Source organism: Methylibium rhizosphaerae, from assembly GCF_006386545.1.
Lineage (GTDB): Bacteria > Pseudomonadota > Gammaproteobacteria > Burkholderiales > Burkholderiaceae_C > Pseudorivibacter > Pseudorivibacter rhizosphaerae.
This window is the reverse complement of sequence record NZ_SWAR01000003.1, coordinates 112,742-169,170: the sequence shown is the minus strand read 5'-3', so window position 1 is coordinate 169,170 and position 56,429 is coordinate 112,742. Positions and strand designations below refer to the sequence as shown.

Below are 56,429 nucleotides of genomic sequence, written 5' to 3'. Positions count from 1 at the left end.
TGACTGGGGGTGGACGAGCTTCAGCTTCGACTGGCTGGTCAACCCCGACTACGCGATCTACTGCGTGGTGATCGCGGGCGTCTGGCAGAGCTCCGGCTTCGTGATGGCCCTCTTCCTGGCCGGCCTGCGCGGCATCGACGAATCCATCATCAAGGCGGCGCAGGTCGACGGCGCGTCGCTGCCGCGCATCTACTGGCGCATCCTCATCCCGAGCCTGCGGCCGGTGTTCTTCTCGACGCTGATGGTGCTGTCGCACATCGCGATCAAGAGCTTCGACCTGGTGATGGCGCTCACCGCCGGCGGCCCCGGCTATGCCACCGACCTGCCGGCCACCTTCATGTATGCGATGGCCTTCTCGCGCGGGCAGATCAACCTGGGCGCCGCCTCGGCCACCATCATGCTGGCCACCGTGGCCGCCATCGTGGTGCCTTATCTCTACAGTGAACTGAGGTCGCGCAAATGAACGCGAACGCGAACACGATTCATCGCGTGATCCTGTGGAGCCTGCTCATCGGCTTCGCCATCTTCTTTCTCGCGCCGCTGTACGTGATGATCACCACGTCGCTCAAGGGCATGGACGAGATCCGCGGCGGCAGCCTGCTGGCACTGCCGGCCTCGCCCAGCTTCGAGGCCTGGAGCAAGGCCTGGTCTTCCGCCTGCACCGGCGTGGACTGCGGCGGCCTGAAGCCCTTCTTCTGGAACTCGGTGCTGATGATCGTGCCGGCGGTGGCGGTTTCCACCTCGCTGGGCGCCATCAACGGCTACGTGCTCAGCAAGTGGCGCTTCCGCGGCAGCGAGGTCATGTTCGCGTTGCTGCTGTTCGGCGTGTTCATGCCGCTGCAGGTGGTGCTGCTGCCCATGTCGCAGATCCTCGGCTGGTTCGGGCTCGCGAGCTCGATCTGGGGCCTGGTGATCGTGCACATCCTGTGCGGCCTGCCCTCCACCACGCTGTTCTTCCGCAACTACTACGTCGGACTGCCCGACGAGCTGATCAAGGCGGCCATGCTCGACGGTGCGGGCTTCTGGAAGATCTTCTTCCGCATCGTGCTGCCGCTGTCCACGCCCATCCTCGTGGTCACGCTGATCTGGCAGTTCACCAACATCTGGAACGACTTCCTGTTCGGCGTGGTGTTCTCCGGCTCCGACTCGAAGCCGATCACCGTGGGCCTGAACAACCTGGCCAACACCTCGAGCGTGGTCAAGGAATACAACGTGGACATGGCCGCCGCGATGATCGCGGGCCTGCCCACGCTGATCGTCTACATCGTTGCGGGCAAGTACTTTGTGCGCGGCCTGACTGCCGGTGCCGTCAAAGGATGACCACTCCCGCAGTGCCTTCAGCGGTCCGCAAGTACCGCTTTGAACAGACATCGAAAACGGAATAGGAAAAGCAGCCATGGGTGCACTTTCCATCAAGAACATTCGCAAGACCTTCCAGGGCACGGTCGAGATCCTGAAGGGCATCAACCTCGAGATCGAAGCCGGCGAGTTCCTCATCCTGGTAGGTCCCTCGGGCTGCGGCAAGTCGACGCTGCTCAACATGATCGCCGGCCTGGACACGCCGACCTCCGGCACCATCGAGCTCGGCGACCGCGACGTCACCTACGCCGCGCCCAAGGACCGCGACATCGCGATGGTGTTCCAGAGCTATGCGCTCTACCCCAACATGAACGTCGCTCAGAACATCGCCTTCGCGCTGGAGATGCGCAAGGTGCCCAAGGCCGAGCGCGACGCGGCCGTGGCCCGCGTGGCCAAGATGCTGCAGATCGAGCACCTGCTCGAGCGCAAGCCGGGGCAGCTGTCGGGCGGCCAGCGCCAGCGGGTGGCCATGGGCCGCGCCCTGGCGCGCAACCCGAAGCTGTTCCTGTTCGACGAGCCGCTGTCCAACCTCGACGCCAAGCTGCGCGTCGAGATGCGCGCGGAGATCAAGCTGCTGCACCAGCGCACCAGGACCACCACGGTGTACGTCACGCACGACCAGATCGAAGCCATGACGCTGGGCGATCGCATCGCCGTCATGAAGGACGGCGTGGTGCAGCAGTTCGGCACGCCCGACGACATCTACAGCCGCCCGGCCACCCGCTTCGTCGCCGAATTCATCGGCTCGCCGGCCATGAACATGATCGAGGCCAAGCGCGCCGGCGAAGGGCTGGCGGCGCACGGCGTCGACCTGCTGCTCACGCCCGAACAGCGCGCGGGCCTGAACCAGGCCGGCAACGACGTGACCTACGGCCTGCGGCCCGAGGCCCTGTCGTTCGGCAACGAAGGCCTGCCCGGCACCCTGAGCATGCTCGAGCCCACCGGCCCGGAAACCTATGCCTTCGTCGACACCGCCGTCGGCTCGCTGGTGGCCCGGGTGCCCGGCCGCTCGCACCACAACGTGGGTGAACGCGTGTTCGTGCGCTGGTCGCCGGAGCATTCGCACCTGTTCGACGCCGGCAGCCAGCAGCGCATCGCCTGAGCCGGCAGCCCAGGGCCTGGGCGAACCACCATGCCTCGAGAAGACACCCATGCCCGACTTCCGCTCCCCCGACTTCCTGCGCCAGCACATCCTGCACACGCAGGCCTTCTACGACGGCCGCTGCACCGACCCGACCGGCGGCTTCTTCCATTTCTTCAAGGACGACGGCACGGTCTATGACCGGCACACGCGCCACCTCGTCAGCAGCACGCGCTTCGTCTTCACCCATGCGATGGCCTACCGCCACTTCGGCCAGCCGCACTGGCGCGAAGGCGCGCGCCACGGCCTGCGCTTCCTCGAGCAGGCGCACCGCAACCCGGCCACCGGCGGCTATGCATGGATGCTCGACTGGCGGGACGGCCGGGTGGCGCAGGTGCGGGACGACACCAACCACTGCTACGGCCTCGCCTTCGTGCTGCTGGCCCATGCGCACGGCCTGATGGCCGGCATCGAGGAATCCCGTGCGGGGCTCGATGCCACCTATGCGCTGATGGAGCAGCGCTTCTGGGAGCCCCAGCATGGGGCCTATGCCGACGAGGCCGACGCGCAATGGCAACGCAAGCCCTACCGCGGCCAGAACGCCAACATGCATGCCTGCGAAGCCATGCTGGCCGCCTACGAAGCCACCGGCGACCAGCGCTTCCTCGACCGCGCCGAAACCCTGGCCACGACCTTCACCCAGCAGCGCGCCTCGCTGGCCGGCGGCCTCATCTGGGAGCACTACCACGCCGACTGGTCGGTGGACTGGGACTACAACCGCCACGACAAGACCAACATCTTCCGCCCCTGGGGCTTCCAGAGCGGCCACCTCACCGAGTGGGCCAAGCTGCTGCTGATCCTCGAGCGCCATCGCAGCAGCCCGTGGCTGCTGCCGAGAGCCTGCGCGCTGTTCGACGCGGCCATGCAGCACGCCTGGGACGACGAACACGGCGGCCTGGTCTACGGCTTCGCCCCGGATCGCAGCGTGTGCGACGCAGACAAGTACTTCTGGGTGCAGGCAGAAAGCCTGGCGGCAGCGGCCCTGCTGGCCGTGCGCACCGGCGAGCAACGCTACTGGCAGTGGTACGACCGCCTGTGGGCTTACAGTTGGGCCCACTTGGTGGACCACCGGCACGGCGCCTGGTATCGCATCCTGAGCCAGGACAACCGCAAGCTCAGCGACGAGAAGAGCCCGGCCGGCAAGGTGGACTACCACACCATGGGCGCCTGCTACGAAGTGCTGCAGGCCTTGGGCCACGGCCCTGCATAAGAACCGCCGCCCCTCGCCGGTCCGCTCGATGCATTCAACGTTCCCGCACTACCGCTCCGCTGCCTTCCTGAAGGAACACATCTTCCACACGATGTCGTTCTATCACCCGCGCTGCATCGACCGCAGCGGCGGCTTCTTCCACTTCTTCACGGACGACGGCACGGTCTTCGACCGCGAGACGCGCTACCTCGTCAACAGCACCCGCTTCATCTTCAACTACGCGATGGCGCACACGCACTTCCGTGCGCCCACCTACCTCGACGCGGTGCGCCACGGCCTGCGGTTCCTGCGCGAGGCGCACCTCGACCCGGCCACCGGCCGCTATGCCTGGGCGGTGCGTGTGCACGGCGAGCCGCAGCAGGTGCAGGTGATCGACGACACCGAATACGCCTACGGCCTGGCCTTCGTGATGCTGGCCTATGCGCATGCGCTCATGGCCGGCGTCACCGAGGCCCGCGAATGGCTCGACGACACCTGGACGCGCCTGAACGACGTGTTCTGGGAATCGGGCCCCGGCCTCTATGCGGACGAAGCCACCGCCGACGGCAGCCTGCGGCCCTACCGCGGCCAGGACGCCAACATGCACATCTGCGAGGCGCTGCTCAGCGCCTTCGAGGCCACCGGCGAGGCGCGCTTCCTCGACCGCGCCGAGCAGCTGGCACGCAACATCACCCTGCGCCAGGCCGACCTCACCGGCGGCCTCATCTGGGAAAACCATCGCCGCGACTGGACCACCGACTGGGACTACCACCGCGACCAGACCGACCTGCTGTTCCGCGCCTACGGCTTCCAGGTCGGCCACCAGACCGAATGGGCCAAGCTGCTGCTCATCCTCAACCGGTTGAAGCCGCAGGAATGGCTGGTGAGCCGCGCGCAGTCGCTGTTCGATGCTGCCATGCAGCGGGGCTGGGACGACACCGAGCTGGGCCTGCGCCACCGCCTGGGGCCTGACGGCCACACCGTGATCGACGACCGCAAGTTCTTCTGGACCCAGGCCGAGAGCATTGCCGCGGCGGCCCTGCTCGGGCAATGCACCGGTGTCGAGCACTACTGGCGATGGTTCGACCGGCTGTGGTCGTACGCCTGGACCTACTTCATCGACCATGAACACGGCGCCTGGTTTCACACGCTGAGCCGCGACAACCGCAAGCTCGACGACTTCAAGGGCCAGGCGGGCAAGACCGACTACCACACCCTGGGCGCCTGTTACCTGGCGCTGACCGCGCTGCCGGCCTGAAGGGAAGCGAGGGCTACACTGCGCCTCACCCTGTTTCCAGCGTGAGCCGCCACCCGCGGCTCGCGCCAGCCGAAAGCGAGGCGCAACCCATGCTCGACACGCTAGAGACCCAGGCGCGCAAGGCCGCGCCGTCAGGCATCCAACACTGGGCCGTGCGCGGCGTCAGTGAACGCTCCGAACAGCTGTGCGTGCGGCAGAACGTGGCCGAGGCACCAGCCCAGAGCCGCGACGAAGGCGTGATGGTCACGGTGATCGACGGCGGGCTGGGTTACGCGGCGACCTCCGACACTTCGGAGGCGGGCCTGCGCGAAGCCTTCTCGCGCGCCACCACGCTGGCGCGCGCCAGTGCCGGCAAGACGGTCTTCAACTACGCATCGCTGCAGATGCCGCGGCCCAGCGGCCGTTATGAAAGCCCGGTGCAGCAGAGCACCTCGACCCTGGGCCTGGCGGCCAAGCTCGACCTGCTGCACACCGTGAGCGCCGCGACCAAGGGCACCGAAGACCGCATCGTCGACTGGTCGGTGAGCCTGTGGTCGGTGCACACCGACCAGCTTTTCGTCACCAGCGAGGGCGGGCGCGCCGAGCAGCACTGGCGCATGCTCACGCCGGCCATCCAGGCCACTGCCCATGCCAACGGCGTGACGCAGACCCGGTCGTCGGCCGGCCAGTACAACGGCTTCTGCCAGCAAGGCGGCCTTGAAGTGCTGGAGCGCGCAGGCTTCCAGAGCGATGGCCCGCGGGTGGCGCGCGAGGCCCTCGAGCTGGTGCTGGCGCCGCAGTGCCCGAGCGGCGAGATGGACCTGGTGCTCATGCCCGACCAGATGATGCTGCAGATCCACGAGTCCATCGGCCACCCGCTGGAGCTCGATCGCATCCTCGGGGACGAACGCAACTTTGCCGGCACCAGCTTCGTGACGATGGACATGTTCGGCCACTATGCCTATGGCAGCGAACTGCTCAACGTCACCTACGACCCCAGCCAGGCCTACGAATTCGCCGGCTTCGCCTTCGACGACGACGGCTCCGGCGCCGAACGGCAGTTCATCATCGAGCGCGGCATCCTGAAGCGCCCGCTCGGCGGCGCCATTTCGCAGGCTCGGGCCCGGGCTCTCGGCTTCGAACTGGCCGGCGTGGCCACCACCCGCGCCAGCTCGTGGAACCGCGCGCCGATCGACCGCATGAGCAACCTCAACGTCGAGCCGGGCGATGCCGGGTTCGACCAGATCATCGGCTCGGTGGAGCACGGCGTGCTGATGCACACCAACTGCTCCTGGAGCATCGACGACTCGCGCAACAAGTTCCAGTTCGGCTGCGAATACGGCCGCGTCATCCGCAACGGCCGGCTCGCCGAGGTGGTACGCAACCCCAACTACCGCGGCATCTCGGCCACCTTCTGGCGGTCGCTCGCGATGGTGGGCGACGGCTCGACCTTCGAGGTGATGGGCACCCCCTACTGCGGCAAGGGCGAGCCGGCGCAGATCATCCGCGTGGGACACGCGGCGCCGGTGTGCAAGTTCGCGAAGGTGGCTGTGTTCGGAGGTGCGCAATGACTGCATTGACACAACGCGCCTACTTCGAGCAGCTCGCTGCAGGCGTCTGCCAGGCGGGCGGCAGCGACGAACGGGTGAGCCTGCACCTGGTAGCGGAAGCCTCCGACTTCCTGCGCTTCAACCAGGCCGCCGTGCGCCAGGCCACCCATGTGACCCAGGCGCATGCCACTGTGGCGGTGGTGCGGGGTCAGCGCTCGGCCGAGTCCACTCTCGCGCTGAGCGGCGACCATGACCGTGACACCCGTGCGCTGAACATCGAGCGCGACCGCCTGCTGCGCGACCTCGCCCAGCTGCCCGAAGACCCCTACCTGCTGCTGCCCGACACGGTGGTGAGCACCACCCGCGAAGACCACGGGGTGCTGCCCGAGCCGGCCGAGGTGATGGATGCGGTGCGCCAGCATGCCTGCGGTCTGGACCTCGTGGGCTTCTACGCCGGCGGGCCGATGGTGCGTGCGTTTGCCGACAGCCGCGGCCAGCGCAACTGGCACAGGGTCGAAGCCTTCACCTTCGAATGGTGCCTGTACCACGCGGCTGACAAGGCCGTGAAGACCAGCTACGCCGGCGCCCGCTGGGAGCCGGCCGAGTTTGCGCGCCGGGTCGACGAGGCGGCTCAGCGGGTGAAGCTGCTCGAGCAACCGCCCCGCACGCTCGCCCCGGGGGCCTACCGCACCTATTTCGCGCCGGCCGCCGCGGCCGACCTGGTGGGCATGCTGGGCTGGGGCGGCTTCAGCCTGAAGGCCCGCCAGACCGGCACGTCTTCTCTGATGCGGCTGGTGCGCGGTGACGTGGCGCTCGACGCCGGCGTGCAGATCGAGGAAGCCACCGGCCGCAGCATGGCCGCGGCCTTCACCGCCAAGGGTTTCACCCGGCCGGAGTCTGTGGCCCTCGTGACCGACGGGCGCCACGCCGGCAGCCTGATTTCGCCGCGCTCTGCACGCGAGTACGGCTTGGCGACCAACGGCGCCACCGCCCAGGAAACACCCGAAGCCCTGAGCCTGGGTGCAGGCACGCTGGCCGAGGCCGACGTGCTGAAGACGCTGGGCACCGGCCTGTACCTCAGCAACCTGCACTACCTGAACTACAGCGACCGGCAGGCCTGCCGCATGACCGGCATGACGCGCTTCGCCTGCTTCTGGGTCGAAAACGGCGAGCTGGTGGCGCCCCTGAACGTGATGCGCTTCGACGACGATTTCCTGCGGCTCTTCGGCCCCGGCGGACTGGTGGCGCTGACCCGCAATGCCGAGCTGCTCCCGGAAACCGTGACCTACGGTGCCCGGCAGCTGAGCTCGGTGTCTTCACCGGGCGCGCTGGTCGAGGGGTTCACCCTCACGCTTTGACCCAGGAGCCTGGGCGGCCCCGTCAGGCGTGCGCGACGCCCAGGCTGGCGATCAGGTCTTCGAGCCGGGCCGGCTCCACCGGCTTGACGAGGTGGCTGTCGAATCCGGCTTCCTTGGAACGCCGCTGGTCCTCGGCCTGTCCCCAGCCGGTGAGCGCCACCACCACGATGTCCTGCCCGGCCGGGTCCTCGCGCAGGCGCCTGCAGACCTCGTAGCCGTTGAGCTTGGGCAGGCCGATGTCGAGCAGCACCACATCGGGCTGGAAGCTCTGGGCGGCTTCCAGCGCTTCGAGGCCGTCGTGGGCGAGGCGCGTGTCGTGGCCCATCAGGTCGAGCAGGATGCTCATGGTCTCGGCGGAGTCGCGGTTGTCGTCGACCACCAGCACCCGCCGGCGCGCGCCGCCTCGGGCCTCCCGTCGTGGTGCCGGCGCGTCGGCGACAGCCGGCAGCTCGAGCAACGGCAGCCGCACGCCGAATTCGCTGCCCTGCCCCACATCGCTCACGGCATCGACGCTGCCGCCGTGCAGCTCGACCAGCCGCTTCACCAGGGTGAGGCCGATGCCCAGGCCGCCGTAGCGGCGCTCCAGCGAACGGTCCATCTGCACGAACATGTCGAACACCCGCTCGAGCTTGTCGGCCGGAATGCCGATGCCGTTGTCCCGCACGCTGACCCGCACCTCCGCGCCCTCGCGCGCGGCGCGCACCTCGATGCGCCCGCCCTTGGGGGTGTAGCGGGTGGCGTTGTTGAGCAGGTTGGCAAATACCTGCACCAGCCGTGTCATGTCGCCATGCAGCGGCAGCGGCTCGCGCGGCAGGTCCAGCATCAGCTCATGGCCGAATTCATCGATCAGCGGGCGGCTCGCATCCACCGCGCTCTGCAGCACCGAGGCGAGCTCGAGGCGCTCGCACTTGAGCTCGATCTTGCCCAGGCTGATGCGGCTCACGTCGAGCAGGTCGTCGATGAGCCGCGTCATGTGCGCCAGCTGCCGCTCCATCACTTCGCGCGTGCGCGCCACCTGCGCCGGGTCGAGGCTCCACTTGAGCACCTGCAGCCCGTTGCTGATGGGCGCGAGCGGATTGCGCAGCTCGTGCGCCAGGGTGGCGAGGAATTCGTCCTTGCGCTGGTCGGCGCTGCGCAGCGCCTCTTCCTTGCGCCGGTCCTCGGTGACGTCCATCACGCAGCCCACGAAGCCGACGAAACGATCGTCGGCCGCGAAGCGCGGCGTCACGTTGTCGGTCACCCAGCGGTACTCGCCGTCGCGCCGCCGCAGGCGGTATTCGAGCCGATAGGGCTGGCGCAGCTTGTCCAGGTGGCGGCAGGTCGTCTCCGCGCGCACGCGGTCTTCGGGGTGCACCGCGCCGAGCCAGCCCCAGTCGAGCGCCTCCTGCGGCTTCTGCCCGGTGAACTCGTACCAGCTCTTGCTCAGGTAGCTGCAGGAGCCGTCCACCTCGGCCAGCCAGATCATCACCGGCGCGTGATCGGCCATGTGGCGGAAGCGTTCCTCGCTTTCGAGCAGCGCGAGCTGGGTATGCACCCCTTCGACGATCTCGGCGGCATGGCGCGCGCACATGTCGGCCACCTGCACCTCGCGGCAGGTCGGCCCGCGCTGCTGCCGGAACTTGACCGACAGCACGCCCAGCACCTCGCCGCTGCGGGTGCGGATGGGCGTGGCATGCACCGAGCGGAAACCCATGCGTAAGGCCGCTTCGTGATACGCCGCCTGGTGGGTATCGGTGAACACGTCTTCGACCACCACCCGCTCGCCGGTGAAGAAGGCCGTGCCGCTGGCACCGCTGGCCGGCCCCGGCTTGACGCTGCCCAGCGCCTGCAGCGAGGCGTCGTCGAAGCCGATCGAGGCGGCCGGCTCCAGAAGCCCGGTGGCGGGGTTGTAGAGAGACACGAGGCCGAAATCGGCCTCGTGCAGGTTGAGCAGTGCGGCCAGCACCGCCTGCAGGGCCGGTGTCGACTCCCGGGTGCCGGCCAGTCGCATCGCCAGGTCGTGCAGCGACGCCAGCGCATCCACGTGGCGCGACAGGTCGTCCTTGGTGGCGGCCAGTTCGTTTTGCACCGTCTTGAGGTCGGTGATGTCCACCAGGATGTTGATCGCCCCGGTGAGCACGCCCAGCATGTTGTGCATGGGCTGCGGGTGCGCGAGCACCTGGCGGCGCGTGCCGTCGGGGCGCTCGATCTCGATTTCCTCGCGCAGCAGGGCACGGTCTTCCTTGAGCGCGATGGCCATCGGGCAGCGCTCCGGCTCCAGCGCCCGGCCCTGCTGCGTGTAGATGCGCCAGGAGCCGCACCACATTTCCTGGCCCAGCAGCGGTGCACGCCCCCACAGCTTGACCGCAGCCTCGTTGTAGAAGGTGATGCGGCCGCGCTCGTCGGTCGTGTACACGGCGGCCGGCAGGGCCTGCACGAGGCGCCGATAGCGCTCCTCGCTGGCATACAGCGCTCTTTCGGCCCGGGTGCGGTCGCGCAGTTCCTGCTGCGCGAAATGGCGCAGGCGCAGGTTGTCGATGGCGATCTCGGCCCGCGCCGCGGCGTCGGCCGCCTGCAGTTCGCTCAGCCTCTCGCGTTCGGCGGCCTGCGCCGTGGCGATGCCGGTGGACACATGGCCGGCCACCCGCTCGAGAAAGCTCTGGTAGCGGTCGTCGAGTGCACGCCGGGCGTTCACGCCCAGCACCAGTGCGCCAACAGGCTGGTCGACGTCGAGCCCGGTGATCGGCAGCACCACGGCCGAGCGCAGGGCCTCCGGCCAGGGCCAGCCCTCGACCACGCCGATGGTGGCGCCCGCGTCCATTGCGATGGCCGGGCTGCGTTCCCTCATCACCTGGGCCAGCGGCCAGGGGGCGTCGGCCTGCAAGGCCAGTTGCAGCGGCGCGGCCGCCGTGCCCGGCGACACGCCGGTGGATCCGGCCAGCCGCAACGAGGTGCCGTCGGCCGACTGCAGGTACAGCAGGGCGAACGGCAGGTCGTGGTGGTTGTGGTCCATGGCCGCGACCAGTTGCGCGCAGGCCTGGTCCAGGCTGCCGGGCTCGGCCGCCCGTGCGGCCAGTTCGTTGAGGGTGCGGCGGCGCCTTTCGCCCACCACGCGCAGGGTGACCTCCTGCACCGACACCACCACGCCGCCCACCTCGCCGCTTTCGTCCCACACCGGGCTGTAGGTGGAGTTGAAGTAGCACTCCTCGACGTAGTCGTAGCGCTGCAAGGCAAGCAGGCGGTCGCGCCGCGTGACCACGGCACCGTGCGTGCGCGCAGCATCGAGGCAGCTGCCGATCTGGTCCCACACCTCCGGGAAGATCTCGGGCACGGTGCGCCCGACCGCCGGGTGCTTCAGCAGCCCGAGGATGGGACGGTAGGCGTCGTTGTAGAAGAACTGGTAGTGCGGTCCCCAGGCCAGGTATGTGGGTTGCTCGGCTTGCAGCACCAGGTTGAGTGCGGTGCGCAGACTCTGCGGCCACTGCTCGATCGGCCCGAGCGGCGTACGGCTCCAGTCATGCTCGCGTATCAGGCCCGCCATCAGGCCGCCGCCCTGCAGAAAGGGCGGGACACGCGATGAAGACGGGGCGGACAGGGGGGGTTGGGGCATGAGAGCGGTGAATCGGCCGACCCCCAAGCATAGGACGCGATGGCCCCTGCGGCACCGCAAAAAGACTTCGCTACAAAAAAGAAACCGCCTTGACGCGTCGCTGGCGGGCGACAGGATTGCCCCGTCCCCGCCAGCGCCTCAGGCCGTGCCGTTCAGCGCTTGGCCGCCCGCAACTTCGTCAGCTCGGCCTGCACCTCGTTCCACAGGTCCATGCCCACGTTGGCCGCGATGCCGGCATTCACGCGGGTGAGCCGGTCGCGCATGCGGGCCGCTTCGGCGGGCGAGAGTTCGTTGACCTGCATGCCTTTCGCCTTGAGCTCGGCCAGCGCCTTGGCGGCTTCTTCGCGCGTGTCCTTGCGCTCGAAGTCGCGGCTCTTCCGGGCGGCGTCCATCAGCACCTTCTTCTCGGCGGCAGACAGGCCGTCCCAGTACTTCTTGCTGACCAGCACGATCCACGGGCTGTAGACGTGGTTGGTCACGGTGAGGTACTTCTGCACCTCGTAGAACTTGGACGAGAGGATGGTGTTGTACGGGTTCTCCTGGCCGTCCACCGTCTTGGTCTCGAGCGCGGTGAACAACTCCGAGAACGGCATCGGCACGGCGTTCGCGCCCAGCGTCTTGAAGCTCTCGAGGAACACGTTGTTCTGCATCACCCGCAGCTTGATGCCGTCGAGGTCTTCGAGCCTGGCCACCGCACGCTTGTTGTTGGTGAGGTTGCGGAAGCCGTTCTCCCAGTACACGAGGCCCACCAGGCCTTTCTCGTCGAGCCTGGCCTTCACCTTCTCGCCGATGGGACCGTCGAGCAGCGCGTCGGCTTCCTTGGCGTTGTTGACCAGGAAGGGCGTGTCCCAGATGGCCATCTCCTTGGTGATGCCCACCAGCGTGGCGGTGGAGCCGACCATCATCTCCTGCGCGCCGCCGATGAGCGCCTGCTGCATCTGCACGTCGGAACCGAGCGCGGCCGCGCCGATGCCGCGGATCTTCATCTTGCCGCCCGAGGCCTTTTCCACCTCTTCGGCGAACAGCCTGACCGCGCGCCCCTGGTTGCTCTGCTCCTGCAGTCCGTAGCCGAAGCGGATGAGGCGCGGCTTGATGTCCTGCGCGAGTGCGGCGCCGTGGGCGGCAAAGGCCACGCCAAGTGCGGCGATGAGGGTCTTGAGTCGGGTCATGAGAGTCTCCTTGTAGGCAACGACGATGGATCTCAATGGATCCATTTCAACGGGGTGAGGATCAGCGAGGGGAACAACACGAACAGGGCCAGCAGCGCCAGGTACACCATGAGGAACGGGTTGGTGCCCTTGATGACGGTTTCCATGCGCAGGCGGCCCACGCCGGCCACCACGTTCTGCACCGTGCCCACCGGCGGCGTGATGAGGCCGAGCGAGCCGACGAAGATGAACATGAAGCCGAAGTACACCGGGTCGATGCCGGCCTTCATGGCCAGCGGCGCGCACACCGGACCGAAGATCAGGATGGTGGGCGTGAGGTCCATCGCGGTGCCCACGAACAGCAGGAACACCATCATCAGCGCCATGAAGAGCACCGGCCGGTCCATCACCGGCGCGAAGGTGCCGGCCAGCTGGTTGGGCAGGTCGGCCAGCGTGATCATGTAGGCCGTCACCGTGGCGGCGCCACACAGGAACATCACGACCGCGGTGGTCTTGCCGGCGGCGATGAACACCTGCCGGACCTGCCCCCAGCCGAGCTCGCGGTAGACGAACATCGACACGACGAGGGCGTACACGGCCGCCACGACGGCCGCCTCGGTGGGCGTGAACACGCCGAACTTCAGGCCGCCCAGGATGATCACCGGCATCATCAGCGCCCAGATGCTGCGCACCAGCGCCCGCCCGCGTTCGCCCCAGCCGGTGCGCTCCATCGGCGCGAGCCGGTGCGACCGCGCGATCCACCACCAGGCGAACAGCAGGAACAGGCCCATCATCAGGCCGGGGAACACACCCGACAGGAACAGCTTGCTGATCGAGGTGTTGGTGGTGACGCCGTAGATCACGAACGGCATCGACGGCGGGATGATCGGTGCGATGATGCCGCCCGAAGCCAGCAGCCCGGCGCTGTAGCTGTCGGGGTACTTCTGGTCGCGCATCATCGGCAGCAGGATGGTGGCCAGCGCCGCGGTGTCGGCGATCGCCGAGCCGCTCATCGAGGCCAGCAGGATCGCAGCGGCGATCGCCACGTAGCCGAGGCCGCCGCGGATGTGGCCGACGAAGGCGCGGGCCAGGTCGATGATGCGGCGCGACAGGCCGCCCACGTTCATCAGCTCGCCGGCCAGGATGAAGAACGGCACCGCCAGCAGCGGGAAGCTGTCGAAACCGGCGAGCAGGTTCTGCGCGAGCAGTTGGGAATCGAAGAAGTCGAGGTACCACATGAGCGCCACGCCGGTGAGCACCAGCGAGTGGGCGATGGGCATGCCGATCAGCATGCCGGCCAGCAGCACCGCAAGGAAGATGACGGTGACCAGCATCTCACTCGACTCCCACGTCGGTTTCGTGGTGCTCGACCGGCCGGCCTCGCACCAGCTCGAACGCCAGCAGGGCCAGCATGCCCACCGCCATCACGAGCGTGGAGGCCGCCGCCAGCGCGAGCGGATAGCCCATCACCGTGCTGAAGCTGCCCAGGCCGGCCTTCACCTGTTCCCACGAGCCCTTGAGCACCAGCAGCAGGACGAACCCGACCAGCGCCTGGCTCACCCACCAGCACAGCTTCGCGGGCAGGCCCTTGAGCCGCGAGGTCAGCATGTCGAAGCCGAGGTGCTTGCCCTCGGCACTGGCGAGCACCGCGCCCACGCACACCAGCCACACGAACAGCAGCCGCGACAGCTCTTCATAGAACACGATGCCGGTGTGGAAGCCGTAGCGCAGCACCACGTTCACGAACACCGCCACCACCATGCCGGCGAGCGAGAGCGCCATCAGGGCTTCGGTGATGCGGGTCAGCCAGCCCGATCGGGCCTGCGCCTGTTGCGCCTTCATTGCTTGGTCTCCTGTTTGACCCAGGCCACCACCCGTTCGGTGATCTGCCGGATCTCTTCGGTCGCGTCCACCGCAAGCACGCCCGCCTCGCCGAGCGGCGGCTCCAGCGCCGCGAACTGGCTCTTCACCAGGCTGGGCGGGAACAGGTGTTCCGCGGCGCGCCGCGTGACCCGCTCCAGCGCGGTGGCCTCGTCGATGCGCAGCCAGACGAAATGCACGGCCGGCGCATGCAGGCGCAGCTGGTCACGGTAGCGCTTCTTGAGCGCCGAGCAAGTCAGCACCACGCCGGCTTGCCCAGGCGGACACGCCAGCAGGCGGCCCAGGGTGTCGAGCCAGCCGGCACGGTCTTCGTCGGTCAGCGGCGTGCCGGCGCGCATCTTGGCCTGGTTGGCCTCGGGATGGTGGTCGTCGCCTTCGATCAAGGTCCACCCCAGCGACCGGGCCAGCGCCTGGCCCACGCTGGACTTGCCGCAACCGGCCACGCCCATGACAACGATCTGCTTCATCGATCCACCGAATTCTTAAGACAGCGCTATCTCTTCTCTGACAAAAAATGCCCCTGCCACGGCGCCAGTATCGGTGCGCGTTCCGGCTTTGGGGCTTCTCCCTATGCTTGGGTAGCGCTATCCTAGGCCATACTCACAACGAAAATTTGAGGGATTACCCGCATGAGCTTTCCGGCTGCACCGCCTTCTTCGCCACCCGACGCCCCGGCCCGTCGCCGCCGCTCGAGCGGCCGCGTCACCTTGCAGGACGTGGCTGCAGCAGCCGGGGTCAGCCCCATCACCGCGTCGCGGGCGCTGCGCGGCCTGTCGAGCGTGGCGCCCGAACTGGTGGCCCGGGTGAACGAAGCAGTGGCCCAACTGGGCTACGTACCCGATCCGGCCGCGCGGGCGCTGGCATCGTCGCGCAGCACACAGGTGGCGGTGCTGGTGCCCATGCTGTCGAACACGCTGTTCGTCGACCTGCTGGAGGCGGTGCACCGCACGCTGTTCCCGGCCGGCTACCAGACGCTGATCGGCGTGACCCACTACGACCCGCAGGAAGAGGAGCAGCTGCTGCGCAGCTACCTCACCCACCGCCCCGCCGGCCTGCTGGTGACCGGCTTCGACCGCACCGAGGCGAGCCGCCAGCTCATCGCCGCCAGCGGCCTGCCCTGCGTGCACCTGATGGAAACCACCGACGCGCCCGGCGTGTACTGCGTCGGCTTCTCGCAAAACGAGGCGGGGGCCGCCATCACCGACCACCTGCTGGCGCGCGGGCGCAAGCGCATTGCCTTCGTGGCGGCGCAGCTGGACCCCCGCACGCTGCAGCGCGCCGAGGGCTACCGCCGCGCCTTGCGCACCGCCGGCCTCTATGACGCGCGGCTCGAGCTGCTGAGCCCGGAGCGCTCGTCCATCGCGCTGGGTGCGCAGCTGCTCGACGAGCTGCTGAAGACGCGCAAGGACATCGACGCGGTGTTCTTCTGCAACGACGACCTCGCGCAAGGCGGGCTGCTGGCGGCGCACCGCCTGGGTGTGAAGGTGCCCGAGCAGCTGTCGGTGGCGGGCTTCAACGATCTAGCCGGCAGCGACCAGATGCTGCCGCCGCTCACCACCGTGCACACACCGCGCTTCGAGGTGGGCGAGGCCGGCGCCAACATGCTGCTGAAGCTGATGCGCGGCGAAACGCCGCCCGCGTCGAGCGTGCGGCTGGGCTACGACGTGGTGGTACGCGCCAGCAGCTGAGGCGCTGCTCCGGGGCGGGCCCACGACACGGTAACAGGCAGCTAAATGCGCTTGTAGCCGAGGCGTGCAAGGCCTATGGTGGCGGTTCGCTGTCATTGCAGGCCCACCGCGCCCTGGTGGGCAGGTCGAACCCGCCTCACCCCCTGGAGAAATCAGCATGGCCACCCGTTCCCGCCGCAGCAGCGGCAGCAGCACCACGTCCTCCTCGGAGAAAGCCTCACGCAGCAGCCCTGCCCCAGAAACCGCGCCGGCCGAAACGCTCGTGGGCCAGGCCGTCAATGCGCCCACCACCGCCTTGCACAACGCCTGGGCCGCGTGGCTGCAGCTGGGCAAGGTCGAACTGACTGCGCAGGTCGAAGCAGCCCAGGCGCTGCTCAGGACGGCAGAAGCCGTTCGCCAGGCGCAGCTCGAGGCCAACCAGAAGGCGCAGGCGGCCCATGCGCAGGTCGCCGAGCAGATCGACAGCGTGGGCAACCTGAACGACGTGGTCGGCCTGCAGCTCACGCTGCTGCGTGAAGACCTGCAAGGCGCCCTCGCCCACTGGACGCACCTGGCGGAAGTGACCTCCGCCGCGGTGCTCGACGGCTTCACTCGGGGTACCGAGTCTGCCAGCCGGCTGCAGAGCAGCTTCTGGGGTTCGGCGCTGCAATGGACCCAGTTGGCGCAGACCGACGCCCCCGGCGCGGCCGAAGAGATCGAGGCGAGCGTCGATCACGTGGTCAACCCGTTGATCGCCAGCCCGCTGCTGTGGCCTTCGCAGGAAGCCGCTCGCGAAGCCATGACGCTGGCCAACTCGGCCTGGAAGGACTGGTTCTCCTGGTCGGGCCTGGGCGGCGACACGCAGGGTTCGCCCCGCTCGGTGCACTGAAGACGGCAACGCCGTGAGCCGCCGCGGCGGCTCACGCTCACTCGGCGATCGCCGGATCGCCCGGCTGGGCGCTCGAACCGCTGACCGCAGCCGCGCGTCCGGCAGGCTTGCGGCGGTCGCGCGCCACATACGAATACAGCACCGGCACCACCACCAGCGTCAGCAGCGTCGAGGTGATCACGCCGCCGATGATCGCCCGGCCCATCGGCGCCTGGATCTCGCCGCCGTCGTTGAGTGCCAGCGCCAGCGGCAGCATGCCGAACACCATGGCCGCGGTCGTCATCATGATGGGCCGCATGCGCACGAGGCCGGCCTGCAGCACCGCGTCGGCCATGCTCATGCCGGCGCGGCGCATGTGGTTGGCGAAGTCAACCAGCAGGATGGCGTTCTTGGTCACCAGGCCCATCAGCATCACCAGGCCGATCATCGAGAAGATGTTGAGCGTGGAGCGCCAGAACAGCAGCGCCAGCATCACGCCGATGAGTGACAGCGGCAGCGACGCCATGATGGCCACCGGCTGCAGGAAGCTGCCGAACTGGCTGGCCAGCACGATGTAGATGAAGATCACCGCCAGCAGCATCGCGCCCATCATCCCGCGCATGGCCTCCTGCTGCTGCTGGGTGTCGCCGCCCACGTCGAAGCTGTAGCCGGGCGGCAGGCTGGTTTCCTTCACCAGCTTCTGCACCTCGGCGCCCACGTCACCGGCCGGGCGCCCCTGCACGCCGGCGAACAGGGCCTCGCGGCGCTGCAGGTTCTGGCGGCGGATCACGTCGGGGTTCTTCACCGGCACGACGTCGGCCACCGTCTCCAGCGCGATCGGCGTGCCGTCGCGCGAGAAGGCCACCGGCAGCAGGCGCATCTGGTCGACCCGCTCGCGCTGCGCTTCGGGCAGGCGCAGCAGCACCTCCACCTGCTCGCCGTCGGGCGTGGTCCAGTAGGTGGCGACCTCGCCGTTCACATAGGCGCGCAGCGACGAGGCCAGCTGAATGGGCGTGAGGCCGAGTTCGCGCACCGCGCCCGGCTTGAGCCGCACCGCATAGGCCGGCAGGCCCGGCTTGGCCGACAGGTCCACGTCCACGACGCCGGGGATCTTCTTGACCTTCTCGGCAAACTCGTTGGCGATGCGGATCAGCCCTTCCGGGTCGTTGCCCAGGATGGCGACATAGATCGGCCGGTTGAAACCGACCTGCACCTCGATGCCGGGAATCCTGGCGATCTGCTCGCGGATGGCGTCCTCGACCTGCTTCTGCGTGCGCCTGCGCTCGCGGCGATCGACCAGCCCGATGTTCAGCGTGGCCTGCGCCCGGCCGACCGCAAAGCCGTTGCCCTGGCCGCCGACGTTGGTGGACACGTTGCGGACCTCCGGGAAGGACGCCACGATCTCCTCCACCTGGCGCACCTTGGCATCGCTGCGCTCCAGGCTCGAACCCACCGCCATGCGCAGCGACAGCTGGGTGAAGCCCTGGTCGGTCTCGGGGACGAACTCGCTGCCCACCAGCGGCGCAAGCATCAGCGCCACGACGAAGCTCGCCACGCCGGCCAGCAGGATCAGCGCGCGCGGCGTGATGCTGGCCCAGCGCAGGCGGCGCGGCAAGGAGGCATTGCGCTGGCCGTCGGCGCCCAGCGGGCGCGCATAGGCCGGCAGCGGCAGCCGGTAGCGCCGCGCGCTGAAGGCCCAGCGGATGAGCCGCTCGTAGAGCGCATGCAGCATGTCCATCGACCTGTCGGTGGCCCGGATCGCATGGCCGATCACCGGCCATGATTTCAGCCGCGCGTTCGGCGGGTCCTTCCACACGCTCGACAGCATCGGGTCGAGGGTGAAGCTCACGAACAGGCTCACCAGCACCGCCACGGCGACGGTGATGCCGAATGGATAGAAGAACTTGCCCACGATGCCGCCCATGAAGGCCACCGGCACGAACACCGCGCAGATCGCGAACGTGGTGGCCATCACCGCCAGGCCGATCTCGTCGGTGCCTTCGAGCGCAGCGGTGTGGTGGTCCTTGCCCATGGCCACGTGGCGCACGATGTTCTCGCGCACCACGATGGCGTCGTCGATCAGCAGGCCGATGCACAGCGACAGCGCCATCATCGTCATGAAGTTCAGCGTGAAGCCGAAGGCATGCACGGCGATGAAGCTGGAGATCACCGCGATGGGCAGCGTGAGCCCGGTGATGATGGTGCTGCGCCACGAATGCAGGAACAGGAACACGATGGCCACCGTGAGCAGCGCGCCCTCGATCAGCGTGTGCTGCAGGCCCGACAGCGAGCCCTTCACGAAGTCGCTCGACGCGAAGATCAGCCGCAGCTCCACGTCGGCCGGCAGCGTCTTGCGGATCTCCTCCATCGCCGCCTTCACCGCTTCGCCGGTGGCCACGATGTTGGCATCCTGCTGCTTGAAGACATTGAAGGTGACCGCGCGCTGGCCGTTGATGCGGGCCACCGAGTCCGGCTCACGTTCCCGCTCCACCAGCGTGCCCAGGTCGCCCAGCGTCAACGGCAGGTTGCCGCGCCGGCCCACCACCACGTCGACGAAATCGCGCGGGTCGCGCACCCGCCCTTCCACCCGAAGGATCGCATCCTGCCGCGCATCGGTGAGCAGGCCCACCGGCTGGTCGGTGTTGGCCTGCGCCAGCGCCGCACTCACCTCGGCCGGCGTGATGCCGTAGGCGCGCAGCCGCGACGCGTCGAGGTCGATGCGCACCTCCCGAAGGGCCAGGCCTGCGATGTCCACCCGCGCCACGCCTTCGACCCGCTGGAGCCGCTTGCCGACGTTCTGGTCGCCCATGATCGACAGCTCGCGTGCGCTGCGCGATCCGGACACCAGCGCCATCACCACGGTGGGCTGGGCGTTGTCGTTGTCGAAGCGCTGCACGGTGGGCGTCTTGGCGTCGCGCGGCAGCGCCGACTGCACCACGCCGAGCTTGTCGCGCAGGTCCTGCATCGCGCGGCCCATGTCGGCATTGAGCGTGAACTCCACCTGGGTCTGGCTGCGGCCCTCGAAGCTGCGCGAGGTGATGCGCTTGACTCCGGCAATGCTGTTGAGGCTTTCCTCGATGCGCTTGGTGACCTCGCGCTCCACCGCCTCGGGCGAAGCGCCCGGGTAGGCCACGTCCACGAAGGCGATCGGCGGCGTCACGTCGGGCATCTGCTCGACACCCAGGCGCGCATACGAAAACAGGCCCAGCACGCACAGCGCCACCATCACCATGGTGGCGAACACGGGGTTGTTGATGGAGACGCGCGTCATCCACATGGTGCGCCCTCGCCGATCACTTGAGGTTGGACGATGCGGGGGCGGAGGCCACCGGCACCGCCTGCGTCACCACTGCCTTGCTGCCTTCGCGCAGGTTGTCGAAGCGCGCGGCCAGCACCACCGCGTCATGCGTGAGCCCCTTGAGCACCTCGACGCGACCGTTGGCCTCGTCGCGGCGCCCGGTGGTCACCGCACGGCGCAGCAGCTCGCCGTTCTCGATGGTCCAGACGTGGTCCTGCCCCGCGGTGCTGCCGATGGCGGTGGCCGGCAGCACCATCCGTTGCGCCGGATCGGCCACCGTCACGCGGGCCATCGCGTACTGCCCGGCGCGCAGCAGCTCCTTGCGGTTGTCGAGCACCACCACCACGCCGATGGCGCGAGTGCCCGGCTCGGCAGCCGGTGCGATGCGGTCGATGCGCCCTTCATGCGGCTTCGCGTCTCCCTCCACCGTCACCTGCACCGTCATGCCGGGCCGCAGCGCAGACACCTCGTGCGTGCCCACCGTGCCGGCCACCTCGAGCGAAGACAGGTCCACCACGGTGAACAGCTGCTGCTCGGCGCTCACCTTTTCGCCTGGCACCACATGCCGCTTGCCGACGATCCCGGCGATCGGCGCCACCAGCGCCGCCTCCCGCACCCCCACGCGCGACATCGCCAGCTGGGCCTGGGCCGACTTGAGCTGGGCCCGCGCGGCATCGAGCCTCGCCTGGGACGACTGCAGCGCGGTCGATGAAATGAAGTTCTGGCTGGCAAGCCCGGTGTTGGCTGCGTGCTGACGCTCGGCATCGACCAGCGCCACCTGCGCCGACTCCACCGCGGCGGCGCGGTCGGCCACCCGGCTTTGCAGGTCGGCCAGGTCGATCTCGCCCAGCGGCTGCCCAGCCTTGACCCGCTGGCCCTCGGCCACCTTGAGCGACAGCAGCGTGCCGGCGGTCTTCGCCCGCACGACCGCCGTGCGCGGCGCCACCAGCGGCCCGGAAAACTCGATCAGCTGCGGCAGCGAAGCCAGGGCCGGCCTCACCACCTCGGCGGGGGTGAACTCCAGCGGCGGCGCCACCTTGTCCTTGGCGCCCTTCGAGCCGCTGCCCGGGCGGGGCGCGAACGTGAGCGCGACGCCAGCCACGACCAGGAGGCCGATCGCGCCCCCCACCCACATCCGGCGCCGTGCCTTGTGAGCGGGCGCCCCAGTCTGTATCGACGTGTTCATGGGCCGGCAGTGTAGGAGTCACCCTCCCGGCTGGCTCTCCCCATTGCGACGGATTGCAGATTCCGGGGTACGAGCCGTGGAACCTCCGGATGGATCGCGGGTCCGCTCGAGCCTCAGTTGTGGCCGATCACCGGGTGCGGCTCGTAACCCTCGCCGAGCGCTGCCACTTCCTCGGGCGACAGTGACAACGCCACCGCTGCAGCGGCATCGTCGAGCTGCGGCAGCTTGCTGGCGCCCACGATGGGCGCCGTGACGCCGCGGTGCAGCAGCCAGGCATAGGCCAGCGTCGCGGCGCTCACGCCGCGCCCGGCCGCCATCGCCTTCAGCCGCTCCACGGTGCGAAAGTCGCTGTCGCGGTAGTAGAAGCTCTGCGCCAGGTTGTCGGTCTGTGCCCGCGAGGTGGCGCCCGCCTCGGCATCGCCCCGGCTGCGGTTGCCGGCCAGGAAGCCGCGCGCCAGCGGGCTCCACGGAATGAGCGCCACGCCCTGGTCGCGGCACAGCGGGATCATCTCGCGCTCTTCTTCGCGGTAGGCCAGGTTGTAGTGGTTCTGCATGCTGACGAAGCGCGTCCAGCCGTTGTCCCTGGCGACCTGCTGGGCCTTGGCAAACTGCCAGGCCCACATCGAGCTCGCGCCGATGTAGCGCACCTTGCCGGCCTTCACCACGTCGTGCAGCGCCTCCATGGTTTCCTCGATCGGCGTGGCCGGGTCCCAGCGGTGGATCTGGTAGAGGTCGATGTAGTCGGTGCCCAGGCGCGCGAGGCTGGCGTCGACCGCATGGAAGATGTACTTGCGGCCGAGTCCTGCGCGGTTGGGCGCCGGCTGCGGCGAAGGCGCCACGCCGCCGAATTCGACGCCGACCGGATAGAACACCTTGGTGGCGATGACCACTTCTTCGCGGCGGCAGAACTCGCGCATGAAACGGCCGGTCAGCACCTCGCTTTCGCCGCCCGAGTACATGTCGGCCGTGTCGAAGAAGTTGACGCCCAGTTCGACAGCCCGCTTCACCAGCGGGCGGCTGGCCTCTTCCTGCAGCACCCAGGGCCGCCACTCAGGGGTGCCGTAGGTCATCATGCCCAGCGCGATGCGCGAGACGGAAAGGCCGGTGTTGCCAAGACGGGTGTATTGCATGCGCGAGCTCCTCACAAGAGCTGCGCAGCCTACGCCGGCTTGGCTGGCCTTGCTGTGTGTGGGTCTTGGGCGCTCAGCCCTTCGGGCCGGCGATGCGCGGCGTCGTCACGCGGACGTCACCGTTCTGCGCCCGGTGGCGCAGCGCATGGTCCATCAGTACCAGCGCCAGCATCGCCTCGGCAATCGGCGTGGCCCGGATGCCGACGCACGGGTCGTGGCGGCCATGGGTCTCGACGCTGGTGGGCTGGCCGTCGAGGTCGATCGACTGGCGGGCGGTGCGGATCGAGCTGGTCGGCTTGATGGCAATGGACACGGTGATGTCCTGCCCGGTGCTGATGCCGCCCAGCACGCCGCCGGCGTTGTTGGTCAGGAAGCCGCCCGGGGTCAGCTCGTCGCCATGCTGGGTGCCCTTCTGCGACACGCTGGCGAAGCCGGCGCCGATCTCCACGCCCTTGACCGCATTGATGCCCATCATCGCGTGCGCGATGTCGGCATCGAGCTTGTCGAACAGCGGCTCGCCCAGGCCCACCGGCACGTTGACCGCCTCGACCTGGATGCGTGCGCCCACCGAGTCGCCCGCCTTGCGCAGCGCGTCCATGTAGGCCTCGAGTTCGGCGATCTTGCTGGCATTGGCGGCGAAGAACGGGTTGTCGGGCACATGCTCCCAGCCCTCGAACGGGATGGGCAGCTCGCCGAGCTGCGTCATGCAGCCGCGGAAGGTGGTGCCGTACTGCTCGCGCAGCCACTTCCTGGCGATGGCACCGGCGCCCACCATCGGCGCGGTGAGCCGCGCCGAGGAACGCCCGCCGCCGCGCGGGTCTCGGATGCCGTACTTGTGCCAGTAGGTGTAGTCGGCGTGTCCGGGCCGGAAGGTCTGCAGCAGGTTGCCGTAGTCCTTGCTGCGCTGGTCGGTGTTGCGGATCAGCAGGCAGATGGGGGTGCCGGTGGTCCGGCCTTCGTACACGCCGGAGAGGATCTCCACCGCGTCGGGCTCGTTGCGCTGCGTCACGTGGCGCGAGGTGCCGGGGCGGCGCCGGTCGAGCTCGGGCTGGATGTCGGCTTCGCTCAGGGTCATGCCGGGGGGGCAGCCGTCGATCACGCAGCCGATGGCCGGGCCGTGCGATTCGCCGAAGTTGGTGACGGTGAAGAGGTGACCGAGGGTGCTGCCGGACATGGGGAGACGGGAAAAAGGCCGGGCCCGGGATGCAGGGCGCAACGGAAGGCCGATTTTACGGGGGGCGCCTCGATGCACCCGCCCAAAAGGCAAACGGCCGGCAACTGGTGTGCCGGCCGTGGGCACGTATGCCGGGTCAGGCTTGCGGCTGCGAGCCTTGCTCTTCCTCGACCGGCCAGTCGCGGATGTAGGCCTTGAGCATGCGGTTCTCGAAGTCCTGGCTTTCCACCACGGCCTTGGCCACGTCGTAGAAGGAGATGACACCCATCAGCGTCTTCTGCGACATCACCGGCATGTAGCGCGCATGCCGGTTGAGCATCATGCGGCGCACTTCGTCGATCTCGGTTTCGGGCGTGCAGGTGAGCGGGTGGTCGTCCATCACCGAGCGCACGAGGGTCGAGCCGACCGAGCCGCCGTTGCCGACCACTGCCTGGATCACTTCGCGGAAGGTGAGCATCCCGACGAGATCGCCATGGTCCATGACGACCAGCGAGCCGATGTCGCGTTCGGCCATGGTGCGCAGCGCTTCTGCCAGCGGCTGCTCGGGCACCACGGTGTAGAGCGTGCCGCCTTTGACGCGCAGGATGTCGCTGACTTTCATGGGGGTCTCCTTGGGGGCAGGTCGAAATCAATATAGCCCACAATGCCCGGCGAACACCAGAGCGGCGCCCCTGCAAACCTTTGCAGGATGCTCGCCGCCCGACGGCCCGATCCCACAAGGAGACTCCATGCCCGGCTACGCCGACCCCGGCTTCGACACGCTCGCATTGCACGCGGGTGCCAGCCCCGACCCCGCCACCGGCGCGCGGGCCACGCCGATCCACCTCTCCACCTCCTTCGTATTCCAGGACAGCGACCATGCGGCCTCGCTGTTCAACATGGAGCGCGCGGGCCACGTGTACTCGCGCATCTCGAACCCCACCAACGCGGTGTTCGAGGAGCGCATGGCCGCACTCGAGGGCGGCGTGGGCGCGATCGCCACCGCCAGCGGCCAGGCCGCCTTGCACCTGGCCATCTGCACGCTGGCCGGTGCGGGCTCGCACATCGTGAGCAGCTCGGCGCTGTACGGCGGCTCGCACAACCTGTTGCACTACACGCTGGCGCGTTTCGGCATCGAGACCACCTTCGTGCGCCCGGGCGACATCGACGCCTGGCGCGCCGCCATCCGGCCGAACACCCGGCTGCTCTTCGGCGAGACGCTCGGCAACCCGGGCCTCGACGTGCTGGACATTCCCGCGGTGAGCGCGGTGGCCCATGAGCACGGCCTGCCGCTGCTGGTGGACTCCACCTTCACGACGCCCTACCTGATGAAGCCGTTCGACCACGGCGCCGACCTCGTGTACCACTCGGCCACCAAGTTCCTGTCCGGCCACGGCACCGTGATCGGCGGCGTGCTGGTGGACAGCGGGCAGTTCGACTGGGAGAAGTCAGGCCGCTTCCCCGAGCTGACCCAGCCCTACCAGGGCTTCCACAACATGGTGTTCGCCGAGGAAAGCACCGCGGGCGCCTTTCTGCTGCGGGCGCGCCGCGAAGGGCTGCGCGACTTCGGCGCCTGCATGAGCCCGCACACCGCCTGGCTCATCCTGCAGGGCATCGAGACGCTCTCGCTGCGCATGGAGCGGCACGTGGCCAACACCCGCAAGGTGGTGGAGTTCCTGTGCCGGCAGCCCTTCGTCGAAAGCGTGGCCTACCCCGAGCTCGAGTCGCACCCGAGCCATGCGCTGGCCCGCACGCTGCTGCCGCGCGGCTGCGGCTCGGTGTTCAGCTTCAACCTGAAGGGCGACCGCACCCAGGGCCGGCGCTTCATCGAGACACTGAAGATCTTTTCGCACCTGGCCAACGTGGGCGACTGCCGCTCGCTCGTCATCCACCCTGCATCGACCACGCACTTCCGCATGGACGACGCCGCGCTCGCGCAGGCGGGCATCACCCAGGGCACCATCCGGCTGTCGATCGGGCTCGAGAGTGCCGACGACCTGGTCGAGGACCTGGGCCGGGCGCTCAAGGCGGCTGAAAAGGCGGGGGCGTCGAAATGAAGCTGCAGGTCCAGGGCCGCGAGGCCTATGTCTACACCGGCGGCAAGGCATTCGATGCCGCCCTGCCCTGCGTCGTGTTCGTCCACGGTGCGCTGCACGACCACAGCGTGTGGGGTCTGCAGAGCCGCTGGTTCGCACACCACGGGCGTGCCGTCATGGCAGTGGACCTTCCCGGCCACGGCCGCAGCGCGGGCCCGGCGCTTTCGAGCGTCGAAGCCATGGCCGACTGGCTGGTGGCGCTCCTCGACGTCGCCGGAGTGCGACAGGTCGCGCTGGTCGGCCACAGCATGGGCTCGCTCATCGGTCTGGAGGCGGCAGCCCGGCTGGGCGAGCGCGCCACGCGGCTGGTGATGGTGGGCACCGCCTACCCGATGAAGGTCACGCCTGCGCTGCTCGACATGGGGCGCGACACACCGCTGGCCGCGATCGACCGGGTGAATGTCTTTTCACACAGCACGCTGTCGGCGAAGCCCTCCGCGCCCGGACCCGGCAGCTGGCTGCATGGGGCAAACCGGGCATTGATGCGCCGTCTGCAGGCCGGCTACGCCCTGGCGCATGCAGGCGACAACCTGTTCTCGATCGACTTCAACGCCTGCAACCAGTACGCCAACGGGCTGGCGGCAGCGGCACGGCTGCAATGCCGCGTCGGCATGCTGCTCGGCGAAAAGGACAGCATGGCCATCCCTAAGTCCGCGAGTGAGATGGCACAGGCCACGCAAGCGAGGGTTCTTTACCTCAATGCCGGGCATTCCCTGATGTCTGAGGCACCGGACGGCGTATTGAATGGACTGCGTGACTTGCTGTCGTGAGTCCGTCCCGTTGTCCTGAGTCGTTGGATAGAGGAAGTCCGAATGTCGACCGTTGCGCCCCCTGGCGTGGACCCGAAGAGCTTCAAGAGCTTCGATGAGTTTTATCCCTTCTACCTGAGCGAGCACAGCAACCGCACCTGCCGGCGCCTGCACTTCGCCGGATCCACCCTCGCGCTGGCATGCCTGGCGATGCTGGCCATCACCGGCCGGCCGCAGTACCTGCTGTACGGCCTGTTGTGCGGCTACGGCTTCGCCTGGATCGGGCACTTCGTGTTCGAGAAGAACAAGCCCGCCTCCTTCAAGCGCCCGCTGTACAGCTTCATGGGCGACTGGGCTATGTACAAGGACATCTGGACCGGCAAGATCAAGCTCTGACGGGCGCTTCGGGCCGAGGCTTTCAGGCGCAGCCCAGCGCTGCCTCGCGCTGCTGCAGGAAGCGCCGCACCGCCGGGTCGCTTTCGAGCCCGATCGCACGCCGGTAGGCCTTGGCAGCTGCGCCGGCCTCACCGCAACGCGCCAGCAGTTCGGCCCGCGCGGCCCAGTAGGGCTGGTAATCGCGCAGCCGCGGGTCGGCTGCCAGCGCATCGAGTGCAGCCAGACCCGCCGTGGCACCCCGCGTGCGGGCCAGCGCCACCGCGTGGTTGAGCGCCGCCACCGGAGAGCCGGTGAGCGAACACAAGGCGGCATACAGCTGCTCGATCGCGGCCCAGTCGCTGCTGCCGGTGCGGCGCCGCACCGCATGCGCCGACTGCACCGCCGCCTCGAGCCGATAGCGGCCGACGCCATCACAGCGATTGGCCCGCAACAGCAGCGCCTCCGCCTCGTCGACCAGGCCGGCGTCCCACAACGCCGGATCCTGCTCGGCCAGCGGCACGTATTCGCCAGTGGCGCTGCGCCGGGCAAGGCGGCGGGCATGAGCATGCAGCATCAGGGCCAGCAGCCCAAGCGCCTCGCCGTCGTCGGGCAGCAGGCTCGCGACCAGCCTGCTGAGCCAGATGGCTTCATCGGCCAGGTTGCGCCGATGGGCATCGGTCCCGAGCGGGTCCGACCAGCCTTCGGCATAGGCGGCGTAGATGGCCTCCAGCACCGCATCGAGCCGTTGGCTCCATGCCGCGCGCCCGGGCACCTCGAACGGTATGCCGGCCTGCCGGATCTTTGCCTTGGCGCGCGAGAGCCGCTGCCCCATCGTGGCCGGAGCCACCAGGAAGGCCGAGGCGATGGTGGCCGCATCGAAGCCCAGCACGACCTGCAGCATCAGCGGGGCGCGCACATCGCGCTCGATGCCCGGGTGGGCGCAGGCGAAGAGCAGGCCCAGGCGGCGATCGGGCACCGAGGTCTCGTCGTCGTCGCCCTCGCGGAGCTCACCGAGCAGCTGCAGCTGCTCGCTCGCAGCGTCGCCGCGCAGCCTCAGCCGCACGGCGTCGACCATGCGGCGGCGCGCCACAGTGAGCAGCCAGGCTTCGGGCGAACGCGGCACGCCGCCACGCGGCCATTCGGCCAGCGCGGCGGCAAAGGCTTCGGACAGCGCGTCCTCGGCGCCCGCCACGTCGCGCGTGCGGGCCGCCAGAAACGCGATCAGCTTGCCGTAGCTGTCTCGCGCTGCCGTCTCGGCGGCAAGCGCTGCGACGCCGGGCGGCGGTTCCTGCATTGCAGCAAGCTCAGGCCTGGCCCATCGGCCAGATCGGGCGCACTTCGACGATGCCGTGGCTCGCGCCGGGGCAGCGCGCTGCCCATGACAGGGCTGCGTCCAGGTCGGGCACGTCGACCAGGAAATAGCCGCCCAGCTGCTCCCGGGTGTCGGCATAAGGGCCGTTGAGCACCTCGCTCTTGCCGGATTGCAGCCGCACCGTGGTGGCCGTCTGCGGCGGGCGCAGCCGGTGGCTGCCGCGAAAGACGCCCGCCTTCTGCAGCGCCTCGTGGTAGGCGCCGTAGGCGGCCAGCGCCTCCTTCACCTGCGATTCGCCCAGCCTTTCGAAGCCCGACGGGTCGGAATAGATCAGCAGCATGTATTCCATCTGGAGCGCTCCTTGGTCGTGTGACGGCGGGGCAACATGCCGCGCCTGGACAATGTCGCACGACGAAGGCCGATTTCGACAGCAGGCCGCCATCGAAAGAGCGCGCCAGGCGCGCTCAGGCTGCGAGGCGGTGCGACTGGATGTGGTTGAGCATGTCCTCGACCATCGAGTCGAGCCCAAACTGCGGCATCCAGCCCCAGTCATGGCGCGCCGCGCCGTCGTCGATGGACCTGGGCCAGGTGTCGGCGATGCCCTGGCGGAAGTCGGGCGCGTAGCTGACCGCAAAGCCGGGCACGCGCCGCGAGATCGCCGCGGCGATCTCGGCCGGCGTGAAGCTCACGCCGGCGAGGTTGTAGGAGCCGCGCTCGCGGATGCGTTCGGCAGGCGCTTCCATCAGCTCGATGGTGGCGCGCAGCGCATCGGGCATGTACATCATCGGCAGCCGCGTGTCGGCCGCGAGGAAGCACTCGTAGCGGCCGCTCGCCCGCGCCGCATGGAAGATCTCGATCGCATAGTCGGTGGTGCCGCCGCCCGGCGGTGTCTTGTAGCTGATGAGCCCGGGGTAGCGCAGGCTGCGCACGTCCACCCCGTGCTTCGCGTGGTACCAGGCGCACCAGCGCTCGCCCGCCAGCTTGGAGATGCCGTACACCGTGCCCGGGTCCATGACCGTGTGCTGCGGCGCCGGGTCGGCCGGCGTGCCGGGGCCGAAGGCCGCGATGGAGCTGGGCCAGAAGATGCGATCGAGCTTGAACTCGCGCGCCACTTCCAGCACGTTGAGCAGGCCCCGCATGTTGAGGTCCCAGGCCCACACCGGGTTCTGCTCGCCCCGGGCCGACAGCGCGGCGGCCAGGTGGTAGATCTGCGTGATGTCGTGGCGCCTGACGATCGCCGCGAGCGCGTCGCGGTCGAGCACGTCGAGCTTTTCGTAGCCGGCATCGGGCAGGCGGCCGGTGTCGGCGATGTCGGAGGCGACGACCGCCTGCCGGCCATGCCGCTCCATCAAGGCCTCTGCCAGTTCGCTGCCGATCTGCCCGTTGGCGCCGATGATGAGGATCCTGGTGTGCTTGTTCATGTTCAGCCCCGGATCAGTTCGAGTTCGCGCCCGGCCTGGCTGAAGGCAGCGACCGCGCGTTCGAGGTGCTCGCGCTCATGCACCGCCGACAGCTGCACGCGGATGCGCGCCTGGCCCTGCGGCACCACCGGGTAGAAGAAGCCGATGGCATACACGCCCAGCTCCAGCAGGCGGGCGCTCAGGGCCTGGGCCTTCTTCGCGTCGTAGACCATGATCGGCACGATCGGGTGTTCGCCGGGCTTGATGTCGAAGCCGGCCGCGGTGATGGCTTCGCGGAAATAGCGGGTGTTGGCTTCGAGCTTGTCGCGCAGCGCGGTGGAGCCTTCCAGCAGGTCCAGCACGGCAAGCGACGCGCCCGCGATGGTCGGCGCCAGCGTGTTCGAGAACAGGTAGGGCCGCGAGCGCTGACGCAGCAGCTCGATCACTTCGCGCCGGCCGCTGGTGAAGCCGCCGCTGGCGCCGCCCAGGGCCTTGCCCAGGGTGCCGGTGATGATGTCGATCTTCCCGAAGACGCCCCGGTATTCGTGCGTGCCGCGGCCGGTCTTGCCGAGGAAGCCGCTAGCGTGGCATTCGTCAATGCCCAGCAGTGCGTCATGGCGGTCGCAGATCTCGCGCATCCTGTCGAGCTGGGCGATGGTGCCGTCCATCGAGAACGCGCCGTCGGTGAACACGAGGACGAACCTCGCGCCGGCCGCACGCGCGTCGCGCAGCTGGCGCTCCAGGTCTTCGAGGTCGTTGTGGGCGTAGCGGTAGCGCTTCGCCTTGCACAGGCGGATGCCGTCGATGATGGAGGCGTGGTTCAGCGCGTCGCTGATCACCGCGTCGTGCTCGCCCAGCAGCGGCTCGAACAGGCCGCCGTTGGCGTCGAACGCCGCGGCATAGAGGATGGTCTCTTCGGTGCCCAGGAAGCGTGCGAGCCGCGCCTCGAGATCCTTGTGGATGTCCTGCGTGCCGCAGATGAAGCGCACCGAACTCAGGCCATAGCCGTGCGTGCGCAGCGCCTCGTGCGCCGCCTCGATCACCTTGGGGTGGGACGACAGGCCCAGGTAGTTGTTGGCGCACAGGTTGATGACTTCGCGGCCTTCGGCGGTCCTGACCACGGCGCCCTGCGGCGTGGTGATCACCCGTTCCCGCTTGTACAGGCCCGCCGTTTCGATGCCGGCGAGTTCGCCGCGCAGGTGTTCGTAGAAAGAGTCTGTGCTCATGGCTGCTGCAAGCTTTGTGGTTGGAGCCCGGTAGGGCACACTGCGTTCGCGTTCGACAAGACCTCATTTGCCGAACGATGTTCGATATATCGAACTCGTGTGCAGTATCAGCGACATCATTCGATCAAGTCAACCCATGGCCACCAAGCCCAAGCCCGCCGCCGCCCCACCCAACCCCGCGCACCCGCCACGGGTGGGCGAACGCATCCAGGCGCTGCGGCAGGCGGAGCACCTGTCGATGGACGAGCTGTCGCGCCGCGCCGGGGTGTCCAAGTCCATGCTGTCGCAGATCGAGCGCAACCAGGCCAACCCGACGGTGGCCGTCGTCTGGAGGCTGGCCAATGCCCTGGAAGTGCCGCTGGCCGAGCTCCTGGGCACCGGCGAGCCGGCGCCGCCGACCATCGTGACCGTACCGGCACATGCCACGCCTGCCTTGCGCACGCCCGACCAGCGCTGCGAGCTGCGCATCCTGGGGCCGGTGGAGCTGGCCGGGCAGTTCGAGTGGTACGAACTCACGGTCCAGCCGGGCGGCGCGCTCGAGTCGCAGCCGCATGAGCCTGGATCGCGTGAACACCTGAGCGTGCTGTCCGGCACGCTGGAGGTCACCGCCGGCGACGCGACCCAGCGCCTCAAGCACGGCGAAACCGCCCGCTATGCGGTCGACATGCCGCACGCCATCCGCAACGCCGGCAAGACGGTGGCCAGCGCCTTGCTTGTGGTGCTGCACAGCGCCTGAAGCCCCTGAAGCGCCTGCCGCAGCGTTGTCACCGCGCCGCAGCATCATCGGCCTCGGGGTCGTCCCTATGCCACAGCGGCCGGCGCAGGCCGATCATTCGCAACGATCTGTTTCTGGCTGTCATGCAGGATCCGCGTCTTTCCCACATCGAACGGCTCGTCGATGCCATCGATCTGCCGATCGGCCGCTGGGCGCGGGTGCCGGACGACGGCGACGCGGTGCTCAGCTACTGCAACCGCCCCTACCTGGGGTGGGCGCGGCGGCCGCGCGAGGAGCTCATCGGACAGAGCCTGGCTGCCATCTACGGCGACTCGGCATGGCAGGCCGCCCGTGGCGCCTTTGCCGAGGCCTTCGCCGGGCGCACGACCCACTATGACCGCGAACTCACCCACCTGGCCGGCCCGCCGCGCTGGGCCCGGGTGCAGGTGTTTCCCGACATCGACCCCCACGGCCGGGTCGATGCGGTCTACACCATCGCCTTCGACGTGCATGACTACCGGGTGCAGCGCGAAGCGCTCGAAGCCGCACGCCGCCGGCTCGACCGCTTCACCGAGAACATCCCGTACCCGCTCACCTATGTGGACTGCGGCTTCGTGATCCGCTTCGTCAACAAGGCCTACTGCGCGGCCACCGGCATGCCGCCGGAGCAGCTGATCGGGCAGCACATCGGCCTGATCCGCGGCCCGAGGCGCTGGGCCGAGCACCAGCCCTACTTCGAGCGGGCGGTGTCGGGGCAGCCGGTGCAGTACACCCGCCTGGTCGACCTGCCGGAGCAGGGCCCGCGCTGGCTGCGCACCAGTTACGTGCCCGACTTCGACGACGACGGCAACGTGATGGGCCTGTACACGGTCACGATGGACGTGCACGAACTCACCATTGCGCAGGAAGGCCTGCGCCGCAGCGTCGAGCGGGACGCCGTGACCGACGTGCTGAGCCGGCGCACCATCATGGACCGCATCGACGCTGCACTGGCCGATGCTGCGGTGTCGCCGGTGGCGCTGTTCTTCGTGGACCTCGACGGCTTCAAGGCCGTGAATGACGCGCTGGGGCACCGCGAAGGCGACGCGCTGCTGGTGCGGGTGGCCACTGCCTTGCAGGCGGCGGTGCGCGCCGACGACGCCGTGGGCCGTTTCGGCGGCGATGAGTTCCTGGTGCTGGCCCATGTGCGAGACGCCGCCGGCGCCCGCGCACTGGCGGTGCACCTGCTGAAAGCGCTGGTGCAAAGCGTTGCGGACCTGCCGCCCAGCCACCGGGTCACCGCCAGCATCGGCTACGCGCTCGCGCCGGAAGACGCGCAGAACCCGCACAAGCTGCTGCAGCGCGCCGACGACGCGATGTACGCCGCCAAGCGGCTGGGCAAGAACCGCGCAGTGCACTGCCGCGGCGAGGTCACCCCCCTGGGCGTCAGCGCCGCTGGGTAGTGACTGGTGACTGGTGACTGGTGACTGGTGACTGGTGACCAGTCACTGATCCCAAGTCACTGATCCCAAGTCACTGATCCCAAGTCACTGGTCACTGGTCACTGTTCGAGAAGGTCCCTGACCGTGAGGTCCTGGAAGCTTGCGCGCTGCCAGAAGCCGCGCACCACTGGCGTCGGGTCCAGCAGCAGGCGGCCGATCAGGCCTTTCGCCGGGGTGCTGGCCGGGTCGCACAGCAGCACGAAGCGGGCGGCCCCCTCCTCGTCGAGCCGGCCGACCCAGTCGAGCTCGACCAGTGCTTCGAGGATGGGCTCGATCTGCAGCGGGTCGGTGCGCAGCGTCTCCGACAGGTGTGCCGCACTCAGCCCGTGCGTGCCCACGCTGCGCGCCTTGAACAGCTCGCGCAGCAGCATCACCGCCAGCTCGAAGCGATGGCCGGCCGTGTTCGGCCGGCGCACCACCCGCATCTGCAGGCTCGGCGCATAGGCTGCGATCACCGCGCCCAGCAGCACGATCACCCAGCCGAGGTAGAGCCAGACCAGGAAGATCGGCACGGTGGCAAACGCGCCGTACAGCGTGGTGTAGGTCGGCACATTGCTCAGGTACCAGGCCAGCCCCTTCTTGGCCAGCTCGAAGCCGGCCGACACGAAAAAGCCGCCGGCCATCGCATGCGACCAGCGCACGTGCACGTTCGGCACGTACTTGAACAGCCCCGCCATGCCGAAGGCCAGCAGCAGGAACTCGATGATGTTGAGCAGCAGGCTCACACCGCCCGGCATGTCGGACACGAAGCCGCGCGACGCCGAGATCGCATAAGAGGTCATGCTCAGGCTCACCCCGAGCAGCAGCGGCCCGAGGGTCGCCGCCGCCCAGTACACCAGCACCCGTTGCGCGATCGGCCGCGGCTTGCGCACGCGCCAGATGGCGTTGAGGGTGCGGTCGATGGTGAGCATGAGCGCCAAGGCGGTGAACACCAGCACGATGAGGCCCACCGCGCCCAGCCGGTTGGCCTTGGTGGCGAACTGCGTGAGTGCCGCCAGCACCGGCTTGGCGATGCTGTCGGGCACCAGGCTCTGGATGAAGTACTTCTCGAGCGCCACCTGGAAGCTGCGGAACATCGGGAAGGCGGTGAACACGGCGAGCGTGACCGTGGCCAGCGGCACCAGCGCGATGGTGGTGGTGAAGGTGAGGCTGCTGGCGGTGAGGCCCAGGCGGTCCTCCCGGAAGCGCTGGCGCAGCGTCTTCAGCGTGTCGAGCCATGGCCAGGTCTGCAGCGTCTGCACGAGTTCTGCGAACCGCTCGCGCAACGGGCGCTTCAATGCCTGGGAAACGTTCGGGAGATTCATGGTCACTATGATGCCAGCCATGACTCGCTGGACCTTCGTCGACACCACCCGCGCACTCGCGGTGGGCAGCCTGCTTGCGCTGATCGCGCTGGGCCTCGCATGGGAGCTGTGGCTTGCGCCCCTGCGCCCGGGCGGCTCATGGTGGGCCTTGAAAGTGCTGCCGCTGGCCCTGCCGCTCGCCGGGCTGCTGAAGCAGCGCATGTACACCTACCGCTGGGTCAGCCTGCTGGTGTGGCTCTACTTCACCGAGGGCGTGGTGCGGGCCACCAGCGACCCGGACGGCTTCAGCGCCGCGCTGGCCGCGCTGGAAGTGCTGCTGTGCCTGCTGCTCTTCACCGCCTGCGCGCTGCACGTGCGCTGGCGCCTCAAGAACGCGCCCCCTGCCGCCACTGCTGCCGAGGCACAAGGATGAATCACACGCTCCTGAACGCGCTGCGCGACGCCCTGGGTCCGGCCCAGGTGCTGACCGATGGCGATCTGTCTGCCTACGAGCTCGACTGGCGCAAGCGCTACCGCGGCAAGGCCGCGGCGGTGGTGAGGCCGGGGAGTGCCGCCGAAGTGGCGGCCGTGGTGAAGGCGTGTGCAGTGCACGGCGCGAGCCTCGTGCCGCAGGGCGGCAACACCGGGCTGGTGGGCGGCTCGGTGCCCGACGGCAGCGGCACTCAGGTGCTGCTGAGCCTGGGCCGGATGAACCGGGTGCGCCAGGTCGACGCGGCCAACCTCACCATGACGGTCGAAGCCGGCTGCGTGCTGCAGGCGGTGCAGGAAGCCGCCGCGGCCGAAGGCCTGCTGTTCCCGCTGAGCCTGGCGGCCGAGGGCAGCTGCACCATCGGCGGCAACCTCGCCACCAACGCCGGCGGTACGCAGGTGCTGCGCTACGGCAATGCACGCGAGCTGTGCCTCGGGCTCGAGGTGGTGACAGCCGCCGGCGAGGTCTGGGACGGCCTGTCGGGCCTGCGCAAGGACAACACAGGCTACGACCTGCGCAACATCTTCATCGGCAGCGAGGGCACGCTGGGCATCATCACCGCGGCCACGCTGAAGCTGTATCCGCAGCCGGCGGCGGCCGGCACCGCACTGGCCGCCTGCCCGAGCCTCGAGGCCTGCGTGGCGCTGCTGCAGCTGGCGCAGGCCCGTCTGGGCGCCGGGCTCACCGGCTTCGAGGTGATGGAGCGCTTTGCGCTGTCGCTGGTGGAAAAGCACTTCCCGCACCTGCCGCGGCCGCTGGGGCCGAGCCCGTGGATGGTGCTGCTCGAACAGTCGGACACCGAAAGCGAGGCTCATGCGCGCGAGGGTTTCGAGGCGCTGCTCGAGGCGGCACTCGAGGCCGGCGTGATCACCGATGCGGCGGTGGCCGAAAGCCGGGCGCAGTCGCAGGCGCTGTGGCACCTGCGCGAGTCCATCCCGCTGGCGCAGGCCGAGGAAGGGCTCAACATCAAGCACGACATCGCCCTGCCCGTTTCGCGCATCCCGGCCTTCGTGGCCAGCACCGATGCCGCGCTGCGCACGGCCTTTGCCGGCGTGCGGCTGGTCAACTTCGGGCACCTGGGCGACGGCAACCTGCACTACAACGTGCAGGCGCCCGAAGGTGTGGTGGCCGACGAGTTCCTGGCCGCGCACGAGGCCTCGGTGAATGCGCTCGTGTACGACGCGGTGCTCGCCCATGGCGGCTCGATCTCGGCCGAGCACGGCATCGGCGCACTCAAGCGCGACGAACTGGCCCGGCGCAAGCCGGCGGTCGCGCTGGGGCTGATGCGTTCGATCAAGCGGGCGCTCGACCCGGAGAACCGGCTCAACCCGGGCCGGGTGCTCTGAAGCCGCCCCTTACTGGGTCGGGCCCTTGAGGGCTGCCGGCAGCGGCAGCGCCATCACCTCGATGCCCTCGTCGCGCAGGGCCTGCGCATCTTCGGTGGACGCACGCCCGCGGATGCCGCGGTGTTCGGTTTCGCCGTAGTGAATGCGGCGCGCCTCTTCGGCGAAACGTTCACCCACGTCTTCGGTGTTGGCCATCACGTGGCGCACCGCCCCCAGCCACAAGGCCTCGACGCTGGCCTGCTCGGGCGTGGGCGCCACAGGCCGGCCGGAAGACGGCACCACCATCACTTCTTCGCGCGAGCCCGACAGGTTGAGGCGCGGGGCGCTGGGCAGGCGGGTGACCGCCTTGTCGGCGCACAGCGGGCATTCGACCAGGCCGCGTTCGAGCTGGGACTGGTAGTCGTCTTCTGAGCCGAACCAGCCTTCGAAGCCGTGGCCGTGACTGCACTGGAGGTTGAGGACCTTCATCGTGCGGTCATTATCCGGCGGGTGTAACCGGCGGAACCGGCTGCCAGGACAAGTCCCAATGGCCGGCGCGCCATTGGCGCAGCCACAGCAGGCCGATCAGGGTCTTGGCATCGGTGAGTTCACCGCGGGCGGCCATGGCTTCCAGCTCGTTGGCCGACAAGGCGAACACGTCGAGGAATTCGCCGTCGTCGAGCGACCGCTCGCCGGCCGTGAGGCCGCGGGCGAACCAGATCTCGATGCCTTCGGTCGAGTAGGCGATGGCGTTGTGCAGCACCCCCGCACGGGCCCATTCGGCCGCGTGGTAGCCGGTTTCCTCGGCGAGTTCGCGGCGCGCGCAGTTCAGCGTGTCTTCGCCCGGGTCGATCTTGCCCGCGGGGAACTCGATGAAGCTGCGCTGCAGCGGGTAGCGGAACTGGCGCTCGACCACCAGCCGGCCGTCGTCAAGCAGCGGGATGATGACCACCGCTCCGGGGTGGACGATGTACTCGCGGGCGGCTTCACGGCCATTGGGCAGGCGCACCATGTCGCGCCGCACATCGAGGAAGCCCCCGCGCCAGGCCTGCTGGCTGCTGACCTGCGTCTCGCGCAGGTGGCCGTCGCCGTCCTTGTTGTCCGGGTGTTCTTGCGTCATGCGCCTGCCTCTCTGGCGGCGTGGCAAGCAAGGGCCACGCCAACGCTCGCCGGACTCAGCTGGCGAGCGATTTCTGGATCGCGTAGGCGCACATCGTCATCAGGCCGCCCGGCAGGACGCCGAACACCAGGACGGCCGCGCCGTTGAGCGACAGCAGCGCGCGGGCGCCACCGGCCGACGGGATCACCGAGGTGTCGGATGCCTCGTCGAAGTACATCACCTTGACGACCCGCAGGTAGTAGAAGGCGCCGATCAGCGACAGCAGCACCGCCACCACGGCCAGCCACACATAGCCGGCCACGTTGGTGGACACGAGCGCCTGCAGCACCGCCAGCTTGGCGTGGAAGCCCACCGTCGGGGGGATGCCTGCCAGCGAGAACATGAACACCGCCATCACGCCCGCGATCAGCGGGCTGCGCTGGTTGAGGCCCTTGAGGTCGTCGATCTCCTCGGCTTCGAAGCCCTTGCGGGCGAGCAGCATGATGGTGCCGAAGGTGCCCAGCGTCGTCAGCACGTAGGTGATGACGTAGAACATCGCCGAGCTGTACGAGTTGGCCGCCGACAGCGTGTTGCCGGTGACCACGCCCGAGGTGAGTCCCAGCAGCATGAAGCCCATCTGCGCGATGGTCGAGTAGGCCAGCATGCGCTTCAGGTTGGTCTGGGCGATGGCGGCGAGGTTGCCCACCACCAGCGACGCGACCGACAGCACCACCAGCATCTGCTGCCAGTCGACCGCGAGGCCCAGCATGCCTTCCACCAGCAGGCGGATCACGATGGCGAAGGCGGCGATCTTGGGTGCGCCCGCGATGAGCAGCGTCACCGCCGTGGGCGAGCCCTGGTAGACGTCGGGGATCCACATGTGGAACGGCACCGCGCCCAGCTTGAAGGCCAGGCCGGCCACCACGAACACCACGCCGAACACCAGCACCTGGGTATTGATCTGGCCCGTGCCGATGGCCTTGAAGACCTCCGGCAGGTCGAGCGAGCCGGTGGCGCCGTACATCATCGACAGGCCGTAGAGCAGGAAGCCGCTGGCGAGCGCGCCCAGCACGAAGTACTTCATCGCGGCTTCGGTGGACTCGGTGTGGTCGCGGCGCAGGCCGACGAGCGCATACAGCGACAGCGACATCAGCTCCAGGCCGAGGTAGATGACCAGGAAGTTGTTGCCCGACACCATGACCGAGATGCCCAGCAGCGAGAACAGGCTGAGCGTGAACAGCTCGCCCTTGAGGATGTCGCGGTCGGCGGCGTAGTAGCGCGAGTACACGAGCGTGACCAGCACAGCCAGCGTGGCGAAGAAGGCCAGCAGGTGCCCCATCGGGTCGGACACCACCATGCCCTGCATCGCGTAGAGCGTGAAGCCGCCCTGGAAGTAGGCCAGGTGCATCACCGCCACTGCCACCAGCGTCAGCAGACTGAGCACGTAGGTCGGCGTGCGCCGCTCGGAGGCGACGAACAGGTCGACGACCGCGATCACGCAGGCCATCGCCAACAGCAGGATCTCGGGATAGACCGCGAGCCAGTTCATTTCAGTCATGTCGTTCGGCCCCAGTTCCTCAATTGAGCTTCGAGATGCCCACGTGCTTGATCAGCTCGGCGACCGACGTCTGCATCACGTCGGTGACGGGCTTGGGGTACACGCCCATCCACAGCACGGCCGCTGCCAGCAGCGCCATCATGAAGAACTCGCGCTTGTTGATGTCGGACAGCGTGCGGACGTCTTCATTGGCGACGTCGCCGAAGTAGACCCGCTTGACCATCCACAGGGTGTAGGCCGCGCCGAAGATCAGCGTCGTGGCCGCCAGGGCAGCCAGCCAGAAGTTGGCCTGCACCGTGCCCAGGATCACCATCCACTCGCCGACGAAGCCGCTGGTGCCCGGCAGGCCGCAGTTGGCCATGGCAAACAGCACGGCAAAGGCAGCGAACTTGGGCATGGTGTTGACCACGCCGCCATAGGACGAGATCTCGCGCGAATGCACCCGGTCGTACAGCACGCCGATGCACAGGAACATGGCGCCCGACACGAAGCCGTGCGAGATCATCTGCACGATGCCGCCGGCGATGCCCAGCTCATTGAAGATGAAGAAGCCCAGCGTCACGAAGCCCATGTGGGCGATCGACGAATAGGCCACCAGCTTCTTCATGTCGTTCTGCACCAGCGCGACCAGGCCGATGTAGAGCACGGCGATCAGCGACAGGGCGATGACGAAGGCCGCCCATTCCTTGCTGGCGTCCGGCACGATGGGCAGCGAGAAGCGCAGGAAGCCGTAGGCCCCCAGCTTCAGCATGATGGCCGCCAGCACCACCGAGCCACCGGTCGGCGCCTCGACGTGTGCATCGGGCAGCCAGGTGTGCACCGGCCACATCGGCACCTTCACCGCGAAGGCCGCGAAGAAGGCGAAGAACAGCAGCGTCTGCGCCGACATGGGCAGCGGCAGCTTGTGCCAGGCGAGGATGTCGAAGCTGCCACCCGACTTGTAGTACAGGTAGATCAGCGCGACGAGCATCAGCAGCGAGCCCAGCAGCGTGTACAGGAAGAACTTGAAGGCCGCATACACGCGCCGCGGGCCGCCCCAGATGCCGATGATGATGTACATCGGGATCAGCGTGGCCTCGAAGAACACGTAGAACAGCAGGCCGTCGAGCGCCGAGAACACGCCGACCATCAGGCCGGAGAGGATGAGGAAGGCGCCCATGTACTGGTTCACGCGGGTGTCGATCACCTCCCAGGCCGAGATCACCACGATGATGGTGATGAAGGCCGTGAGCAGCACGAACCACACCGACAGGCCGTCGACGCCCAGGCGGTAGTGCACGTTGAAGCGCTCGATCCAGGGCAGCGTTTCGGTGAATTGCATCGCCGCCGTGCTGGCGTCGAAGCCGGTGATGAGCGGAATGGTGACGACGAAGCTCAGCACCGCGCCGGCCAGGGCGATCCAGCGCACGTTGTTCGCATGTTCGTCACGGCCGATGGCCAGCAGCAGCACGCCGACGGCGATGGGCAGCCAGATCGCGAGGGAAAGGTAAGCCATTTGTTCTAGTCCCCGCTGCTCACTTGTACTGCCAGACGAACCAGCTCATCAGCGCCAGCACGCCGACGATCATGACCAGGGCGTAGTGGTAGATGTAGCCAGACTGGAACAGGCGCACGACCGAGGCGACCCAGCCGACCACGCGGGCCGAGCCGTTGATCAGCACGCCGTCGATCACGGCCACGTCGCCGCCCTTCCACAGCCCGCGACCCAGGCCGCGAGCGGCGGGAGCGAAGATGTGCTCGTTGATCCAGTCCATGTAGTACTTGTTTTCCAGGATGCGATACACGAAGCCGAAGCGCGCCTTGATGGCCGCGGGGATCTCCGGCTTCACCATGTAGAAGAAGTAGGACAGCGCCACGCCGGCCAGCGCGAGCCAGAACACCGGCGTCGTGAAGGCATGCAAGGCCATCGCCACCGCGCCGTGGAAATGCCCGGCCAGCTCGGCCATCGCCGGGTGCCTGGCGGCGTCGACGAAGATCGCGTCCTTGAAGAACTCGCCGAACAGCATGGGCTGGATGGTCATGAAGCCAATCACGACCGAGGGCACCGCCAGCAGCAGCAGCGGCGCGGTCACCACCCAGGGCGACTCGTGCGGCTTCTCGCCGGGCGCCAGGCCGTGGTGGTGGTCGGCCGACGGCTCCTCGTCGTCGGCATCGCCATGGTGGTCGTGGTGGTGGTCGTCGGCGGCATGCCCGAAACGCTCCTTGCCGTGGAACACCAGGAAGTACATGCGGAAGGAGTAGAAGGCCGTGACGAACACGCCCGCCATCACCGCGAAGTAGGCGAAGCCCGAGCCGGCCAGCTCGCTGGCATGCACCGCCTCGATGATCATGTCCTTCGAGTAGAAGCCGGCGAACAGCGGCGTGCCGATCAAAGCGAGCGAGCCCAGCAGCGAGGTGATCCAGGTGATGGGCATGTACTTGCGCAGGCCGCCCATGTTGCGGATGTCCTGGTCATGGTGCATGCCGATGATCACCGAGCCGGCGGCCAGGAACAGCAGCGCCTTGAAGAAGGCGTGCGTCATCAGGTGGAACACCGCCACCGAGTAGGCCGAGGCACCCAGCGCCACCGTCATGTAGCCCAGCTGCGAGAGCGTGGAATAGGCCACCACCCGCTTGATGTCGTTCTGGATGATGCCCAGGAAGCCCATGAACAGCGCGGTGATGGCTCCGATCACGAGGATGAAGCTCAGCGCCGTGTCGGACAGCTCGAAGAGCGGCGACATGCGCGCCACCATGAAGATGCCGGCCGTCACCATGGTGGCGGCGTGGATCAGCGCGGAGATCGGCGTCGGGCCTTCCATCGAGTCGGGCAGCCACACGTGCAGCGGAAACTGCGCGCTCTTGCCCATGGCGCCGATGAACAGGCAGATGCAGGTCACCGTGATCAGCATCCACTCCGTGCCGGGGAAGTTGAGCTTGGCCAGCTCGCCGCCCTTGGCGAAGGCCTCGCCGTAGTTGAGCGTGCCCGCGTAGGCCACGATCAGGCCGATGCCCAAGATGAAGCCGAAGTCGCCGACCCGGTTGACCAGGAAGGCCTTCATGTTGGCGAAGATCGCCGTGGGCCGCTTGAACCAGAAGCCGATCAGCAGGTAGGACACCAGGCCCACCGCCTCCCAGCCGAAGAACAGCTGCAGGAAGTTGTTGCTCATCACGAGCATCAACATCGAGAAGGTGAACAGCGAGATGTACGAGAAGAAGCGCTGGTAGCCCGGGTCTTCTTCCATGTAGCCGATGGTGTAGATGTGCACCATCAGCGACACGAAGGTCACCACGCACATCATCATGGCGGTGAGGCCGTCGACGAGGAAGCCGACCTCCATCTTGATGCCGCCCACCACCATCCATTCGTAGACGGTTTCGTTGAAGCGCGCGCCGTCCACCGCGACGGCCTTGAGCACCATGGCCGAGATGATGAAGGCCACCAGCACGCCGAGGATGGTGATGGCGTGCGCGCCGCGGCGGCCGACCGCCTTGCCGAACAGGCCCGCGACGATGGCGCCGACCAGCGGCGCCGCCGGCACGGCGACGAGCAGGTTCTGGGAGAGTTGAGTCATGTTGTTGTTCGCTCCCTCGTCAGCCTTTGAGCGCGTCGAGCTCGTCGACGTTGATGGTCGAGCGGTTGCGGAACAGCACCACCAGGATGGCCAAGCCGATGGCCGACTCGGCGGCTGCCACGGTCAGGATGAAGAACACGAAGACCTGGCCGGCCATGGGATCCGAAGTGACCGGGTCGAGATAGCGAGAAAACGCCACGAAGTTCAGGTTGACCGCCAGCAGCATCAGCTCGATCGCCATCAGCAGCACGATCAGGTTCTTGCGGTTCAGGAAGATGCCGATCACCGACATCGCGAACAGGATGCCGCCCAGCGACAGGTAGTGTCCGAGGGTGATGCCGCTCATGCCTGGCCTCCTGCGTTGTTGGCTTCGGGCGCGGCAGGCGGCGGCGCCACTTCGGGCTTCATGTTCAGCACGCGCAGGCGGTCCGACTTCTTGACCTTCACCTGCTGGGCCGGGTCGATGTAGCGGGAGTCCTTGCGCCGGCGCAGCGTGAGCGCGATGGCGGCGATGATGGCCACCAGCAGGATCACGGCCGCGATCTGCAGCGGATAGAGGTATTGCGTGTAGACCTCGATGCCCAGCAGCTTGGTGTTGCCCATCTTGGCCAGTTCAGGCGACAGGCCCTTGGGCTCGGGCAGGTTGAAGCCGCGCATCAGCACCCAGGCCATCTCGATGGCGATGACCACGCCCACGAAACCGGCCACCGGGAAGTGCTTCCAGAAGCCCTGCCGCAAGGCATCGACGTTGATGTCGAGCATCATCAGCACGAACAGGAACAGCACCATCACCGCGCCCACATAGACGAGCACCAGGGCGATGGCAAGGAACTCGGCCTCCAGCAGCATCCAGACGCAGGCTGCGTTGAAGAAGGCCAGCACGAGGAACAGTGCCGCATGCACGGGGTTGCGCGCCGTGATCACCCTGAAGGAGGCGAACAGCAGGATCGCTGAAAAGACGAAAAAAAGCGCGGTCTTGGTATCCATGTCGTTCTCGTGAAGCGGGCCGCGCCTTCAGCGCGGCCCATCGCCTTGCGGCTGGCGAGGGTCGAAGCCCTCAGCGGTACTTCGCGTCCGCCTCCTTGTTCGCGGCGATTTCCTTCTCGTAGCGGTCGCCCACGGCCAGCAGCATGTCCTTGGTGAAGTACAGGTCGCCGCGCTTTTCGCCGTGGTACTCGAGGATGTGGGTTTCCACGATCGAGTCGACCGGGCAGCTTTCTTCGCAGAAGCCGCAGAAGATGCACTTGGTGAGGTCGATGTCGTAGCGCGTGGTGCGGCGCGAGCCGTCGGCGCGAACGTCGGACTCGATGGTGATGGCCAGCGCCGGGCACACCGCCTCGCACAGCTTGCAGGCGATGCAGCGCTCTTCGCCGTTTTCATAGCGGCGCAGTGCGTGCAGGCCGCGGAAGCGCGGCGACAGCGGCGTCTTTTCCTCAGGGAACTGCACCGTGATGTGCGGCGACAGGAAGTGACGACCCGTCAGCTTCATGCCCTTGAACAGCTCGGTGAGCAGGAAGGTACTGAAAAATTCTTTGACCGAAGCCACTGCGGACATGGCGCGTGCTCCTTTGATTGCTTACTTCCAGATGTTCCAGGGCGACTGGATCCACAGCCCCACGACCACCAGCCACACCAGCGTGACCGGAATGAAGATCTTCCAGCCCAGACGCATGATCTGGTCGTAGCGGAAGCGCGGGAAGGTCGAGCGCACCCACAGGAACAGCGTCACCACGACGAAGGTCTTGGCGAACAGCCAGAACCAGTTCCAGAACCACATCGAGTTCTGGATCCACGCCGGGGTGTCCATGCCGAACAGCGAGAACGACACCGGCGCCATCCAGCCGCCGAGGAACATCACGACGGCCAGCGCCGACACCAGGATCATGTTGGCGTACTCGGCCAGGAAGAACATGGCGAAGGCCATGCCCGAGTACTCGATCATGTGGCCCGCGACGATCTCCGACTCGCCTTCCACCACGTCGAACGGGTGGCGGTTGGTTTCGGCCAGGCCCGAGATGAAGTAGACGATGAAGATCGGCAGCAGCGGCAGCCAGTTCCAGGACAGGAAGGTCGCGCCGTGCTCGGCGAACCAGCCCCTGCCCTGCCCCAGCACGATTTCGGTCATGTTGAGGGAGCCGCTGACCATGAGCACCACGACGAGCGCGAAGCCCATCGCGATCTCGTAGCTCACCATCTGGGCCGACGCACGCAGCGCGCCCAGGAAGGCGTACTTCGAGTTCGAGGCCCAGCCGGCGATGATGACGCCGTAGACCTCCATCGACGTGATGGCCATCAGGAACAGCAGGCCGGCATTGATGTTGGCCAGCGCTGCGTCGGGCCCGAAGGGCACGACCGCCCAGGCGGCCAGCGCCGGCATGATGGTCATGACCGGGCCGAGCAGAAACAGGCCCTTGCTCGAGGCGGTGGGGAGGATGATCTCCTTGAAGATCAGCTTCACCGCGTCGGCGATCGGGGTCAGCAGGCCGAACGGGCCCACGCGGTTGGGGCCCGGGCGGATCTGAGTCCAGCCGATGGCCTTGCGCTCCCACAGCGTGAGGTAGGCCACGCAGCCCAGCAGCGGCAGCAGCACGCAGACGATCTTGATGAGCGTCCAGGCCACCGGCCAGGCGCCGCCGAGCAACGAACCGCCGAAGTTGTTGATGGTGTCGATCATGATGCTGCGGTCCTCAGGCCTTTTCGACGCGCACGGCGCCGAACATCGCACCCAGCGATGCGGTCAGCGGATGGCCGGCCGGCACGCGCACGGTGTTGGCCGCAAGGCCTGCATCCAGCCGCGCCGCCAGCACCACGCGGGCCTCGCCCTGCGACACCGACACCTGCGCACCTTCTGCCAGGCCCAGGCTCTGCCACAGCGCCGGCGGCAGCGAGGCCACCGGCGGGCGGGCATCGGCGGTGAGCTGCAGCGAAGGCGCGCGGCGCACCAGCGCGTCGGCGCTGTAGATCGGCACGTCGGCCACGCGCTCCAGCCCTTCGGAAGCAGCCGGGGCGGCGGCCACGGCAGCCTGGGTGCGGTTGCCGAGCTTGCCCGGCAATGCCGAGAGGTCGCCCAGCGCCTCGGCCTTCACTTCTTCGGAGCTTTCCTGCGCGAAGCCTTGCAGCCCGAGCAGGCCGCCCAGCACGCGCAGCACCTTCCAGGCCGGCCGGGTTTCGCCGCGCGGCTTCACCACGCCGTGGAAGCTCTGCACGCGGCCTTCGGCGTTGACGAAGGTGCCCGACGTCTCGGCAAAGGGAGCGATCGGCAGCAGCACGTCGGCATAGTCGAGCGCGCGGGTCTTGAAGGCCGTCATGGCCACGACCATCTCGGCACCGGCGACGGCAGATGCCGCCTGCGACGGATCGGCCGCGTCGAGTTCGGGTTCGGCGTTGAGCAGCAGGTAGGCCTTGAGCGGCTTGGCCAGCATCTGGGCGGCGTTGAGGCCGCCCTGCTTCGGCTGCGCGCCCACCAGCTGCGCGCCCACGCTGTTGGCGGCTTCGCCCAGGTAGCCCCAGCCGGCGCCGGTCTGTTCGGCGATCCACTGGCCCAGCGCGAGCAGCTGCTCGGCTTGCGGATGCTGCGCGGCGGCATTGCCCAGCAGCACCGCCTTGTTCTGGCCGGACAGCAGCGAGGCCGCGATGGCCTGCGCCGCCGCGCCAGGGTCTGCCGCCAGCGGCGCCGCGATGCCCTTGCTGGCGGCCACGGCCGCGGCCACTTCGGCCAGCGCCCCAACCCAGCGGCTCGGGGCGGCCAGCAGCCGCTGCGCCACCGGCAGCAGCCAGTCGTCGGCCACCGCATGCAGGCTGTGCACCTGCGCGCCGCGCTTGGCGGCGTAGCGCAGGCGCTGGGCGAACAGGGGGTGGTCCTTGCGCAGGAACGAGCCGATCACGAAGGCACGGTCGAGCGTGGACAGCGTGGCGATGGGCATGCCCAGCCAGCGGGCGCCGTCGGCGGCCTCGAAGGAGGCATGGCGCAGGCGGTGGTCGATGTTGTCGCTGCCCAAGCCGCGCACCAGCTTGGCCAGGAGGTGGAGTTCCTCGACGGTGCCATGCGCCGTGGCCAGTGCGCCGATCTGCTGCGCACCGTGTTCGGCCTTGATCTGCTTCAGGCCGTTGGCCACGTATTCGAGCGCCTGGGTCCAGTCGACCGGCACCCATTGGCCGCCCTGCTTGAGCATGGGCGTGGTCAGGCGTTCTTCGCTGTTGAGCGCTTCATACGAGAAGCGGTCGCGGTCGGCCAGCCAGCATTCGTTGACGGCCTCGTTCTCGAGCGGGACCACGCGCTTCACCTCGCCGCCCTTGACCTGGACGATCAGGTTGGCGCCGGTGGAATCGTGCGGGCTCACGCTCTTGCGGCGCGACAGCTCCCAGGTGCGGGCGCTGTAGCGGAACGGCTTGCTGGTGATGGCGCCGACCGGGCACAGGTCGATCATGTTGCCCGACAGCTCGGAGTCGACGGTGTTGCCGATGAAGGTGGTGATCTCGGAATGCTCGCCGCGATGGATCATGCCCAGCTCCATCTGCCCGGCCACTTCCTGGCCGAAGCGCACGCAGCGGGTGCAGTGGATGCAGCGGGTCATCTCCTCGAGCGACAGCAGCGGGCCGACTTCCTTGTGGAAGACGACGCGCTTTTCCTCTTCGTAGCGCGAGGCCGACTTGCCGTAGCCCACGGCCAGGTCCTGCAGCTGGCATTCGCCGCCCTGGTCGCAGATCGGACAGTCGAGCGGGTGGTTGATGAGCAGGAACTCCATCACGCCCTGCTGTGCCTTGACCGCCTTGTCGCTCTTGGTGCGCACGATCATGCCCTGCGTCACCGGCGTGGCGCAGGCCGGCATCGGCTTGGGCGCCTTTTCGACGTCGACCAGGCACATGCGGCAGTTGGCGGCGATGGAGAGCTTCTTGTGGTAGCAGAAGTGCGGGATGTAGGCGCCGGCCTTGTCGGCCGCATGCATCACCATGCTGCCTTCCGGCACCGAGACCTTCTGTCCGTCGAGTTCGATTTCAACCATGGTCGTTCGGTCCCTCGCTTAAACGTACGCCGGGACCTTGCAGGTCTTGTGTTCGATGTGGTGCGCGAACTCGTCGCGGTAATGCTTGATGAAGGCCCGCACCGGCATCGCGGCGGCGTCGCCCAGCGCGCAGATGGTGCGGCCCTGGATGTTGTCGGCCACCGAGTTCAGCAGGTCGAGGTCTTCGGGCCGGCCCTTGCCGTGCTCGATGCGCTCGATCACGCGCCACATCCAGCCGGTGCCTTCGCGGCAGGGGGTGCACTGGCCGCAGGACTCGTGCATGTAGAAGTACGACAGGCGCAGCAGCGACTTCACCATGCACCGGGTCTCGTCCATCACGATGACCGCGCCCGAGCCGAGCATCGAGCCGGCCTTGGCGATGGCGTCGTAGTCCATCGTCGTGTCCATCATGATGGCCGCCGGCAGCACGGGCGCCGACGAACCGCCTGGGATGACCGCCTTCAGCGCCTTGCCGCCCTTCACGCCGCCGGCCAGCTCGAGCAGCTTCGAAAACGGCGTGCCCAGGGGGATCTCGTAGTTGCCGGGGCGCTCGACGTCACCCACCACCGAGAAGATCTTGGTGCCGCCGTTGTTCGGCTTGCCGCATTCGAGGTAGGCCTGGCCGCCGTTGCGGATGATCCAGGGCACTGCCGCGAAGGTCTCGGTGTTGTTGATGGTGGTGGGCTTGCCGTACAGGCCGAAGCTCGCCGGGAACGGCGGCTTGAAGCGCGGCTGGCCCTTCTTGCCTTCGAGCGATTCGAGCAGCGCCGTCTCCTCGCCGCAGATGTAGGCGCCGAAGCCGTGGTGCGCATGCAGCTGGAACGAGAAGCCGGAGCCGAGCAGGTTGTCGCCCAGGAAGCCGGCCGCACGGGCTTCTTCCAGTGCCTCCTCGAAGCGCTCGTAGGCGCCGAAGACTTCGCCGTGGATGTAGTTGTAGCCCACGCTGATGCCCATCGCATAGGCGGCGATCGCCATGCCTTCGATCACGATGTGCGGGTTGTAGAGCAGGATGTCGCGGTCCTTGCAGGTGCCGGGCTCGCCCTCGTCGGAGTTGCAGACGAGGTACTTCTGGCCCGGGAACTGGCGCGGCATGAAGCTCCACTTGAGCCCGGTCGGGAAGCCTGCGCCGCCGCGGCCGCGCAGGCCCGACAGCTTGACCTCGGCGATCACCTGCTCGGGCGTCATGCCGCCTTCGGCAGCCAGGATCTTGCGCAGCGCCTCGTAGCCACCGCGCGCCACGTAGTCCTTCAGGCGCCAGTTGCTGCCGTCGAGGCCGGCATAGATCTGGGAAGAGATGTGGCGGCCATGAAAACAGGTCTCGCGACCGGTGGCCTGGAATTGGGAAAGGTCCAGCATCGCTTTAACGTGCCTCGGCCTTGAGCGTCTCGATCAGCGCGTCGAGCCGTTCGTTGTTCATGAAGCTGACCATCTGGCGGTCGTTCACCAGCATCACCGGCGAGTCGGCGCAGGCGCCCAGGCACTCGCTCTTCTGCACGGTGAACAGGCCGTCGGCGGTGGTGCCGCCCTCTTCCACCCCGAGCTTGGTGCACAGGTGCTGCAGCGCCGTCTGGCCGTCGCGCAGCTGGCACGGCAGGTTGGTGCAGACGTTGAGCTTGAACTTGCCCACCGGCTGCTGGTTGTACATGTTGTAGAAGGTCAACACCTCGTGCACCGCGATGGCCGGCATGCCGAGGTAGTCGGCCACCGCCTGCTCGCTCTCGGGCGACACGTGGCCCTGCTCCTGCTGCACGATGGCCAGGCAGGCCATCACGGCAGACTGCTTCTGGTCGGCCGGGTACTTGGCGACCTCGCGGTCGAAGCGCTTGTAGGTCTCGGGGCTGAACATGGTGGCAGCACTCATCTGTCGATCTCGCCGAACACGATGTCCATCGTGCCGATCACGGCCACGGCATCGGCAATCATGTGGCCGCGCGACATCTCGTCCATGGCGGCCAGGTGCGAGAAGCCGGGCGGACGGATCTTCAGGCGGTAGGGCTTGTTGGCGCCGTCGCTGACGATGTAGATGCCGAACTCGCCCTTCGGGTGCTCGACCGCGGCATAGGCCTCGCCCTCGGGGACGTGGAAGCCTTCGGTGAACAGCTTGAAGTGGTGGATCAGCTCTTCCATGTTGGTCTTCATGTCCACGCGCGACGGCGGGGCGACCTTGTGGTTGTCGGTGATCACCGGGCCGGGGTTGGCACGCAGCCAGTCGACGCACTGCTTGATGATGCGGTTGGACTGGCGCATCTCTTCCACGCGCACTAGGTAGCGGTCGTAGCAGTCGCCGTTGGTGCCCACCGGGATGTCGAAGTCCAGGCGGTCGTACACCTCGTAGGGCTGCTTCTTGCGCAGGTCCCACTGCACGCCGGAGCCGCGCAGCATCGGGCCGGTGAACCCGAGGTTGAGGGCACGCTCGGGCGACACGACGCCGATGCCGACGGTGCGCTGCTTCCAGATGCGGTTGTCGGTGAGCAGGGTCTCGTAGTCGTCGACGTTCTTCGGGAAGCGGCGGCAGAAGTCGTCGAGGAAGTCGAGCAGCGTGCCCTGGCGGTTCTCGTTGAGCTTGGCCAGCGCCTTCGCGTTGCGGATCTTCGAGACCTTGTACTGCGGCATGCTGTCCGGCAGGTCGCGGTACACGCCGCCCGGGCGGTAGTAGGCCGCATGCATGCGCGCGCCGGAGACGGCCTCGTACACGTCGAACAGGTCCTCGCGCTCGCGGAAGCAGTAGATGAGGATGTTCATCGCACCGCAGTCGAGCCCGTGCGCGCCCAGCCACAGCAGATGGTTCAGCAGGCGCGTGATCTCGTCGAACATCACGCGGATGTACTGGGCACGCAGCGGCACCTCGATGCCCAGCAGCTTCTCGATGGCCATGCAGTACGCATGCTCGTTGGACATCATCGACACGTAGTCGAGGCGGTCCATGTAGGGCAGCGACTGGATGAAGGTGCGGGTCTCGGCGAGCTTCTCGGTCGCGCGGTGCAGCAGGCCGATGTGCGGGTCGGCACGCTGGATCACCTCGCCGTCGAGTTCGAGCACGAGGCGCAGCACGCCGTGGGCGGCAGGGTGCTGCGGGCCGAAGTTGAGGGTGTAGTTCTTGATCTCAGCCATAACGTGCTCAGTGCAGGCCGCCGTAGTTGTCTTCGCGGATCACGCGCGGAATGATTTCGCGCGGCTCGATCGTCACCGGCTGGTAGATGACGCGCTTGCGCTCGGGGTCATAGCGCATCTCGACATGGCCGGAGACCGGGAAGTCCTTGCGGAACGGATGGCCGATGAAGCCGTAGTCGGTGAGGATGCGGCGCAGGTCCACGTGGCCGTCGAACACGATGCCGTAGAGATCGAAGGCTTCGCGCTCGAACCAGTTGGCCGAGTTCCACACCTCGGTGACCGACGCCACCATGGGCAGGCTGTCATCGGGCGCGAACACCTTCAGGCGCAGGCGCCAGTTGTGGGTGACCGACAGCAGGTGCGACACGACGCAGTAGCGCGGCCCCTCGAACACGCCGTCCTTGTAGGCGGAGTAGTCCAGGCCGCAGAGGTCGAGCAGCTGCTCGAACTTCAGCGTGGGGTGGTCCCTCAGCGTGAGGGCCGCCGCGGCGTAGTCGGCAGCGGCAACCGTGAGCGTCAGCTCGCCGTGGTCGCGCACCAGGGACTTGATCTTGCCGGCCAGCGCTGCCTCGAGCGCAGGTTGCAGAACGTCGAGTTTGTGATTCATGCGCCTTCGGGCCTTCAGCGGGCAATCGTGTTTTCGCGGCGGATCTTGGCCTGCAGCTGCAAGATGCCGTAGAGCAGCGCTTCGGCAGTGGGCGGGCAGCCGGGCACGTAGACGTCGACCGGCACGATGCGGTCGCAGCCGCGAACGACCGAGTAGCTGTAGTGGTAGTAGCCGCCGCCGTTGGCGCACGAGCCCATCGAGAGGACCCAGCGCGGCTCGGCCATCTGGTCGTAGACCTTGCGCAGCGCCGGCGCCATCTTGTTGCACAGGGTGCCGGCCACGATCATGAGATCGCTCTGGCGCGGGCTCGGCCGGAACAGCATGCCGAAGCGGTCGATGTCGTAGCGGGCGGCACCCGCGTGCATCATCTCGACCGCGCAGCAGGCCAGCCCGAAGGTCATCGGCCACAGGGAGCCGGTCTTGGACCAGTTGATCAGCTTGTCGGCCGAGGTGGTGATGAAGCCTTCCTTGAGAACGCCTTCGATACCCATAACTTGCTACCTCGTGGTCATTCCCAGTCCAGGGCGCCCTTTTTCCACTCGTAGGCGAAGCCCACGACGAGGATGCCCAGGAAAATCATCATGGCCCAGAAGCCGGTGGTGCCGATCTCGCGCAGCGCCACGGCCCAGGGAAAGAGGAATGCGATCTCGAGGTCGAACAGGATGAAGAGGATGGCTACCAGGTAGTAGCGCACGTCGAACTTCATGCGGGCGTCTTCGAAGGCCTCGAAGCCGCATTCGTAGGGGGAGTTCTTTTCGGCATCGGGCTTGCGCGGCCCGAGCAGGAATCCCAGCACCTGGGGCGCGACACCGACGCCGACGCCGACCAGGATGAACAAGATGACGGGAAGGTACTGTTCAAGGCTCATGCTGGTGCGCCGTGGTGAGATGGTCTAGCGTGGCTCGTGTGGTGTCTGGCTGCGCTGTCATCCGGCCAAAAACAAAGCGCGCTGCTGTGATCGGGCGGGGAATCCCTCCAGTTCACGATCAGCGCGCCCGCTTGTCCCTGTATCGCTTGCCGCTGCCAGGGCGCTCGGGCCAGCACACCGGATGAGGATGCGACCCGAAAAGAAATTCTTATGTTTGGTGCCGACGGCGAGACTCGAACTCGCACAGCTTTCGCCACTACCCCCTCAAGATAGCGTGTCTACCAATTTCACCACGTCGGCCCTGTTGCCAGGCCCCTGTTGCCAGGGTTCTACCAGGTCCGTCGAGCAGGTCTGATTGACCGCACTCAACATTCCTTGAGCTGCTCAGCTTGCATGAGGAAATGGCTCGCTGAACAGCCTGAGATTCTAACCCGATTCGTTTCGACTCTCAATCACTGCGCTGCATCGCAACAGCAATGTCAGCCCCGTGAAAGCCGGCCTCACTTGGTCGGGATCTGGGCAGGCCCCGAAGCTGCAGGCGCAACAGGTGCCGCGTCGGTGGCGGCAGCGCTCGCAGCACCCGGAATCGCAGGCGCGCTCGCGGCCGGAACAGGTGCCACGGGGCGGTCGAGCACGCTGCCGCCGTCGGTGGCCTCGCCGCGCTGATTGCCCAGGTAGGCCAGACCAAGCGTGCAGACGAAGAACACCGTGGCACACACGGCGGTGGACCGCGACAGGAAGTTGGCGCTGCCGGTGGCACCGAACAGGCTGCCCGAGGCGCCGCTGCCGAACGAGGCCCCCATGTCGGCGCCCTTGCCGTGCTGGATGAGCACGAGGCCGATCATCACCAGGGCGGCCAGCATCTGCGCCACCAGCATCACAGTCATCAACATCTGCATAGTCAGTTCTCCGGAAACTCTCGAGTTGCGCGGCGCCGGATCAGGCGGCCGCGCGGCAAATGGCAACGAAATCGCCCGCCTTGAGCGAGGCGCCCCCGATGAGGCCGCCGTCGATATCAGGCTGCGCGAACAGGGCCGCCGCGTTGTCGGGCTTCACGCTGCCGCCATAGAGCAGGCGCATGCCTCCGGCGTGCGGCGTGGCGGCATGCAGCTGCTTGCGCAGCAGCGCGTGCACCTCCTGCGCCTGCTCGGGCGTGGCAGTTCTGCCGGTGCCGATGGCCCACACGGGCTCGTAGGCCACCACGATCTCGCCGATGCAGTGGGTAAGCGTGTGGATCACGGCCGACAGCTGGCGCTTGACGACCATCTCGGTTTCACCGGCTTCGCGCTGCGCCAGCGTCTCGCCGACGCACACGATGGGCGTCACGCCGTGGGCCAGGGCCGCCTTCGCCTTGTCGGCCACGAGCTGGTCGGTTTCGTTGTGGCAGGCCCTGCGTTCCGAGTGGCCGACGATGGCGTACCGGCAGCCGAACTCGGCCAGCATGGTGGACGACACCTCGCCGGTGTAGGCGCCCTGCTCATGGGCCGACACGTCCTGCGCCCCCCACAGCAGGTGGCTGCCGGTCAGGGCGACGGCCACTTCCGACAGGTAGGGGAAAGGCACGCACATCGCCACGTCGGCCAGGTAGGGCTTGGCGGCCAGCACGCCGGCCAGCAGCTCGGCATTGGCAGCATGGCTGCCATGCATCTTCCAGTTGCCGACCACGAGTTTGCGTCGCATGTTGTGTTCTCCGTTGTTCACCACTGCAGCACGATCTTGCCGACGTGCGTGCTGGATTCCATCAGCGCGTGGGCCTGGGCGGCATCGGCGGCAGGGAACACCTGGTGGATCACCGGGCGCACACGCCCGGACTCCAGCAGCGGCCAGACCTTGTGGCGCAGCGCCGCCGCGATGGCAGCCTTGAAGGCCACCGACCGGGGACGCAGCGTCGAGCCGGTGACCGTCAGTCGCCGGCGCAGCACGGCGCCCGCATCGATTTCGGACTTGACCCCACCCTGCACCGCGATGATCACCAGCCGGCCGTCGTCGGCCAGGCAGGTCAGCTCGCGGGCCACGTAGGGGCCCGCCACCATGTCGAGGATCACATCGGCGCCCTTGCTCGCCGTCAGCCGCTGCACCGCCTCGGCAAAGTCCTCGGTCTTGTAGTTCACCGCATGGTCGGCGCCGAGCTGCAGGCAGGAGGCGCACTTGGCGTCGTCGCCGGCAGTGACGATCACCGTCGAGCCCAGCGCCTTGGCGAGCTGGATCGCGGTGACGCCGATACCGCTGCTGCCGCCTTGCACCAGCAGGGTCTCGCCGGGCTGCAGGCGACCGCGCTCGAACACGTTGGACCAGACGGTGAAGAAGGTCTCGGGCAGGCTGGCGGCTTCAAGGTCGCTGAAGCCGGCCGGCACGGGCAGGCACTGCCCCACCGGCACCGCGCACAGCTCGGCATAGCCGCCGCCCGACACCAGCGCACAGACCCGATCCCCCGGCTTGAACCCGGCGGCGGCAAGCGCCTGCGCGTCACCGCCGACGATCTCGCCCGCGACCTCGAGACCCGGCAGGTCCGAGGCCCCCGGCGGCGGCGGGTAGACGCCCTTGCGCTGGAGCACGTCGGGCCGGTTCACGCCCGCCGCGCGCACGCGGATGAGCGCCTCGCCATCGCCGGGAACGGGGTCCGGGCGATCGACGAGTTGCAGCACCTCGGGGCGGCCGGGTTGCGAGATCTCGATTGCGCGCATGCGTGCACTCCCGGGCAGGCACGACTCGAGCCGCGCCCGCCTCCACGAGCCTGCTTACTGCTGCTGTTGCTGCTGTTGTTGCTGCTGCTGGGCAGCGTCGCCGCCGCGCTCCTGCAGCACCTTCATCGACAGCTTCACGCGGCCCTTCTCGTCGGTCTCGAGCACCTTGACCTTGACGATCTGGCCTTCGCTCAGGAAGTCGGTGACTTTCTCGACGCGCTGGTGGGCGATCTGGCTGATGTGCAGCAGGCCGTCCTTGCCAGGCAGCAGGTTCACCAGCGCACCGAAGTCGAGGATCTTGGTGACCGGGCCTTCGTAGACCTTGCCCACTTCGACCTCGGCAGTGATCTCCTCGATGCGCTTCTTGGCGAAGGCAGCCTTGTCGCCGTCGGTGGAGGCGATGGTGATCGTGCCGTCTTCGGCGATGTCGATCGTCGTGCCGGTTTCCTCGGTCAGCGCACGGATGGTGGCGCCACCCTTGCCGATCACGTCGCGGATCTTCTCCGGGTTGATCTTCATCGTGTACAGGCGCGGCGCGAACTGCGACACCTCGGTCTTGGCGCCGGACACGGCGTCCTGCATCTTGCCGAGGATGTGCATGCGGGCTTCCTTGGCCTGGGCCAGGGCCACCTGCATGATCTCCTTCGTGATGCCCTGGATCTTGATGTCCATCTGCAGGGCGGTCACGCCAGTGGTGGAGCCTGCCACCTTGAAGTCCATGTCGCCGAGGTGATCCTCGTCACCCAGGATGTCGGTCAGCACGGCGAAGCGGTTGCCTTCCTTGATGAGGCCCATGGCGATGCCGGCGACGTGCGCCTTCAGCGGCACGCCGGCGTCCATCAGCGCGAGGCAGCCGCCGCACACCGAGGCCATCGACGAGGAGCCGTTCGACTCGGTGATCTCCGACACGACGCGGATCGCGTAGGCGAATTCGTCCTTGGCCGGCAGCACCGGGATCAGCGCACGCTTGGCAAGGCGGCCGTGGCCGATTTCGCGACGCTTCGGGCTGCCCACGCGGCCGGTCTCGCCGGTGGCGAACGGGGGCATGTTGTAGTGGAGCATGAAGCGGTCGGTGAACTCGCCCGACAGCGCATCGATGATCTGCGCATCGCGCTCGGTGCCCAGCGTGGCCACCACCACCGCCTGGGTCTCGCCGCGGGTGAACAGCGCCGAGCCGTGGGTGCGCGGCAGCAGGCCGGTGCGGATCTCGATCGGGCGCACCGTGCGGGTGTCGCGGCCGTCGATGCGCGGCTCGCCGGCGAGGATCTGGCCGCGCACGATGCGGGCCTCGATCTCGAACAGCAGGCCTTCGACCTTCACCTCGTCGAACTCGGCACCTTCGGCCTTGAGCGCTTCCTTCACCGAGGCATAGGCCTCGCGGGTGGCTTGCGTGCGGGCCTGCTTGGAACGGATCTGGTAGGCGGCGCGCAGCTTCTCTTCGGCCAGGGCAGTGACCTTGGCGATGAAGGACTCGTCCTTGGCGGGCGGCTGCCAGTCCCACTCGGGCTTGCCGGCCTCGCGGACCAGGTCGTTGATGGCCGCGATGGCGATCTTGCCCTGGTCGTGGCCGAACACCACGGCGCCCAGCATCACGTCTTCGGGCAGCTGGTCGGCTTCGGACTCGACCATCAGCACGGCGGCCTCGGTGCCGGCGACCACGAGGTCGAGGCGCGATTCGGTCTGCTGTGTCTTGCCGGGGTTCAGCACGTATTCGCCGTTGATGTAGCCCACGCGCGCTG

Annotated in this window: 51 protein-coding genes and 1 tRNA gene (2 of these 52 running past the window's edge); 16 read left to right on the top strand and 36 right to left on the bottom strand. The window is 67.9% G+C overall.

The genetic code is table 11. From position 1 onward, the window contains the following. The 7 genes from E8D38_RS03445 to E8D38_RS03415 all read left to right on the top strand — a co-directional run. Positions 1-463: the 3' portion of a carbohydrate ABC transporter permease gene (locus E8D38_RS03445; protein ID WP_140626334.1), read on the top strand. It extends 419 nt beyond the left edge of the window; only the last 463 of its 882 coding nucleotides appear in the window; the start codon falls outside the window, past its left edge; the stop codon is at positions 461-463. After that, positions 460-1,320: a carbohydrate ABC transporter permease gene (locus tag E8D38_RS03440; RefSeq protein WP_140626333.1), complete on the top strand. Its 861-nt coding sequence runs from the start codon at positions 460-462 to the stop codon at positions 1,318-1,320. The genes E8D38_RS03445 and E8D38_RS03440 overlap by 4 nt, the downstream gene beginning before the upstream one ends. A gap of 76 nt (positions 1,321-1,396) precedes the next feature. Then, positions 1,397-2,461 (top strand): ABC transporter ATP-binding protein, encoded by a 1,065-nt coding sequence (locus tag E8D38_RS03435; protein ID WP_140626332.1) that lies wholly within the window; start codon positions 1,397-1,399, stop codon positions 2,459-2,461. Between the two features lie 49 nt (positions 2,462-2,510). Beyond that, positions 2,511-3,710 (top strand): AGE family epimerase/isomerase, encoded by a 1,200-nt coding sequence (locus tag E8D38_RS03430; protein ID WP_140626331.1) that lies wholly within the window; start codon positions 2,511-2,513, stop codon positions 3,708-3,710. Positions 3,711-3,738: 28 nt separating this feature from the next. After that, positions 3,739-4,947, top strand: a complete 1,209-nt coding sequence (locus tag E8D38_RS03425) for an AGE family epimerase/isomerase (protein WP_140626330.1) — start codon at positions 3,739-3,741, stop codon at positions 4,945-4,947. An 89-nt stretch (positions 4,948-5,036) separates the two neighbouring features. Continuing rightward, on the top strand, positions 5,037-6,497 hold the full coding sequence (locus tag E8D38_RS03420) for a TldD/PmbA family protein (RefSeq protein WP_140626329.1): 1,461 nt from the start codon (positions 5,037-5,039) through the stop codon (positions 6,495-6,497). Then, positions 6,494-7,834: a metallopeptidase TldD-related protein gene (locus E8D38_RS03415; protein ID WP_140626328.1), complete on the top strand. Its 1,341-nt coding sequence runs from the start codon at positions 6,494-6,496 to the stop codon at positions 7,832-7,834. The genes E8D38_RS03420 and E8D38_RS03415 overlap by 4 nt, the downstream gene beginning before the upstream one ends. Positions 7,835-7,856: 22 nt before the next feature. Here the strand turns inward: E8D38_RS03415 and E8D38_RS03410 are convergent, their stop codons facing one another. The 5 genes from E8D38_RS03410 to E8D38_RS03390 form a co-directional block, all read right to left on the bottom strand. Then, positions 7,857-11,354 (bottom strand): PAS domain S-box protein, encoded by a 3,498-nt coding sequence (locus tag E8D38_RS03410; protein WP_181178908.1) that lies wholly within the window; start codon positions 11,352-11,354, stop codon positions 7,857-7,859. Positions 11,355-11,575: 221 nt separating this feature from the next. Beyond that, the gene (locus E8D38_RS03405) at positions 11,576-12,592 is read right to left on the bottom strand and encodes a TRAP transporter substrate-binding protein (protein WP_140626326.1); all 1,017 of its coding nucleotides are present in this window, start codon (positions 12,590-12,592) and stop codon (positions 11,576-11,578) included. Positions 12,593-12,624: 32 nt separating this feature from the next. Then, entirely contained in the window at positions 12,625-13,905 is a 1,281-nt protein-coding gene (locus tag E8D38_RS03400) for a TRAP transporter large permease (RefSeq protein ID WP_140626325.1), read from the bottom strand. Position 13,906: 1 nt separating this feature from the next. Continuing rightward, a complete protein-coding gene (locus E8D38_RS03395) occupies positions 13,907-14,413 on the bottom strand; it encodes a TRAP transporter small permease (protein ID WP_140626324.1) in 507 nt (168 codons plus the stop codon). Further along, a complete protein-coding gene (locus tag E8D38_RS03390; protein WP_246099337.1) occupies positions 14,410-14,919 on the bottom strand; it encodes a gluconokinase in 510 nt (169 codons plus the stop codon). The genes E8D38_RS03395 and E8D38_RS03390 overlap by 4 nt, the downstream gene beginning before the upstream one ends. 162 nt (positions 14,920-15,081) lie before the next feature. Here E8D38_RS03390 and gntR point away from each other — a divergent pair, with 162 nt between their 5' ends. Both gntR and E8D38_RS03380 read left to right on the top strand, forming a co-directional pair. Next, positions 15,082-16,140: an HTH-type transcriptional regulator GntR gene (gene gntR / locus E8D38_RS03385; protein WP_140626323.1), complete on the top strand. Its 1,059-nt coding sequence runs from the start codon at positions 15,082-15,084 to the stop codon at positions 16,138-16,140. 157 nt (positions 16,141-16,297) lie between these two features. After that, the gene (locus E8D38_RS03380; protein ID WP_140626322.1) at positions 16,298-17,008 is read left to right on the top strand and encodes a phasin family protein; all 711 of its coding nucleotides are present in this window, start codon (positions 16,298-16,300) and stop codon (positions 17,006-17,008) included. A 37-nt stretch (positions 17,009-17,045) separates the two neighbouring features. Here the strand turns inward: E8D38_RS03380 and E8D38_RS03375 are convergent, their stop codons facing one another. The 5 genes from E8D38_RS03375 to E8D38_RS03355 all read right to left on the bottom strand — a co-directional run bounded on the left by E8D38_RS03375 (position 17,046) and on the right by E8D38_RS03355 (position 24,376). Further along, positions 17,046-20,264 carry an efflux RND transporter permease subunit gene (locus E8D38_RS03375; protein WP_140626321.1) on the bottom strand — a complete coding sequence of 1,073 codons (3,219 nt, stop codon included), beginning with the start codon at positions 20,262-20,264 and terminating at the stop codon, positions 17,046-17,048. A gap of 16 nt (positions 20,265-20,280) precedes the next feature. Beyond that, positions 20,281-21,471, bottom strand: a complete 1,191-nt coding sequence (locus E8D38_RS03370; RefSeq protein ID WP_246099336.1) for an efflux RND transporter periplasmic adaptor subunit — start codon at positions 21,469-21,471, stop codon at positions 20,281-20,283. Between the two features lie 113 nt (positions 21,472-21,584). Further along, complete coding sequence (locus tag E8D38_RS03365) at positions 21,585-22,601, bottom strand: aldo/keto reductase (protein ID WP_140626320.1); 1,017 nt, start codon at positions 22,599-22,601, stop codon at positions 21,585-21,587. A 73-nt stretch (positions 22,602-22,674) separates the two neighbouring features. Continuing rightward, complete coding sequence (gene aroC, locus E8D38_RS03360; RefSeq protein ID WP_140626319.1) at positions 22,675-23,775, bottom strand: chorismate synthase; 1,101 nt, start codon at positions 23,773-23,775, stop codon at positions 22,675-22,677. Positions 23,776-23,911: 136 nt separating this feature from the next. Continuing rightward, a complete protein-coding gene (locus tag E8D38_RS03355; protein WP_140626318.1) occupies positions 23,912-24,376 on the bottom strand; it encodes a CBS domain-containing protein in 465 nt (154 codons plus the stop codon). 127 nt (positions 24,377-24,503) lie between these two features. Between E8D38_RS03355 and E8D38_RS03350 the strand changes: the two genes are divergently transcribed. The 3 genes from E8D38_RS03350 to E8D38_RS03340 are packed head-to-tail and all read left to right on the top strand — an operon-like array spanning position 24,504 to position 26,995. Further along, positions 24,504-25,811, top strand: coding sequence for an O-acetylhomoserine aminocarboxypropyltransferase (locus E8D38_RS03350; RefSeq protein ID WP_140626317.1), 1,308 nt, complete (start codon positions 24,504-24,506; stop codon positions 25,809-25,811). After that, the gene (locus tag E8D38_RS03345) at positions 25,808-26,620 is read left to right on the top strand and encodes an alpha/beta fold hydrolase (protein ID WP_140626316.1); all 813 of its coding nucleotides are present in this window, start codon (positions 25,808-25,810) and stop codon (positions 26,618-26,620) included. Before E8D38_RS03350 ends, E8D38_RS03345 begins: the two co-directional genes overlap by 4 nt. A gap of 42 nt (positions 26,621-26,662) precedes the next feature. Next, positions 26,663-26,995: an Mpo1-like protein gene (locus E8D38_RS03340; RefSeq protein WP_140626315.1), complete on the top strand. Its 333-nt coding sequence runs from the start codon at positions 26,663-26,665 to the stop codon at positions 26,993-26,995. Between the two features lie 22 nt (positions 26,996-27,017). On the opposite strand, the gene E8D38_RS03335 is transcribed toward E8D38_RS03340, so the two are convergent. From E8D38_RS03335 to kbl, 4 genes are all read right to left on the bottom strand, one after another. Continuing rightward, positions 27,018-28,268 carry an RNA polymerase sigma factor gene (locus E8D38_RS03335; protein WP_140626314.1) on the bottom strand — a complete coding sequence of 417 codons (1,251 nt, stop codon included), beginning with the start codon at positions 28,266-28,268 and terminating at the stop codon, positions 27,018-27,020. A 10-nt stretch (positions 28,269-28,278) separates the two neighbouring features. Next, positions 28,279-28,635: a YciI family protein gene (locus tag E8D38_RS03330; RefSeq protein WP_140626313.1), complete on the bottom strand. Its 357-nt coding sequence runs from the start codon at positions 28,633-28,635 to the stop codon at positions 28,279-28,281. 115 nt (positions 28,636-28,750) lie between these two features. Further along, positions 28,751-29,707: an NAD-dependent epimerase/dehydratase family protein gene (locus E8D38_RS03325; RefSeq protein WP_140626312.1), complete on the bottom strand. Its 957-nt coding sequence runs from the start codon at positions 29,705-29,707 to the stop codon at positions 28,751-28,753. Between the two features lie 2 nt (positions 29,708-29,709). Further along, the gene (kbl, locus tag E8D38_RS03320) at positions 29,710-30,912 is read right to left on the bottom strand and encodes a glycine C-acetyltransferase (protein ID WP_140626311.1); all 1,203 of its coding nucleotides are present in this window, start codon (positions 30,910-30,912) and stop codon (positions 29,710-29,712) included. A 136-nt stretch (positions 30,913-31,048) separates the two neighbouring features. On the opposite strand from kbl, the gene E8D38_RS03315 reads away from it, so the two are divergent. Beyond that, entirely contained in the window at positions 31,049-31,648 is a 600-nt protein-coding gene (locus E8D38_RS03315; RefSeq protein WP_140626310.1) for a helix-turn-helix domain-containing protein, read from the top strand. Between the two features lie 122 nt (positions 31,649-31,770). Next, complete coding sequence (locus E8D38_RS03310; RefSeq protein ID WP_140626309.1) at positions 31,771-33,069, top strand: sensor domain-containing diguanylate cyclase; 1,299 nt, start codon at positions 31,771-31,773, stop codon at positions 33,067-33,069. 98 nt (positions 33,070-33,167) lie between these two features. Here the strand turns inward: E8D38_RS03310 and E8D38_RS03305 are convergent, their stop codons facing one another. Beyond that, positions 33,168-34,412, bottom strand: coding sequence for a YihY family inner membrane protein (locus tag E8D38_RS03305; RefSeq protein ID WP_246099335.1), 1,245 nt, complete (start codon positions 34,410-34,412; stop codon positions 33,168-33,170). Between the two features lie 10 nt (positions 34,413-34,422). Here E8D38_RS03305 and E8D38_RS03300 point away from each other — a divergent pair, with 10 nt between their 5' ends. Next, positions 34,423-34,824: a DUF2069 domain-containing protein gene (locus E8D38_RS03300; protein WP_425462741.1), complete on the top strand. Its 402-nt coding sequence runs from the start codon at positions 34,423-34,425 to the stop codon at positions 34,822-34,824. After that, positions 34,821-36,227, top strand: a complete 1,407-nt coding sequence (locus E8D38_RS03295) for an FAD-binding oxidoreductase (protein WP_140626307.1) — start codon at positions 34,821-34,823, stop codon at positions 36,225-36,227. Before E8D38_RS03300 ends, E8D38_RS03295 begins: the two co-directional genes overlap by 4 nt. 9 nt (positions 36,228-36,236) lie before the next feature. On the opposite strand, the gene E8D38_RS03290 is transcribed toward E8D38_RS03295, so the two are convergent. From E8D38_RS03290 to pnp, 21 genes are all read right to left on the bottom strand, one after another. Next, complete coding sequence (locus E8D38_RS03290; protein WP_140626306.1) at positions 36,237-36,695, bottom strand: DUF1178 family protein; 459 nt, start codon at positions 36,693-36,695, stop codon at positions 36,237-36,239. 10 nt (positions 36,696-36,705) lie between these two features. Beyond that, entirely contained in the window at positions 36,706-37,326 is a 621-nt protein-coding gene (locus E8D38_RS03285) for an NUDIX domain-containing protein (RefSeq protein WP_140626305.1), read from the bottom strand. 55 nt (positions 37,327-37,381) lie between these two features. After that, complete coding sequence (gene nuoN, locus E8D38_RS03280; protein WP_140626304.1) at positions 37,382-38,863, bottom strand: NADH-quinone oxidoreductase subunit NuoN; 1,482 nt, start codon at positions 38,861-38,863, stop codon at positions 37,382-37,384. 19 nt (positions 38,864-38,882) lie between these two features. Beyond that, positions 38,883-40,358, bottom strand: coding sequence for an NADH-quinone oxidoreductase subunit M (locus E8D38_RS03275; protein WP_140626303.1), 1,476 nt, complete (start codon positions 40,356-40,358; stop codon positions 38,883-38,885). A gap of 19 nt (positions 40,359-40,377) precedes the next feature. Then, the gene (gene nuoL / locus E8D38_RS03270) at positions 40,378-42,417 is read right to left on the bottom strand and encodes an NADH-quinone oxidoreductase subunit L (protein ID WP_140626302.1); all 2,040 of its coding nucleotides are present in this window, start codon (positions 42,415-42,417) and stop codon (positions 40,378-40,380) included. Between the two features lie 19 nt (positions 42,418-42,436). After that, complete coding sequence (gene nuoK, locus E8D38_RS03265; RefSeq protein ID WP_140626301.1) at positions 42,437-42,763, bottom strand: NADH-quinone oxidoreductase subunit NuoK; 327 nt, start codon at positions 42,761-42,763, stop codon at positions 42,437-42,439. Beyond that, entirely contained in the window at positions 42,760-43,404 is a 645-nt protein-coding gene (locus E8D38_RS03260; RefSeq protein ID WP_140626300.1) for an NADH-quinone oxidoreductase subunit J, read from the bottom strand. Before E8D38_RS03260 ends, nuoK begins: the two co-directional genes overlap by 4 nt. 70 nt (positions 43,405-43,474) lie before the next feature. Beyond that, positions 43,475-43,972: an NADH-quinone oxidoreductase subunit NuoI gene (gene nuoI / locus E8D38_RS03255; RefSeq protein WP_140626299.1), complete on the bottom strand. Its 498-nt coding sequence runs from the start codon at positions 43,970-43,972 to the stop codon at positions 43,475-43,477. 21 nt (positions 43,973-43,993) lie between these two features. After that, positions 43,994-45,091 carry an NADH-quinone oxidoreductase subunit NuoH gene (gene nuoH / locus E8D38_RS03250; RefSeq protein ID WP_140626298.1) on the bottom strand — a complete coding sequence of 366 codons (1,098 nt, stop codon included), beginning with the start codon at positions 45,089-45,091 and terminating at the stop codon, positions 43,994-43,996. A 13-nt stretch (positions 45,092-45,104) separates the two neighbouring features. Next, positions 45,105-47,420: an NADH-quinone oxidoreductase subunit NuoG gene (gene nuoG / locus E8D38_RS03245; RefSeq protein ID WP_140626297.1), complete on the bottom strand. Its 2,316-nt coding sequence runs from the start codon at positions 47,418-47,420 to the stop codon at positions 45,105-45,107. Between the two features lie 18 nt (positions 47,421-47,438). Continuing rightward, positions 47,439-48,776, bottom strand: a complete 1,338-nt coding sequence (nuoF, locus tag E8D38_RS03240) for an NADH-quinone oxidoreductase subunit NuoF (protein ID WP_140626296.1) — start codon at positions 48,774-48,776, stop codon at positions 47,439-47,441. A gap of 4 nt (positions 48,777-48,780) precedes the next feature. After that, complete coding sequence (gene nuoE / locus E8D38_RS03235; protein WP_246099334.1) at positions 48,781-49,281, bottom strand: NADH-quinone oxidoreductase subunit NuoE; 501 nt, start codon at positions 49,279-49,281, stop codon at positions 48,781-48,783. Continuing rightward, positions 49,278-50,531, bottom strand: coding sequence for an NADH-quinone oxidoreductase subunit D (locus tag E8D38_RS03230; protein ID WP_140626294.1), 1,254 nt, complete (start codon positions 50,529-50,531; stop codon positions 49,278-49,280). Before E8D38_RS03230 ends, nuoE begins: the two co-directional genes overlap by 4 nt. Before the next feature lie 7 nt (positions 50,532-50,538). Beyond that, on the bottom strand, positions 50,539-51,138 hold the full coding sequence (locus tag E8D38_RS03225) for an NADH-quinone oxidoreductase subunit C (protein WP_140626293.1): 600 nt from the start codon (positions 51,136-51,138) through the stop codon (positions 50,539-50,541). 14 nt (positions 51,139-51,152) lie between these two features. After that, positions 51,153-51,629 (bottom strand): NuoB/complex I 20 kDa subunit family protein, encoded by a 477-nt coding sequence (locus E8D38_RS03220; protein ID WP_140626292.1) that lies wholly within the window; start codon positions 51,627-51,629, stop codon positions 51,153-51,155. 17 nt (positions 51,630-51,646) lie between these two features. Further along, positions 51,647-52,006: an NADH-quinone oxidoreductase subunit A gene (locus tag E8D38_RS03215; RefSeq protein WP_140626291.1), complete on the bottom strand. Its 360-nt coding sequence runs from the start codon at positions 52,004-52,006 to the stop codon at positions 51,647-51,649. Positions 52,007-52,221: 215 nt separating this feature from the next. Then, positions 52,222-52,306 (bottom strand) — tRNA-Leu (locus E8D38_RS03210). A 200-nt stretch (positions 52,307-52,506) separates the two neighbouring features. Next, complete coding sequence (secG, locus tag E8D38_RS03205) at positions 52,507-52,905, bottom strand: preprotein translocase subunit SecG (RefSeq protein WP_140626290.1); 399 nt, start codon at positions 52,903-52,905, stop codon at positions 52,507-52,509. A 40-nt stretch (positions 52,906-52,945) separates the two neighbouring features. Then, complete coding sequence (gene tpiA / locus E8D38_RS03200) at positions 52,946-53,686, bottom strand: triose-phosphate isomerase (RefSeq protein ID WP_140626289.1); 741 nt, start codon at positions 53,684-53,686, stop codon at positions 52,946-52,948. Positions 53,687-53,703: 17 nt separating this feature from the next. Beyond that, on the bottom strand, positions 53,704-54,690 hold the full coding sequence (locus E8D38_RS03195) for an NAD(P)H-quinone oxidoreductase (protein WP_140626288.1): 987 nt from the start codon (positions 54,688-54,690) through the stop codon (positions 53,704-53,706). A 54-nt stretch (positions 54,691-54,744) separates the two neighbouring features. Beyond that, positions 54,745-56,429 carry the 3' portion of a polyribonucleotide nucleotidyltransferase gene (gene pnp / locus E8D38_RS03190; protein ID WP_140626287.1) on the bottom strand. The gene runs 457 nt beyond the window's last position, so 1,685 of the gene's 2,142 nt are visible here — the last part of the coding sequence; its start codon lies beyond the right edge, outside the window; its stop codon occupies positions 54,745-54,747.

Coding starts and splice junctions, on each gene's coding strand:
- E8D38_RS03440 (WP_140626333.1), top strand. CDS start 460: ATGAACGCGAACGCGAACACGATTCATCGCGTGATCCTGTGGAGCCTG.
- E8D38_RS03435 (WP_140626332.1), top strand. CDS start 1,397: ATGGGTGCACTTTCCATCAAGAACATTCGCAAGACCTTCCAGGGCACG.
- E8D38_RS03430 (WP_140626331.1), top strand. CDS start 2,511: ATGCCCGACTTCCGCTCCCCCGACTTCCTGCGCCAGCACATCCTGCAC.
- E8D38_RS03425 (WP_140626330.1), top strand. CDS start 3,739: ATGCATTCAACGTTCCCGCACTACCGCTCCGCTGCCTTCCTGAAGGAA.
- E8D38_RS03420 (WP_140626329.1), top strand. CDS start 5,037: ATGCTCGACACGCTAGAGACCCAGGCGCGCAAGGCCGCGCCGTCAGGC.
- E8D38_RS03415 (WP_140626328.1), top strand. CDS start 6,494: ATGACTGCATTGACACAACGCGCCTACTTCGAGCAGCTCGCTGCAGGC.
- E8D38_RS03410 (WP_181178908.1), bottom strand. CDS start 11,354: ATGGCGGGCCTGATACGCGAGCATGACTGGAGCCGTACGCCGCTCGGG.
- E8D38_RS03405 (WP_140626326.1), bottom strand. CDS start 12,592: ATGACCCGACTCAAGACCCTCATCGCCGCACTTGGCGTGGCCTTTGCC.
- E8D38_RS03400 (WP_140626325.1), bottom strand. CDS start 13,905: ATGCTGGTCACCGTCATCTTCCTTGCGGTGCTGCTGGCCGGCATGCTG.
- E8D38_RS03395 (WP_140626324.1), bottom strand. CDS start 14,413: ATGAAGGCGCAACAGGCGCAGGCCCGATCGGGCTGGCTGACCCGCATC.
- E8D38_RS03390 (WP_246099337.1), bottom strand. CDS start 14,919: ATGAAGCAGATCGTTGTCATGGGCGTGGCCGGTTGCGGCAAGTCCAGC.
- gntR (WP_140626323.1), top strand. CDS start 15,082: ATGAGCTTTCCGGCTGCACCGCCTTCTTCGCCACCCGACGCCCCGGCC.
- E8D38_RS03380 (WP_140626322.1), top strand. CDS start 16,298: ATGGCCACCCGTTCCCGCCGCAGCAGCGGCAGCAGCACCACGTCCTCC.
- E8D38_RS03375 (WP_140626321.1), bottom strand. CDS start 20,264: ATGTGGATGACGCGCGTCTCCATCAACAACCCCGTGTTCGCCACCATG.
- E8D38_RS03370 (WP_246099336.1), bottom strand. CDS start 21,471: ATGAACACGTCGATACAGACTGGGGCGCCCGCTCACAAGGCACGGCGC.
- E8D38_RS03365 (WP_140626320.1), bottom strand. CDS start 22,601: ATGCAATACACCCGTCTTGGCAACACCGGCCTTTCCGTCTCGCGCATC.
- aroC (WP_140626319.1), bottom strand. CDS start 23,775: ATGTCCGGCAGCACCCTCGGTCACCTCTTCACCGTCACCAACTTCGGC.
- E8D38_RS03355 (WP_140626318.1), bottom strand. CDS start 24,376: ATGAAAGTCAGCGACATCCTGCGCGTCAAAGGCGGCACGCTCTACACC.
- E8D38_RS03350 (WP_140626317.1), top strand. CDS start 24,504: ATGCCCGGCTACGCCGACCCCGGCTTCGACACGCTCGCATTGCACGCG.
- E8D38_RS03345 (WP_140626316.1), top strand. CDS start 25,808: ATGAAGCTGCAGGTCCAGGGCCGCGAGGCCTATGTCTACACCGGCGGC.
- E8D38_RS03340 (WP_140626315.1), top strand. CDS start 26,663: ATGTCGACCGTTGCGCCCCCTGGCGTGGACCCGAAGAGCTTCAAGAGC.
- E8D38_RS03335 (WP_140626314.1), bottom strand. CDS start 28,268: ATGCAGGAACCGCCGCCCGGCGTCGCAGCGCTTGCCGCCGAGACGGCA.
- E8D38_RS03330 (WP_140626313.1), bottom strand. CDS start 28,635: ATGGAATACATGCTGCTGATCTATTCCGACCCGTCGGGCTTCGAAAGG.
- E8D38_RS03325 (WP_140626312.1), bottom strand. CDS start 29,707: ATGAACAAGCACACCAGGATCCTCATCATCGGCGCCAACGGGCAGATC.
- kbl (WP_140626311.1), bottom strand. CDS start 30,912: ATGAGCACAGACTCTTTCTACGAACACCTGCGCGGCGAACTCGCCGGC.
- E8D38_RS03315 (WP_140626310.1), top strand. CDS start 31,049: ATGGCCACCAAGCCCAAGCCCGCCGCCGCCCCACCCAACCCCGCGCAC.
- E8D38_RS03310 (WP_140626309.1), top strand. CDS start 31,771: ATGCAGGATCCGCGTCTTTCCCACATCGAACGGCTCGTCGATGCCATC.
- E8D38_RS03305 (WP_246099335.1), bottom strand. CDS start 34,412: ATGAATCTCCCGAACGTTTCCCAGGCATTGAAGCGCCCGTTGCGCGAG.
- E8D38_RS03300 (WP_425462741.1), top strand. CDS start 34,423: ATGCCAGCCATGACTCGCTGGACCTTCGTCGACACCACCCGCGCACTC.
- E8D38_RS03295 (WP_140626307.1), top strand. CDS start 34,821: ATGAATCACACGCTCCTGAACGCGCTGCGCGACGCCCTGGGTCCGGCC.
- E8D38_RS03290 (WP_140626306.1), bottom strand. CDS start 36,695: ATGAAGGTCCTCAACCTCCAGTGCAGTCACGGCCACGGCTTCGAAGGC.
- E8D38_RS03285 (WP_140626305.1), bottom strand. CDS start 37,326: ATGACGCAAGAACACCCGGACAACAAGGACGGCGACGGCCACCTGCGC.
- nuoN (WP_140626304.1), bottom strand. CDS start 38,863: ATGACTGAAATGAACTGGCTCGCGGTCTATCCCGAGATCCTGCTGTTG.
- E8D38_RS03275 (WP_140626303.1), bottom strand. CDS start 40,358: ATGGCTTACCTTTCCCTCGCGATCTGGCTGCCCATCGCCGTCGGCGTG.
- nuoL (WP_140626302.1), bottom strand. CDS start 42,417: ATGACTCAACTCTCCCAGAACCTGCTCGTCGCCGTGCCGGCGGCGCCG.
- nuoK (WP_140626301.1), bottom strand. CDS start 42,763: ATGAGCGGCATCACCCTCGGACACTACCTGTCGCTGGGCGGCATCCTG.
- E8D38_RS03260 (WP_140626300.1), bottom strand. CDS start 43,404: ATGGATACCAAGACCGCGCTTTTTTTCGTCTTTTCAGCGATCCTGCTG.
- nuoI (WP_140626299.1), bottom strand. CDS start 43,972: ATGTCCGCAGTGGCTTCGGTCAAAGAATTTTTCAGTACCTTCCTGCTC.
- nuoH (WP_140626298.1), bottom strand. CDS start 45,091: ATGATCGACACCATCAACAACTTCGGCGGTTCGTTGCTCGGCGGCGCC.
- nuoG (WP_140626297.1), bottom strand. CDS start 47,420: ATGGTTGAAATCGAACTCGACGGACAGAAGGTCTCGGTGCCGGAAGGC.
- nuoF (WP_140626296.1), bottom strand. CDS start 48,776: ATGCTGGACCTTTCCCAATTCCAGGCCACCGGTCGCGAGACCTGTTTT.
- nuoE (WP_246099334.1), bottom strand. CDS start 49,281: ATGAGTGCTGCCACCATGTTCAGCCCCGAGACCTACAAGCGCTTCGAC.
- E8D38_RS03230 (WP_140626294.1), bottom strand. CDS start 50,531: ATGGCTGAGATCAAGAACTACACCCTCAACTTCGGCCCGCAGCACCCT.
- E8D38_RS03225 (WP_140626293.1), bottom strand. CDS start 51,138: ATGAATCACAAACTCGACGTTCTGCAACCTGCGCTCGAGGCAGCGCTG.
- E8D38_RS03220 (WP_140626292.1), bottom strand. CDS start 51,629: ATGGGTATCGAAGGCGTTCTCAAGGAAGGCTTCATCACCACCTCGGCC.
- E8D38_RS03215 (WP_140626291.1), bottom strand. CDS start 52,006: ATGAGCCTTGAACAGTACCTTCCCGTCATCTTGTTCATCCTGGTCGGC.
- secG (WP_140626290.1), bottom strand. CDS start 52,905: ATGCAGATGTTGATGACTGTGATGCTGGTGGCGCAGATGCTGGCCGCC.
- tpiA (WP_140626289.1), bottom strand. CDS start 53,686: ATGCGACGCAAACTCGTGGTCGGCAACTGGAAGATGCATGGCAGCCAT.
- E8D38_RS03195 (WP_140626288.1), bottom strand. CDS start 54,690: ATGCGCGCAATCGAGATCTCGCAACCCGGCCGCCCCGAGGTGCTGCAA.